At 66.2% G+C, this 57,273-nt stretch carries 54 protein-coding genes (2 of these 54 only partly in view); 27 read left to right on the forward strand and 27 right to left on the reverse strand.

The window, feature by feature from the left end:
* On the forward strand, positions 1-933 hold the 3' portion of the coding sequence (locus tag VIL42_04385; GenBank protein HEY8592087.1) for a 5-(carboxyamino)imidazole ribonucleotide synthase. Its footprint begins 126 nt before the window's first position; only the last 933 of its 1,059 coding nucleotides appear in the window; its start codon lies off the left edge, out of view; the stop codon is at positions 931-933.
* On the opposite strand, the gene VIL42_04390 is transcribed toward VIL42_04385, so the two are convergent.
* The 10 genes from VIL42_04390 to VIL42_04435 all read right to left on the reverse strand — a co-directional run bounded on the left by VIL42_04390 (position 930) and on the right by VIL42_04435 (position 12,794).
* Positions 930-3,716 carry a pitrilysin family protein gene (locus VIL42_04390; protein HEY8592088.1) on the reverse strand — a complete coding sequence of 929 codons (2,787 nt, stop codon included), beginning with the start codon at positions 3,714-3,716 and terminating at the stop codon, positions 930-932. The genes VIL42_04385 and VIL42_04390 overlap by 4 nt on opposite strands.
* 112 nt (positions 3,717-3,828) lie before the next feature.
* On the reverse strand, positions 3,829-5,838 hold the full coding sequence (locus tag VIL42_04395) for an acetyl/propionyl/methylcrotonyl-CoA carboxylase subunit alpha (GenBank protein ID HEY8592089.1): 2,010 nt from the start codon (positions 5,836-5,838) through the stop codon (positions 3,829-3,831).
* The gene (locus tag VIL42_04400) at positions 5,820-6,683 is read right to left on the reverse strand and encodes an alpha/beta hydrolase-fold protein (protein ID HEY8592090.1); all 864 of its coding nucleotides are present in this window, start codon (positions 6,681-6,683) and stop codon (positions 5,820-5,822) included. Before VIL42_04400 ends, VIL42_04395 begins: the two co-directional genes overlap by 19 nt.
* A complete protein-coding gene (locus tag VIL42_04405) occupies positions 6,680-7,048 on the reverse strand; it encodes a hypothetical protein (GenBank protein HEY8592091.1) in 369 nt (122 codons plus the stop codon). Before VIL42_04405 ends, VIL42_04400 begins: the two co-directional genes overlap by 4 nt.
* Complete coding sequence (scpA, locus tag VIL42_04410) at positions 7,045-9,189, reverse strand: methylmalonyl-CoA mutase (protein ID HEY8592092.1); 2,145 nt, start codon at positions 9,187-9,189, stop codon at positions 7,045-7,047. The genes VIL42_04405 and scpA overlap by 4 nt, the downstream gene beginning before the upstream one ends.
* A gap of 39 nt (positions 9,190-9,228) precedes the next feature.
* The gene (locus tag VIL42_04415) at positions 9,229-9,933 is read right to left on the reverse strand and encodes a hypothetical protein (protein HEY8592093.1); all 705 of its coding nucleotides are present in this window, start codon (positions 9,931-9,933) and stop codon (positions 9,229-9,231) included.
* A gap of 23 nt (positions 9,934-9,956) precedes the next feature.
* Complete coding sequence (gene mce / locus VIL42_04420) at positions 9,957-10,376, reverse strand: methylmalonyl-CoA epimerase (GenBank protein ID HEY8592094.1); 420 nt, start codon at positions 10,374-10,376, stop codon at positions 9,957-9,959.
* Positions 10,373-10,816, reverse strand: coding sequence for a hypothetical protein (locus VIL42_04425; protein HEY8592095.1), 444 nt, complete (start codon positions 10,814-10,816; stop codon positions 10,373-10,375). The genes mce and VIL42_04425 overlap by 4 nt, the downstream gene beginning before the upstream one ends.
* Entirely contained in the window at positions 10,810-11,271 is a 462-nt protein-coding gene (locus tag VIL42_04430) for an OsmC family protein (GenBank protein HEY8592096.1), read from the reverse strand. Before VIL42_04430 ends, VIL42_04425 begins: the two co-directional genes overlap by 7 nt.
* Positions 11,268-12,794 carry an acyl-CoA carboxylase subunit beta gene (locus VIL42_04435; GenBank protein ID HEY8592097.1) on the reverse strand — a complete coding sequence of 509 codons (1,527 nt, stop codon included), beginning with the start codon at positions 12,792-12,794 and terminating at the stop codon, positions 11,268-11,270. Before VIL42_04435 ends, VIL42_04430 begins: the two co-directional genes overlap by 4 nt.
* Before the next feature lie 180 nt (positions 12,795-12,974).
* On the opposite strand from VIL42_04435, the gene VIL42_04440 reads away from it, so the two are divergent.
* Genes VIL42_04440 through VIL42_04450 form a run of 3 tightly spaced genes read left to right on the forward strand, consistent with a single transcriptional unit; the run spans position 12,975 to position 17,523 of the window.
* Entirely contained in the window at positions 12,975-14,189 is a 1,215-nt protein-coding gene (locus VIL42_04440; protein ID HEY8592098.1) for a glycosyltransferase family 1 protein, read from the forward strand.
* On the forward strand, positions 14,186-15,355 hold the full coding sequence (glf, locus tag VIL42_04445) for a UDP-galactopyranose mutase (protein HEY8592099.1): 1,170 nt from the start codon (positions 14,186-14,188) through the stop codon (positions 15,353-15,355). Before VIL42_04440 ends, glf begins: the two co-directional genes overlap by 4 nt.
* A gap of 5 nt (positions 15,356-15,360) precedes the next feature.
* Positions 15,361-17,523: a family 1 glycosylhydrolase gene (locus VIL42_04450; protein HEY8592100.1), complete on the forward strand. Its 2,163-nt coding sequence runs from the start codon at positions 15,361-15,363 to the stop codon at positions 17,521-17,523.
* On the opposite strand, the gene VIL42_04455 is transcribed toward VIL42_04450, so the two are convergent.
* Positions 17,489-18,595 carry a hypothetical protein gene (locus VIL42_04455; protein HEY8592101.1) on the reverse strand — a complete coding sequence of 369 codons (1,107 nt, stop codon included), beginning with the start codon at positions 18,593-18,595 and terminating at the stop codon, positions 17,489-17,491. The two genes, VIL42_04450 and VIL42_04455, sit on opposite strands and share 35 nt — an antisense overlap.
* 67 nt (positions 18,596-18,662) lie before the next feature.
* Here VIL42_04455 and VIL42_04460 point away from each other — a divergent pair, with 67 nt between their 5' ends.
* Positions 18,663-19,427, forward strand: a complete 765-nt coding sequence (locus tag VIL42_04460) for a histidine phosphatase family protein (protein HEY8592102.1) — start codon at positions 18,663-18,665, stop codon at positions 19,425-19,427.
* A complete protein-coding gene (locus tag VIL42_04465; GenBank protein HEY8592103.1) occupies positions 19,424-20,290 on the forward strand; it encodes an NAD(P)H-hydrate dehydratase in 867 nt (288 codons plus the stop codon). The genes VIL42_04460 and VIL42_04465 overlap by 4 nt, the downstream gene beginning before the upstream one ends.
* On the opposite strand, the gene pyk is transcribed toward VIL42_04465, so the two are convergent.
* Positions 20,276-21,745: a pyruvate kinase gene (pyk, locus tag VIL42_04470; protein HEY8592104.1), complete on the reverse strand. Its 1,470-nt coding sequence runs from the start codon at positions 21,743-21,745 to the stop codon at positions 20,276-20,278. The genes VIL42_04465 and pyk overlap by 15 nt on opposite strands.
* Before the next feature lie 76 nt (positions 21,746-21,821).
* Between pyk and VIL42_04475 the strand changes: the two genes are divergently transcribed.
* From VIL42_04475 to VIL42_04505, 7 genes are all read left to right on the forward strand, one after another.
* The gene (locus VIL42_04475) at positions 21,822-22,061 is read left to right on the forward strand and encodes a DUF2312 domain-containing protein (GenBank protein HEY8592105.1); all 240 of its coding nucleotides are present in this window, start codon (positions 21,822-21,824) and stop codon (positions 22,059-22,061) included.
* Positions 22,062-22,177: 116 nt separating this feature from the next.
* On the forward strand, positions 22,178-22,921 hold the full coding sequence (locus VIL42_04480; protein HEY8592106.1) for a YebC/PmpR family DNA-binding transcriptional regulator: 744 nt from the start codon (positions 22,178-22,180) through the stop codon (positions 22,919-22,921).
* Positions 22,918-23,415, forward strand: a complete 498-nt coding sequence (ruvC, locus tag VIL42_04485; GenBank protein ID HEY8592107.1) for a crossover junction endodeoxyribonuclease RuvC — start codon at positions 22,918-22,920, stop codon at positions 23,413-23,415. The genes VIL42_04480 and ruvC overlap by 4 nt, the downstream gene beginning before the upstream one ends.
* A gap of 81 nt (positions 23,416-23,496) precedes the next feature.
* The gene (gene ruvA, locus VIL42_04490) at positions 23,497-24,087 is read left to right on the forward strand and encodes a Holliday junction branch migration protein RuvA (protein HEY8592108.1); all 591 of its coding nucleotides are present in this window, start codon (positions 23,497-23,499) and stop codon (positions 24,085-24,087) included.
* 9 nt (positions 24,088-24,096) lie between these two features.
* On the forward strand, positions 24,097-24,468 hold the full coding sequence (locus tag VIL42_04495) for a DUF1622 domain-containing protein (protein ID HEY8592109.1): 372 nt from the start codon (positions 24,097-24,099) through the stop codon (positions 24,466-24,468).
* Entirely contained in the window at positions 24,468-25,511 is a 1,044-nt protein-coding gene (gene ruvB, locus VIL42_04500; GenBank protein HEY8592110.1) for a Holliday junction branch migration DNA helicase RuvB, read from the forward strand. The genes VIL42_04495 and ruvB overlap by 1 nt, the downstream gene beginning before the upstream one ends.
* A complete protein-coding gene (locus VIL42_04505; protein ID HEY8592111.1) occupies positions 25,511-26,665 on the forward strand; it encodes a DUF3089 domain-containing protein in 1,155 nt (384 codons plus the stop codon). The genes ruvB and VIL42_04505 overlap by 1 nt, the downstream gene beginning before the upstream one ends.
* Here VIL42_04505 and VIL42_04510 read toward each other — a convergent pair.
* Positions 26,631-26,837, reverse strand: coding sequence for a helix-turn-helix transcriptional regulator (locus VIL42_04510; GenBank protein HEY8592112.1), 207 nt, complete (start codon positions 26,835-26,837; stop codon positions 26,631-26,633). The genes VIL42_04505 and VIL42_04510 overlap by 35 nt on opposite strands.
* Positions 26,830-27,354, reverse strand: a complete 525-nt coding sequence (locus tag VIL42_04515; GenBank protein ID HEY8592113.1) for a hypothetical protein — start codon at positions 27,352-27,354, stop codon at positions 26,830-26,832. The genes VIL42_04510 and VIL42_04515 overlap by 8 nt, the downstream gene beginning before the upstream one ends.
* Before the next feature lie 100 nt (positions 27,355-27,454).
* On the opposite strand from VIL42_04515, the gene VIL42_04520 reads away from it, so the two are divergent.
* Genes VIL42_04520 through VIL42_04530 form a run of 3 tightly spaced genes read left to right on the forward strand, consistent with a single transcriptional unit; the run spans position 27,455 to position 29,666 of the window.
* Complete coding sequence (locus VIL42_04520) at positions 27,455-27,928, forward strand: YbgC/FadM family acyl-CoA thioesterase (GenBank protein ID HEY8592114.1); 474 nt, start codon at positions 27,455-27,457, stop codon at positions 27,926-27,928.
* Complete coding sequence (gene tolB / locus VIL42_04525; protein ID HEY8592115.1) at positions 27,925-29,229, forward strand: Tol-Pal system beta propeller repeat protein TolB; 1,305 nt, start codon at positions 27,925-27,927, stop codon at positions 29,227-29,229. Before VIL42_04520 ends, tolB begins: the two co-directional genes overlap by 4 nt.
* 5 nt (positions 29,230-29,234) lie before the next feature.
* Positions 29,235-29,666 carry an OmpA family protein gene (locus tag VIL42_04530; GenBank protein HEY8592116.1) on the forward strand — a complete coding sequence of 144 codons (432 nt, stop codon included), beginning with the start codon at positions 29,235-29,237 and terminating at the stop codon, positions 29,664-29,666.
* On the opposite strand, the gene VIL42_04535 is transcribed toward VIL42_04530, so the two are convergent.
* Together VIL42_04535 and panC are read right to left on the reverse strand one after the other, a co-directional pair.
* Entirely contained in the window at positions 29,667-29,972 is a 306-nt protein-coding gene (locus VIL42_04535; protein ID HEY8592117.1) for a hypothetical protein, read from the reverse strand.
* Between the two features lie 79 nt (positions 29,973-30,051).
* On the reverse strand, positions 30,052-30,882 hold the full coding sequence (gene panC, locus VIL42_04540) for a pantoate--beta-alanine ligase (protein ID HEY8592118.1): 831 nt from the start codon (positions 30,880-30,882) through the stop codon (positions 30,052-30,054).
* Positions 30,883-30,949: 67 nt separating this feature from the next.
* Between panC and VIL42_04545 the strand changes: the two genes are divergently transcribed.
* Genes VIL42_04545 through VIL42_04555 form a run of 3 tightly spaced genes read left to right on the forward strand, consistent with a single transcriptional unit; the run spans position 30,950 to position 33,521 of the window.
* Complete coding sequence (locus tag VIL42_04545) at positions 30,950-31,732, forward strand: division plane positioning ATPase MipZ (protein HEY8592119.1); 783 nt, start codon at positions 30,950-30,952, stop codon at positions 31,730-31,732.
* A 47-nt stretch (positions 31,733-31,779) separates the two neighbouring features.
* Positions 31,780-33,159, forward strand: a complete 1,380-nt coding sequence (locus VIL42_04550) for a phosphomannomutase/phosphoglucomutase (protein ID HEY8592120.1) — start codon at positions 31,780-31,782, stop codon at positions 33,157-33,159.
* Complete coding sequence (locus tag VIL42_04555) at positions 33,156-33,521, forward strand: VOC family protein (GenBank protein ID HEY8592121.1); 366 nt, start codon at positions 33,156-33,158, stop codon at positions 33,519-33,521. The genes VIL42_04550 and VIL42_04555 overlap by 4 nt, the downstream gene beginning before the upstream one ends.
* A gap of 7 nt (positions 33,522-33,528) precedes the next feature.
* Here the strand turns inward: VIL42_04555 and VIL42_04560 are convergent, their stop codons facing one another.
* From VIL42_04560 to VIL42_04570, 3 genes are all read right to left on the reverse strand, one after another.
* On the reverse strand, positions 33,529-33,924 hold the full coding sequence (locus VIL42_04560) for a DUF3618 domain-containing protein (GenBank protein ID HEY8592122.1): 396 nt from the start codon (positions 33,922-33,924) through the stop codon (positions 33,529-33,531).
* Positions 33,914-34,456, reverse strand: coding sequence for a phage holin family protein (locus tag VIL42_04565; GenBank protein HEY8592123.1), 543 nt, complete (start codon positions 34,454-34,456; stop codon positions 33,914-33,916). Before VIL42_04565 ends, VIL42_04560 begins: the two co-directional genes overlap by 11 nt.
* 99 nt (positions 34,457-34,555) lie before the next feature.
* On the reverse strand, positions 34,556-35,605 hold the full coding sequence (locus VIL42_04570) for a winged helix-turn-helix domain-containing protein (protein HEY8592124.1): 1,050 nt from the start codon (positions 35,603-35,605) through the stop codon (positions 34,556-34,558).
* 85 nt (positions 35,606-35,690) lie between these two features.
* On the opposite strand from VIL42_04570, the gene VIL42_04575 reads away from it, so the two are divergent.
* The gene (locus VIL42_04575; protein ID HEY8592125.1) at positions 35,691-36,263 is read left to right on the forward strand and encodes a hypothetical protein; all 573 of its coding nucleotides are present in this window, start codon (positions 35,691-35,693) and stop codon (positions 36,261-36,263) included.
* On the opposite strand, the gene VIL42_04580 is transcribed toward VIL42_04575, so the two are convergent.
* Together VIL42_04580 and VIL42_04585 are read right to left on the reverse strand one after the other, a co-directional pair.
* Positions 36,251-37,438, reverse strand: coding sequence for an NAD(P)/FAD-dependent oxidoreductase (locus VIL42_04580; GenBank protein HEY8592126.1), 1,188 nt, complete (start codon positions 37,436-37,438; stop codon positions 36,251-36,253). The two genes, VIL42_04575 and VIL42_04580, sit on opposite strands and share 13 nt — an antisense overlap.
* A 27-nt stretch (positions 37,439-37,465) precedes the next feature.
* Positions 37,466-38,464: a ligase-associated DNA damage response exonuclease gene (locus VIL42_04585; protein ID HEY8592127.1), complete on the reverse strand. Its 999-nt coding sequence runs from the start codon at positions 38,462-38,464 to the stop codon at positions 37,466-37,468.
* A gap of 59 nt (positions 38,465-38,523) precedes the next feature.
* Between VIL42_04585 and VIL42_04590 the strand changes: the two genes are divergently transcribed.
* From VIL42_04590 to VIL42_04605, 4 genes are read left to right on the forward strand one after another with little or no spacing between them, the layout of a single operon-like run.
* Entirely contained in the window at positions 38,524-38,718 is a 195-nt protein-coding gene (locus tag VIL42_04590) for a hypothetical protein (GenBank protein ID HEY8592128.1), read from the forward strand.
* Positions 38,715-41,123 carry a ligase-associated DNA damage response DEXH box helicase gene (locus tag VIL42_04595; GenBank protein ID HEY8592129.1) on the forward strand — a complete coding sequence of 803 codons (2,409 nt, stop codon included), beginning with the start codon at positions 38,715-38,717 and terminating at the stop codon, positions 41,121-41,123. Before VIL42_04590 ends, VIL42_04595 begins: the two co-directional genes overlap by 4 nt.
* A gap of 44 nt (positions 41,124-41,167) precedes the next feature.
* A complete protein-coding gene (locus tag VIL42_04600) occupies positions 41,168-41,446 on the forward strand; it encodes a hypothetical protein (GenBank protein ID HEY8592130.1) in 279 nt (92 codons plus the stop codon).
* A gap of 10 nt (positions 41,447-41,456) precedes the next feature.
* A complete protein-coding gene (locus tag VIL42_04605) occupies positions 41,457-41,906 on the forward strand; it encodes a hypothetical protein (protein ID HEY8592131.1) in 450 nt (149 codons plus the stop codon).
* A gap of 3 nt (positions 41,907-41,909) precedes the next feature.
* On the opposite strand, the gene VIL42_04610 is transcribed toward VIL42_04605, so the two are convergent.
* On the reverse strand, positions 41,910-42,431 hold the full coding sequence (locus VIL42_04610) for a helix-turn-helix domain-containing protein (GenBank protein ID HEY8592132.1): 522 nt from the start codon (positions 42,429-42,431) through the stop codon (positions 41,910-41,912).
* Between the two features lie 104 nt (positions 42,432-42,535).
* Between VIL42_04610 and VIL42_04615 the strand changes: the two genes are divergently transcribed.
* Positions 42,536-44,626, forward strand: a complete 2,091-nt coding sequence (locus VIL42_04615) for a bifunctional (p)ppGpp synthetase/guanosine-3',5'-bis(diphosphate) 3'-pyrophosphohydrolase (GenBank protein HEY8592133.1) — start codon at positions 42,536-42,538, stop codon at positions 44,624-44,626.
* On the opposite strand, the gene VIL42_04620 is transcribed toward VIL42_04615, so the two are convergent.
* Positions 44,623-46,911, reverse strand: coding sequence for an NADP-dependent malic enzyme (locus tag VIL42_04620; protein ID HEY8592134.1), 2,289 nt, complete (start codon positions 46,909-46,911; stop codon positions 44,623-44,625). The genes VIL42_04615 and VIL42_04620 overlap by 4 nt on opposite strands.
* 83 nt (positions 46,912-46,994) lie before the next feature.
* Here VIL42_04620 and mutS point away from each other — a divergent pair, with 83 nt between their 5' ends.
* Entirely contained in the window at positions 46,995-49,568 is a 2,574-nt protein-coding gene (mutS, locus tag VIL42_04625) for a DNA mismatch repair protein MutS (GenBank protein ID HEY8592135.1), read from the forward strand.
* A complete protein-coding gene (locus tag VIL42_04630) occupies positions 49,565-52,294 on the forward strand; it encodes a [protein-PII] uridylyltransferase (protein ID HEY8592136.1) in 2,730 nt (909 codons plus the stop codon). Before mutS ends, VIL42_04630 begins: the two co-directional genes overlap by 4 nt.
* Positions 52,295-52,352: 58 nt before the next feature.
* Here VIL42_04630 and VIL42_04635 read toward each other — a convergent pair whose 3' ends face one another.
* The 4 genes from VIL42_04635 to thrS all read right to left on the reverse strand — a co-directional run.
* Entirely contained in the window at positions 52,353-55,295 is a 2,943-nt protein-coding gene (locus VIL42_04635; protein ID HEY8592137.1) for a TonB-dependent receptor, read from the reverse strand.
* A 229-nt stretch (positions 55,296-55,524) separates the two neighbouring features.
* Positions 55,525-56,028 (reverse strand): translation initiation factor IF-3, encoded by a 504-nt coding sequence (gene infC, locus VIL42_04640; protein HEY8592138.1) that lies wholly within the window; start codon positions 56,026-56,028, stop codon positions 55,525-55,527.
* Between the two features lie 142 nt (positions 56,029-56,170).
* The gene (locus VIL42_04645; protein ID HEY8592139.1) at positions 56,171-56,620 is read right to left on the reverse strand and encodes an acetyltransferase; all 450 of its coding nucleotides are present in this window, start codon (positions 56,618-56,620) and stop codon (positions 56,171-56,173) included.
* Positions 56,617-57,273: the 3' end of a threonine--tRNA ligase gene (gene thrS / locus VIL42_04650; protein ID HEY8592140.1), read on the reverse strand. Its footprint extends 1,353 nt past the window's final position; the window shows 657 of its 2,010 coding nt (coding positions 1,354-2,010); the start codon falls outside the window, past its right edge; its stop codon occupies positions 56,617-56,619. The genes VIL42_04645 and thrS overlap by 4 nt, the downstream gene beginning before the upstream one ends.

Here is a 57,273-nt window from a genome sequence, read left to right on the forward strand (position 1 = left end):
GCGCAGGTGTCGGCGCATTTCACTCGCGCGGCTTACGACGATGTCGATGCGCTGCGCAGCTTCGCCGACCAGGTCGATGTCGCCACATACGAGTTCGAAAATCTACCCGTCGGGCCGCTCGAAGTTCTGCGCGACAAACTGCATCCGGGCACGAAATCGCTGGCCATCGCTCAGGACCGAGCGCGAGAAAAAGAGTTCATCGAGCAATGCGGCGCGCGCGTAGCTCCGTGGCGCGCTGTGTCGTCGCTGGACGACGTGCGCGCCGCCGTTGAATCGCTCGGAACGCCGGTCGTCCTGAAAACCCGCCGCTACGGCTATGACGGCAAGGGACAGGCCTGGGTCCGCGCCGCAGCCGACATCGAAGAGGCGTGGACGTCGATCCGCGAAGAACCCGCGGTCGCCGAAGCCGGCGTCGACTTCGCCGCGGAATTTTCAGTCATTGTCGCTCGTTGGGCTGATGGCTGCCACGCTGTGTGGGACTCGGCGGAGAACGAGCATCGCGACGGCATTCTTCGGCGCTCGACGGTTCCGTGCAGCGGAGCGGTCGCCGCGCAGCTCCGGGCAGCGCAGCAAGCCGCAGTCGCGATCGCTGAACAGCTCGGCCATATCGGCGTCCTGACCGTCGAGTTCTTCGCGGGCCGGGACGGTCCGATGGTCAACGAGATTGCGCCGCGCGTCCACAACAGCGGTCACTGGACCATCGAAGGCGCCGTCACGTCGCAGTTCGAACAGCACATCCGCGCGATCTGCGGCCTGCCGCCGGGATCGACGGCCCTCGCCGGCAGCCGCGCGGTGATGGACAACCTCATCGGCGACGACGTGAACCGGTGGCGCGACCTCGTCGCCGATCCGCAGAACCACGTCCACCTCTACGGCAAGGGCGCGCCAAGCCCCGGCCGCAAGATGGGCCACGTCACCCGCGTCGAGCTTTAGGGCACCTCGACCGTTTCGATCGGCATGCCGAGCTTTTCCAGCTGGGGCCGGATCTTCGCTTCGTCGCCGACCACGACCCAGGTGAAGCCCTTCGGATCGAGCACTGCTCGCGCCGCCTGGTCGAGCGAGGCGGCGGTCTGCGCGCGATACTTCGCGGGAAGCGTCTCATAATAATTGTCGGGCCGTCCGAGCATGTCGATGTTCATCATTGCGTTGAGCACCGCGCCGGAGGTCTCGAATTGACCTGGCAGGCCGCTGACATTGTTGGCGACCGTCCGCTCGAGCTCCGCCTGGGTCACGCCCTTGTTGCTCAGGAATGCAACGATCTGGCTGTTCAGCTCGGCGATGGCATCGCCGGTGCGGTCCGCCTGGACGGGCGCGGAGACCGTGTACGGCACCGCGTGCAGCAGCACGTTCTGGCCGCCGTTGACGCCATAGGACCAACCCTTTTCCTCGCGCAGGCTCATGTTGAGCCGCGACAGGAAGGTGCCGCCGAGTACGTCGTTCGCCGTGTCGAACGGGATGATGTCGCCCTTCGGATCGATCGGCAGCAGCTGCGCACCGACGATCGTCGACTGCGGCGCTCCCGAACGGTTCACCAGCAGGATCCGCGGCGCCGACGGGCGCGGCGGCGGCGCGATGAAGTTCTTCACCGGCTTCGGTCCAGCCGGTGCCGCCCAAGTGCCGAAGCGCGCCTCGAGCAGCGGCTGGATTTCCGCCAGCGGGCGATCCGAGACGACGAAGATCTTCACATTGTCGGGCCGCATCCAGCGTTGTTTGAACCCGATCAGGTCATCGCGGGTGAACTTCGCCGTCGCTTCAGGGTCGCCCCCTGCCGGCGAGGCATAGGGATGGTCCTTGCCATAAAGGACCAGCGGCACGACGCGCCCGGCGACCTGCTGCGGGTTCTTCCGGATCTGCGCGATAGCGGTCAGCCGCTGGTTGCGGATCCGCTCAATGTCCTCGGCGCGGAACGCCGGGTCCATCAAAGTATCGCGAAGCAGGTCGAGCGACGGTGCGAGGTTCGGCGACAATGCGTTGACGGAGACATAGGCGCGGTCGGCGCCATTGCCGGTGCTGACATTCGCGCCAAGCCGCTCCTGGGCCTCGGCGAACGCCTGCGCCGTCAGGCGCGTTGTGCCTTCGTCCATCAGGTCCATGACCATCGCCGAAAGGCCGCGCTGCTGCGGCGCTTCGGCCGAACCGCCGGCGTCGAACGCAAGCGCGACCTGGGTCACTGGAACGGCGGTGCGCTGCGCATAATCGATGGCGATCCCGTTCGACAGGCGCGCATGGACGATGTCGGGGAAGTCGAGCGCCGCCGTCTGGCCGACGGGCGGGATCTGGCGATTGCCTTTGACGGAGCCTTCCGACTTGGCCTGCGGCGGCTTGGCAACCGCTTTCGCCTCCGAATAGGCTTCGCGCTCGCCGGGAAGCAGGCGAATGGTGAGCGCCGGACGCTTGAGCCACTGCTGCATCGCGCTGCGCACTGCCGCCGGCGTGATTGCCGCGTAGGACGCCAGCGTCTTTTTATAGAAGTTGCTGTCCTTGGCGTAGGTCTGGCCCTCCGCAAGCGACACGGCCTTGCCGCCAAAACCGCCGACCTGCTCGAGCCCGCGGATGCGCCCGGAGACCTCGCTCATGACCGCCCGCTGCACCTCATCGGTGGTCGGGCCTTTGGCGACATAGTCGGCAACAATCTCGTCGAGGCGCTTCGCCACGATGGCCGGATCCACGCCCGGCTTCACCGACGCCGTCACGGTGAAGATGCCGACGCGGTGGTATGGAATCAGTTGCGACACCACGCCGACCGCGAGTTGCTCGTCGCGCACCAGCAAATTGTCGAGGCGCGAGCTGGACAGGCCGCCGAGCACCGACGCACCGATGTCGAGCGCCGCAAGGTCCTTCGACAGCAGGCCCGGCACGGCCCAGTAGCGCTGGATCTGAACCGTCGCAACCTGGTCCTTCATGTCGATCGACTTGGCCTTCGCCAGCGTCGGCACGGACGCCGTGGCTGGATTGTTCACCGGGCCGCGCGGGATCGAGCCGAAATGCTTCTCGGCGAGACGCCGCACTTCCGCCGGCGTCACGTCGCCGGCGACGACGACCACCGCATTGTTCGGGCCATATTTGTCGTGAAACCACTTTTTGACGTCGGCGAGGCTCGCGGCGTCGAGGTCTTCCATCGAGCCGATGGTCGTGTGGTGGTAGGGGTGCCCTTCGGGAAACAGGTTCCCGTACATCGCATATTTGACGAGGCCGCCGGGGCTGCTGTCGCCTTGGCGCTTTTCGTTCTGGACGACGCTGCGCTGGTTATCGAGCACGCCCTGCGTCACCGCGCCGAGCAGGTGGCCCATCCGGTCGCTTTCCATGAACATCACGCGCTCGAGCGCGGCGGCAGGGAAGGTCTGGAAATAATTGGTGCGGTCGCTGTTGGTGGTGCCGTTGTAATCGGTCGCGCCGATCTGCTGCAGATATTCGAAATAGTCGCCCGGGAGGTTCTCGGTGCCGTTGAACATCAGATGTTCGAACAGATGGGCGAAGCCGGTCTTGCCCTTGGGCTCGTCCTTCGCACCGACATTGTACCAGACGCTGAGCGCGGCGACCGGCGCCTTGTGGTCCTCATGGACGATGACGGTCAGCCCGTTAGCCAGCTTGAAGCTCGTGTGCGGGATCGACACCTGCTTCACCAGCGTGGAGATCGGCGCTGCCGGCGCCTGGGTCTGGGCGAATGCGGGCGGCGTCAGGACGGTCGCGGCGGCAAGCAAGGCAAGCGTGCTCATGTGGCGCATCAGCGTGAACTCTCCAGAAAATCAGTTTTCAGTGAAGACCTTAATCGCCGCCCATGAAGGCGCAAGCGGACCTTGGCGTCGGTCGAGACTTTTCGACGAGCGGCTATTCGAACTCGACGATCACCTGGTCGACCGCCAGGCTGTCCCCCGCCTTCGCGGGTGTCGCCTTGACCGTCGCTGCCTTTGGCGCGCGAAGGATGTTCTCCATCTTCATCGCTTCCATCACGGCGATCGGCTGCCCCGGCTCGACCTTGTCGCCCACTGCGACGTCGAGCTTGGTCAGCAGCCCCGGCATCGGCGCAAGCAACAGCCGCGACAAGTCCGGCGCCGGCTTTTCGATCATGTGGTGCGACAGCTCGGCGACGTGCGGCTGAAGCACCTGAACCTTGTGGCTCGCGCCGCGCGTCTGAAGCTCCCAGCCGCGGCCCGCGCGCCGCACCTGCACCGTGCGCTCGCGCCCGTCGATGGTGACGGCAAGCAGCCGCTGTCCCGGCGCCCAACGCCCGACGATGTCGATCGGCCCCTGCCCGTCGAGCACCGCCAGCGTGCCGCCCTTGTAGGGCTTGATGCGCACGCGATGCTCTTGCCCGCCGACCTTGACGACGCGCTCGCAAGGCATCTGCGGCGCCGCCCCGAGTTGATCGCTGATCTCGCAGGCGCGCTCGTCGCTGATCACCGACGCCATGCCGGCGATCACCGCCAGGTCGCCGACCAGCTGCTCGTCGGCCGGAGCGCCTTCGAACCCTTCGGGATATTCTTCGGCGATGAAGCCGGTGGTGATTTCGCCCGATCGGTAACGCGGATGCTGCATCAGCGCGGAGAGGAAATCGACATTGTCGCTGATGCCGTCGATCACGAACTGGTCGAGGGCGTCGGCCTGCGCGTCGATCGCGCCTTCGCGCGTCGGCGCCCAGGTCACCAGCTTGGCGATCATCGGGTCGTAGAACATGCTGACTTCGCCGCCCTCGAACACGCCGTCGTCGACGCGCACCACGCGATCCTCATCACGCTTCTCGATCGATGGCCGGTAACGCACCAGCCGCCCAGTGCTCGGCAGGAAGCTGCGGTACGGGTCCTCGGCATAGACGCGCGTTTCCACCGCCCAGCCGTTCAGCTTCACATCGTCCTGCGTGAGCGCCAGCTTCTCGCCGGCCGCCACGCGGATCATCTGCTCGACGAGGTCGAGGCCCGTTACTTCCTCCGTCACCGGATGCTCGACCTGGAGCCGCGTGTTCATCTCGAGGAAGTAGAAGCTCTGTCCCGTCGTATCCGCGCCGGAGACGATCAGCTCGACGGTCCCAGCCGAATAATAGCCGACGGCCCTGGCAAGCGCGACGGCCTGCTGGCCCATCGCCTGGCGCATCTCCGGCGTGACGAACGGCGACGGCGCTTCCTCGACCACCTTCTGGTGGCGGCGCTGGATCGAGCATTCGCGTTCGCCGAGGTAAAGGATGTTGCCGTGCTTGTCGCCGAGCACCTGGATTTCGATGTGGCGCGGCTGCTCGATGAACTTCTCGATGAAGACGCGGTCGTCGCCGAAGCTGTTGAGGCCCTCGCGCTTCGTCGCCTCGAAGCCTTCGCGGACGTCCTGTTCGGAATAAGCGAGGCGCATGCCCTTGCCGCCACCGCCCGCCGACGCCTTCATCATCACCGGAAAGCCGATGTCCGTCGCGATCTTCACGGCTTCGTCGGTGGTCGCGATGTCGCCGAGATAGCCCGGGACGACATTGACGCCCGCTTCCTTCGCGAGCTTCTTGGATTCGATCTTGTCGCCCATCGCCGCAATGGCGTTTGGCGGCGGGCCGATAAAGGCGATGCCCGCTTCTTCCAGCGCTTGGGCGAAGCTCGTCCGCTCCGACAGGAATCCGTAACCGGGGTGAACCGCTTCGGCGCCCGTCGCCTTGCAGGCGTCGATGATCAGCTCGGCCTTCAGGTAGCTTTCGCTCGCCGGCGGGGGACCGAGTCGCACCGCCTCGTCGGCCATGCGCACGTGGGGCGCACGCGCGTCAGCGTCCGAATAGACGGCCACCGTCTTGATCCCCATGCGCTTGGCAGTGCGGATGACGCGGCAGGCAATTTCGCCGCGATTGGCGATCAGAATCTTGGAGAACATGGAACCTCAAAGCCGAACTCGGGCGGTGCCGGTTCAGCGGCTGGGAGGAGAAATTGCAACATCTGGGGCGCCAGCTGCTGGTAGATCGTCGCGTGCGTCAGGTCCGCGCGCTTGTTGAAGCACAGCGATTCCTTGGCTGCCGGGACGCGCGCCAGGATACGGTTCACTGCCGCTGGTTCTTCCGCCTGTTCCTTGGCGATCGCCAGGTAGAGCGGATGAGCCTTCTGCGCCGCGCCGATCTTCCCTGCCGTCTTCGAAAGCTTTTCCTTGTCCCACCACAAGCTTGGGTCGATCGCGCCATAAGTGTCGAACAAGCCTGGCTCCGTCATGTACGTCTCGACGATGAAAAGGCCGGCGAGCGACTCCCCGACAACTGCGTCGCGTCCATTGGTGCGGTACGACCGCTCCACGAACGGCTTCACTTCATCGCGAATGAAGGCGCGAAACGCCGCCGACGAACCGGCGGTCGGATATTTCTTCAGGAGCTCGGGGTCGCTGGTCGGCCCGGTCAGCTCCTTGCGACGATCCTTGGTCGCGATGCCGACGATGATCGCGTCCGCCGAGCGACCCCAGAGCCCGCCATTCTGCGCGACCGCGGCAATGTTCAGCAGGTCCTGATCGACCCCGCCGTCCAGCAGGTAGAGCACGGGATAGCGCTTCGCAGGATCCTTCCCGTAAGCAGGGGGAAGGACGACGTTCACCGTCCGGTTCTCGCCAAGCGGCTTGGAGGACAATGTGAACGAAGAGCCGAGCACGATCGGTTCGGGAGGGCCGACGGGCTGCGGCAAGGGCGGCGAAGCACTTGCCAGGGCGGCGGCGATCAGGGCTGCGGGCAATGTAATCAATTGAGTTTGTCCATCCACATATAAGCGAACATGCCGACACCCATGCTGAGCAGCCCGACACCGGCGAGCAGCCAGCGATCCAACGACCTCGGAAGAGGTTCGCCCTTGTAGCGAGCGATTGCGATGATGGTTGCCGTCAAGGCACCGATCGCTGCCGACGTGCCGAGCGCGACGGTAACCATGACAATGTTGCCGAGCTTCACGTCGGCCAAGTTCACGCCCTCGCTGAGCGTCAGCACACCGCCAAGCGCGAGAATGCCAAGCGTCGTCAGGAATTTCGACAGGTCGTAGAGGAGCGCTTCGCCATATTGCGCCGGCGCGGCCTGCTCCGCCGGATAGAGCGTCTCGTCGCTCTGCTCGATCATTCTGCGGCCTCGTCCAGCTCCTCGCCCGGCGGCGGGCGGTTATGGCCGAGCAGGCGCAGCACTTCATCGGCGGCATCGGCCAGGTTGGTGCCGGGGCCGAAGATCGCCTGCACCCCGGCCTGGCGAAGCAGCGCATAATCCTGCGCCGGGATGACGCCGCCCGCCACCACCTTGATGTCCGCTCGGCCCATGTCGCGCAGGGCGTCGATCAGCTCAGGGATCAGCGTCCGGTGCCCTGCAGCCAGCGACGAGGCGCCGACCACGTCGACGTCATTGTCGATCGCCATCTGCGCGCTTTCACGCGGGGTCTGGAACAGCGGCCCGGCGATCACTTCGAAGCCGAGGTCGGCGAACGCCGAGGAGACTAGATTGGCGCCGCGATCATGGCCGTCCTGGCCCATCTTGGCGACCATGATGCGCGGCTTGCGTCCGAGCCTGTCGGCGACGCTGCGGGTCCCTTGCTCCGCCGCTTTCCACCGGCCGTCCCGCCGCGCCGCGCCGTAGATGCCGCGCACCGGCTCGGGCTTGGTGCCGTAACGGCCGAACGCCTTTTCGAGCGCGTCGGAAATCTCGCCCAGCGTCGCCCGCGCACGCGCCGCTTCGACGCTGAGCGCCAGCAGGTTGTCGCTGCCCCGCGCGCCTTGCTCCAGCGCGTCCAGTGCTGCGCGCAATGTGGCCTCATCGCGGCTCGCGCGGACCTGTTCGATCCGCGCAATCTGGCCCGCGCGAACCTCTGCATTGTCGACTTCGAGGATATCGACCTCCGGCTCGTTCTCCAGCCGGTAGCGGTTGACGCCGACGATCACCGTCTCGCCCGTGTCGACCTTGGCCGCGCGCGCGGCGGCCGCTTCCTCGATCCGGCGCTTGGGCAAGCCTTCTGCGACGGCCTTGGTCATCCCGCCATGCGCCTCGACTTCCTGAATCAGCGCCCAGGCGCGCTCCTCCAGTTCGCGGGTCAGCTTCTCGACATACCAGCTTCCGCCAAGCGGATCGGCGACGGCGGTGACGCCGCTTTCCTCCGCCAGGATCAGCTGCGTGTTTCGAGCGATGCGCGCGCTGAAATCGGTCGGCAGCGCGATTGCTTCATCGAAGCTGTTGGTGTGCAGCGACTGCGTCCCGCCGAGCACTGCGGCGAGCGCCTCGATCGTGGTGCGGACGATGTTGTTGTACGGGTCCTGCTCGGTCAGTGACACGCCGGATGTCTGGCAGTGCGTCCGCAGCCGCTTGGACTCGTCCTTCTGCGCGCCAAGATCGGTCATGATCCGGTGCCAGAGCGTGCGCCCGGCGCGCAGCTTCGCCACCTCCATGAACAGGTTCATGCCGATGCCCCAGAAGAAGCTGAGGCGGCCGGCGAATGCGTCGATCTCGAGCCCTTGGGCCATCGCCGCGCGAACATATTCCATGCCGTCGGCAAGCGTGTAGGCGAGCTCCTGCACCGCCGTCGCTCCGGCCTCGTGCATGTGATAGCCGCTGATCGAGATCGAATTGAACTTCGGCATTTCGCGCGACGTGTAGGCGATCACGTCGCTGACGATCCGCATGCTCGGCTCGGGCGGGTAGATGTAGGTGTTGCGAACGGCGAACTCTTTGAGGATGTCGTTCTGGATCGTGCCGGTTAGCTTCGCATGATCGACGCCCTGTTCTTCTCCAGCGACGATAAAGAAAGCCATGACCGGCAACACCGCGCCGTTCATGGTCATGCTGACGCTCATCTGGTCGAGCGGAATGCCGTCGAACAGCAGCTTCATGTCCTCGGCCGTGTCGATCGCAACGCCCGCCATTCCGACGTCGCCCGCGACGCGCGGATTGTCGCTGTCGTACCCGCGGTGGGTCGCGAGATCGAAGGCGACGCTCAGCCCCTTCTGCCCGGCGGCGAGGTTGCGGCGGTAGAAAGCGTTGGATTCTTCGGCGGTCGAGAAGCCCGCATATTGGCGGATGGTCCACGGCCGCCCGGCGTACATGGTCGCGTAAGGGCCGCGGGTGAACGGCGCGACGCCGGGATAGCCGCTGTCGATCCCTTCCGCGTCTTCAGGTCCATAGACGTTGGCGAGGCGAATGCCTTCGACCGTTTCCCGGGTCAGGTCCTTGCCCCGCGATTCCTTCTCCGCGAGCTTTTTCCAGTCTGAAGGCTTGTCGGTCACGGGCGCTGCCCTAGCGCGCGGCGGCAGGCGCTTCCAGCCTCACCTGAGCCCCAGCGTGAAGCGAAGCCCTTCCTGCAGGCTCGCTTCATCCACTTCATGCCCGCCTTCGAACGGCTTGAACCGCACGCGCGCGCCGCCGCCATCGAGCTTCGAAACGAGATCCCGCTCGGCGAAGGTGAAGGGAAGCACGGAGTCACGCCGGCCGTGCGCAACGAACACGCGCTGCCCGGCATATGGACCTGCCTCGGTGACGAATCCCGGCGACATCGCGAAGACGCCGCGGAACAGTTGGGGATTGGCGAGCCCGAGCGACAGCGCATAGCTGGCTCCATCCGAAAAACCGCCAATGGCGATGCGGCTGCGATCGATCGGCGTGCTGGCGAAAAGCTGCGCGAGCGCGGCGTCGATCCGCTGCACGTCGGGGCCGAAGTGCCTGCGCCGGGCCACGTCCCAAGTGCTTGCGGAGGATTGCGGCGCGAGGATGATAAAGCCCATCCGGTCGGCGAACGGCCGGAACTGCTCGAGGAACCGGCGCCCGTTGCCGCCTGCCGGGTGAAGCAGGACCAGCAGCGGCATCGGCCCGCTCGCCGCGGCCGGACGATAAGCGACTGCGGTGCCGCCGATGTCGCTGACGCCCGCAGGCAAGTGCTGCGCCGCTGAGGTCGGCCGAGCGCGCAGGTAAGGCGAATCCTGGCCGGCAAGCGCCGGCGTCGCGCTGAGCAGCGCCGTGGAGGCAATAATCAAGCGGCCGACGCTGAACATCGGGCTTAGTGCGCGCCTTTCGGCGTCTCCATGATCTCGGTCAGGACGCCGCCCATGTCCTTCGGGTGGACGAAGAAGATCGGCGTTCCGTGGGCGCCGGTGCGCGTCGGTCCGAGAATGCGCGCGCCCTTGCTTTCGAACTCGCCGCGCGCGGCTTCGATGTCCTCGACCTCGAAGCAGACGTGATGCTGTCCACCCAGCGGGTTCTTCTCCAGGAACTTGGCGATCGGGCTTTCGGGTCCAAGCGGCTCGATCAGCTCGATCTGGCTGTTCGGCGCATCGACGAAGCAGACGCGCACGCCCTGCGCCGGAAGGTCGAACGGCGCGCCATGCGGCTCGGCCCCGAACATCATCCGGTACATGTCGAGGCTCTGCTCGATCGAGGGCGTCGCAACACCGACGTGGTTCAGGCGGCCTAGCTTCATGTTCCGTACGTCCCTTCCGCGATCCGCCGGTACAGCTGGATGCGCTCGTCCAATTCGCGCTCGTAACAATCAGTTATGCGATCGGAGACGAAGCTGTTCGAGCCGCCGCCAATGGCCCCAACCGCCCGGCAATTGCTGGCGATGAAGCGCAGCCAATCGCGATGCGCTTCGGCGAAGTGGCGCGGGTCGAGCCGGCTGTCGTGCCGTCCCCATTTTGCCATGCCCGCGCGGACCGAGGCCAGTGCTTGCAGATAGAGGTTCCGCACCAGCCGGTCCTTCGTTTCTACGCGTCTGCCGACGCAGCGGCGCTGCGCCACCGGACTGATGGTGGAGCATTCGCCGGCAGCAGGCGAGGCGCGGCTCGGCGCCTGCCCCGTCGCCGCCGCGGACAAGTCCAGCGAAGCGAGCGCAAGCGCGCTGCAAAGCAACGGCCTCAGCATTCGATTCTAATGTCCGTGGTTACCGAATTGGCGATGAAGCAGGCTTCGTGCGCCCGGTGGTGAAGGTCGGCGATCGCGGCTTCGCCGGGCTGGTTGTCGCCGCCCCAAGTGACGCGCGGGCGGAGCGTGACTTTGGTCATCGCCATCTTGCCGTCGGCGCGCTTCTCCAGCACCCCTTCCGCTTCGTCGACATAGGTATCGACCACCCATCCGTCCCGCCGCGCCAGGTCGACGAAGAACAACATGTGGCAGGACGACAAAGACGCGACGAACCCTTCCTCCGGGTCGACGCCGGCTGGGTTGCCCCACGGCTCGGGCACGATGTGCGGGCTCGGCCCCGCCGGCAGCGTCACGCCGCCGTCGAACGCCCATTCGTGGGCGCGGCTATACTGTCCCTTGGCGAAGTCGCCGTCGCTGGTGCGGGCCCAGCGGATGGTGGCGGTGTAGCTGGTCACAGCGGGATGTTGTCGTGCTTCTTCCAGGGGTTTTCGAGCTGCTTGTTGCGCAGCTTGCGCAGCCCCATCGCTACCCGCTTGCGCGTCGAATGCGGCATGATCACCTCGTCGATGAAGCCCTTGCTCGCGGCGACGAACGGATTGGCGAAGCGTTCTTCATATTCGCGTGTCTTTTCCGCGATTTCTTCCGGCGTCCGGCCGCGGAAGATGATCTCGACCGCGCCCTTGGCGCCCATCACGGCGATCTCGGCGGTCGGCCAGGCATAGTTCAAGTCGCCGCGCAAATGCTTGGACGCCATCACGTCATAGGCGCCGCCATAGGCCTTGCGCGTGATCACGGTGATCTTCGGCACAGTGGCTTCGGCATAAGCGAACAGCAGCTTGGCGCCGTTCTTGATGATACCGTTATGCTCCTGCGCGACGCCGGGCAGGAAGCCGGGAACGTCGACGAAGGTGAGGATCGGGATGTCGAACGCGTCGCAAAAACGCACGAAGCGCGCCCCCTTCTTCGACGACGCAATGTCGAGCACGCCGGCGAGCACCATCGGCTGGTTAGCGACGACACCCACGGTTCGGCCCTCGATGCGAATGAAGCCGATGATGATGTTCGCCGCATGCGCCGGCTGCAGCTCGAAAAAGTCGCCGTCGTCGGCGACTTTCCGGATCAGCTCGTGCATGTCGTAGGGCGTCGTCGCGCTCGGCGGGATCAGGGTGTCGAGGCTCTCCTCGACCCGGTCGACAGGATCGTCGCTCGGGCGCTCCGGCAGGTCGTGGCGGTTGGAAAGCGGCAGGAAGTCGAAGAATTCGCGCGTCGCGAGCAGCGCGTCGATGTCGTTCTCGAAGGCGACGTCGGCAACGCCGGACTTCGTCGTGTGGGTGACCGCGCCGCCCAGTTCCTCCTGCGTGACCACTTCGTTGGTGACCGTCTTCACGACATCCGGGCCGGTCACGAACATGTAGGAGCTGTCTTTCACCATGAAGATGAAATCGGTCATCGCCGGTGAATAGACCGCACCGCCCGCGCACGGGCCCATGATCAGGCTGATCTGCGGGACGACGCCGCTGGCAAGCACGTTGCGTTGGAACACTTCGGCATAGCCGCCGAGGCTGGCGACGCCCTCCTGGATGCGGGCGCCGCCTGAATCGTTGAGGCCGATCACCGGAGCACCGACCTTCAGCGCCATGTCCATGATCTTGCAGATCTTCTGCGCGTGGCGCTCCGACAGCGACCCGCCGAAGACGGTGAAATCCTGCGCGAAGACATAGGTGAGTCGGCCGTTGATCGTCCCCGATCCGGTGACCACCCCGTCACCCGGGAACTTCTGCGTCTCCATGCCGAAGTCGGAGCAATTGTGCTCCACGAACATGTCATATTCTTCGAAGCTGCCGGGATCGAGAAGCACGCTGAGCCGCTCGCGAGCCGTCAGCCGGCCCTTCGAATGCTGCGCTGCGATGCGCTTCTCGCCGCCACCCATGCGGGCCGCTTCACGCCTCTTTTCAAGCTCTTCGATGGTCGTCGCCAAGGGCCTGTCTCCTGTCGGGCCGCTCTTCCACGAGCCGTTCATCGGGTCAATCGCTCGGTTGGGCGCTGTTGCACCGCACAACGCCCGATTCCTGCCTAACCTCGATCAAGGTTACGGAACCGGAATGCCTCCGGGATTGTTCATCCGCCAGCAAGCCACAATTAGGAGGTAAGAACAAACATGCTGACTCGCGTCGGGGTGCCAGTGGAGTACGCAGCCGAGCCCTCGGCGCCGGATCCCGAACCCACAACATTGCTGTGCTTTTCGCACTTGCGGTGGAATTTCGTGTTCCAGCGTCCGCAGCACCTGATGAGCCGCTTTGCGCGCGAAATGAACGTCATCTTCTGGGAAGAGCCGGTCGATATCGCCCGCGGCGAAACCGCTTACCTCCAGGTCCGAGAGGCGGCGGACGCGCAGAATGTCCGCGTCGCCGTTCCCCACCTCCCCGAAGGCATGCCGGAGGACGCCCGCGAAGCGACGCTGAAGCGCCTGCTCGACGCCCACCTGGCCTGCGTGAAGGGTTCGCTGGTCGCCTGGTACTACACGCCGATGATGCTTCCCTTCTCGAAGCACATCACGCCGGACGTCACCGTCTACGACGCGATGGACGAGCTTTCGAAGTTCAAGTTCGCGCCGGAACATCTGCTCAGCTATGAGCAAGAGCTGATCGACCGCGCCGACCTGGTCTTCACCGGCGGGTCGAGCCTCTATGAAGCGAAGAAGGGCCGCCACCACAGCGTCCATTGCTTCCCCTCGTCGGTCGACCGCTGCCACTTCGCCAAGGCCCGCGCCAAGGCGTTCGACCCGGCGGACCAAGAAGATCTGCCGCGTCCGCGCCTCGGCTTCTACGGAGTCATCGACGAGCGCTTCGATATCGAGCTGCTCGACAAGCTCGCCCAGATGCGGCCGAACTGGTCCTTCGTCATGGTCGGGCCGATCGTGAAGATCAGCGACGAGGACCTGCCGAAGCGCGGCAACATCCATTATCTCGGCGGCAAGACCTACGAGCAGCTGCCTTGCTATTTGTCTGGCTGGGATGTGGCGTTGATGCCGTTCGCGATGAACGAATCGACGGAGTTCATCTCCCCGACTAAGACGCCGGAATATCTCGCCGGCGGCCGCCCGGTGGTCTCCTCGCCGATCAAGGACGTGGTCCGCCATTACGGCCATCTTGAAGGCGTGAAGATCGCCTCGACCGCAGACGAGTGGGTCCAGGCCTGTGAAGAAGCGCTCGTGCTCGCCAAGAACCCGGAAAGCGGCTGGCTCGGCGAAGCCGACCTGCTGCTCGCCTCGCAGAGCTGGGACATCACCCAGGCGCGCATGAGCGGCCTCATTGCCGACGTCCTCGGCATCCGCAGCGGGGCGAATCCCGCGCTGATGGTGGCCGCGGAATGAGCAGCCAGGAACGCGGCACCAGCCGCTACGATTATCTGATCGTCGGAGCCGGTTACGCCGGCTCCGTTCTTGCTGAGCGCCTGGCATCGCAGCACGATGCGAAGGTCCTCATCATCGATCGCCGGCCGCACATCGGCGGCAACGCCTATGACGAGCCGGACGCGGCCGGGATCCTCTACCACAAATACGGACCGCACATCTTCCACACCAACAGCGAACAGGTGTGGGAATATCTGTCGCAGTTCACGGAGTGGCGCCCGTACGAGCACAAGGTGCGGGCGGTCGTCCGGGACAAGCTGGTGCCGATCCCGATCAACCGGACGACGCTCAACGAACTGTTCGGCCTGAACCTGCAGTCCGACGAAGAAGCGGCGGAATATCTCGCGTCGCGCGCCGAGCCGGTCGACGACATCCAGACGTCCGAGGATGTCGTCATCAACGCGGTCGGCCGCGAGCTCTACGAGCTGTTCTTCCAGGGCTATACGCGCAAGCAATGGGGCCTGGACCCGAGCGAGCTCGACAAGCAGGTGACCAGCCGCATCCCGACCCGGACCAACACCGACGACCGCTATTTCGGCGACAAGTTCCAGGCCATGCCGCTTGAGGGCTACACCAAGATGTTCGAGAACATGCTCGACCATCCGAACATCGAAAAGCGGCTCGGCACGGACTATCGCGAGGTCAAGGACCAGGTCGATTACGATCACCTGATCTTCACCGGTCCGATCGACGAATATTTCGATTTCCGCTTCGGCAAGCTGCCGTACCGGAGCCTGAAGTTCGATCACCAGACGCTGGAGCAGGAGCAGTTCCAACCGGTTGCGGTGGTCAACTATCCGTCGCCCGACGTGCCCTACACGCGCATCAGCGAGTATAAGCACCTGACGGGCCAGGAATCGTCGGTGACGACGATCACCTACGAATATCCGTCGGCGGAAGGGGATCCCTATTATCCGATTCCGCGCCCGGAGAATCAGGAGCTGTTCAAGAAGTACGAGGCGCTCGCCGACGAAACCGAAGGCGTGACCTTCGTTGGCCGGCTGGCGACCTATCGCTACTACAATATGGACCAGATCGTCGGGCAGGCGCTCGCGACCTTCCGACGCATGGACGAAAAGAAAAACAAGAGGGAGCGGCCGCAACCGACAGCGGTCGCGGCGGAGTAAAGCCGATGACCGCTTCACCGCTGGAGCTGTGGGGCGGCATCGAATGCTCGGTCGTCCGCATCGGCGACGAGTTCCGCAACCAGGTAGTCGAGACCGGCCATGCTGCGCGCATGGCCGATCTCGACGCCATGGCCGAAATGGGCGTCAAGGCTGTCCGCTACCCGATCCTATGGGAGACGGTGGCGCCGGAAGTCCCGACCGAGCTAGACTTCAGCTGGCACGACAAGCGCCTCGAGCGGCTTCGCGAGCTCGGCATTCGCGTCATCGGCGGGCTCATCCACCACGGCTCCGGGCCGCGCTACACCGACTATCTCGATCCCAAATTCCCGGACCTGCTGGCCGATTATGCCGGCAAGGTCGCGCGCCGCTATCCGTGGATCGACGCCTGGACGCCCATCAACGAGCCGCTGACGACCGCGCGGCTATCCTGCCTCTACGGCCACTGGCACCCGCACAAGAACGACATTGACTCGACCTTCCGGGCGACGGTCATTCAGTGCCAAGGCATCCTTCGCGCGATGAAGGCGATCCGGCACAGCATCCCCGATGCCGAGCTGATCGTCACCGAAGATGTCGGCAAGAGCTTTTCGACGCCCGAGCTCGCCTATCAGGCCGAGCATGAAAACCACCGCCGCTGGCTCAGCTTCGACCTGCTCACCGGCCGTGTCGTTCCCGGCCACCCGTTATACACTTGGTTGCGCAACCGATGCGCGACGGAGGAGCAGCTCGCCGAACTGGCGACCGGTGAAGGCACGCCGAGCATCATCGGCTTCGACCATTATCTGACCAGCGAGCGGTTCCTCGATCACCGCGTCAAACGCTACCCCGATGTCGCGCCCGGTTCGAACGGCAAGGACACTTACGTCGACTTGGAAGCCGTCCGAATTGCGCGCCTGCGCCCGCAGCTCGGCCACGCGCCGCGGCTTCGCGAAACGTGGGAGCGCTACAAGCTGCCGATTGCCATCACCGAGGTCCATCACGGCTGCTCGCGCGAAGAGCAGGTGCGCTGGCTCCACGAGGCGTGGCGCGCGGCCGAGGCCGAACGCAAGCGCGGCGCCGACATTCGCGCAGTCACCATCTGGGCGCTGTTCGGGATGGTCGACTGGCGCTCCGTCCTGACTCGCCGCGACGGCATCTATGACGTCGGCGCGTTCGACACCCGCGGCGAGACACCGCGCCCGACAATGGTCGCCAAGGCGGCAGCGAAGCTCGCGCGCGGAGAGAAACTGGCGCATCCGGTGCTCGACCTCCCCGGCTGGTGGCGCCGCCCGGGCCGAACCCACAGCCGCCGCAAGTTTGAAATGCTCCCCAGCGACTGCAGCAAGTTCCGGCCGCTGCTGATCACCGGTGGCACGGGCACGCTTGGCAAGGCGTTTGCGAAGATCTGCGCCCATCGCGGCCTGCCCCATGTGCTGACCACGCGCGCGGACCTCGACATCACCGACGAGGCGTCGATCGCCGCGGTGATCGAGCGTCACAAGCCGTGGGCCATCATCAACACAGCGGGCTTCGTCCGGACCTGGGAAGCCGAAGAGAAATATGACGAGTGCATGGCTGCGAACGCGATCGGGCCGGAGCTCCTCGGACGCGCTTGCCAGGCCGCGGGCATCCCGCTCGTCACTTTCTCGTCCGACCTGGTGTTCGACGGCAAGGCGGGGCGCCCGTACGTCGAGCCTGACAAGCCGACCCCGGCCTGCGCCTACGGCCGCAGCAAGGCCGAGGCCGAGCAGCGCCTGATGGCGATCGATTCCGACGCGCTAATCATCCGCACCAGCGCCTTCTTCGGACCGTGGGACAAGTACAATTTCCTGTTCGACACGATCGAGAAGCTGCGGCGCGGCGAGGAAGTCGTGGCCAGCGACCGCACCTATGTGTCGCCGACCTACGTCCCCGACCTCGTCCACGCGACGCTCGACCTCCTGCTCGATGGCGAGACCGGCATTTGGCACCTGACCAACCAGGGCGCGGTCAGCTGGCACGAACTTGCCAAGGAAGCGGCGACCGCTGCCAACCTGGACCGGAGCAAGATCCGCCTCGTCCGCGCGGCAGAGGATGACGAAGAGGCCGACACCAGCCTGTCGAGCAAGCGCGGTCTTCTCCTCCGGCCGCTCGACCAGGCGCTCAGCGATTTCGTCAGTTCGAACGAGGCGCTTCGCGCGTCTTTGTAGGCGGCGGCGGCGGCGCCGCGAGGTCCCGCAGATGCGGATAGCGCGCCTCCATGATGGATTTGCTCTCCGGAATGCTGAGGTGGATCAGCGGTGCGCTGCCGCAGCGCTTGCGCAGCTCGGCCACCATCGGCGCGTCCTCGCTGATCCCGATCGGCCCGGCCCAGGTGAAGCTTTCGCCTATGCGGCCAAGGTGACGCGGCTCGCTCGTGCGGGTGCGCAGCGCGAGATAGCCCTGCCGGTCGACGTACAGGCCGACCTCCCGAGGAAAATAAGCGAGCGACAGCTTGCCGCTCGGGACGCCGTTCTCGACGAAGAAGCAGCCGTCCTTCAGCACGATTCGGCCGTGAAAGCCGGCCATGTGGATCATCCCAAGCGCGCGGTCGCCGTGGGGAAAGATGCGAACGCCCGCGGCCGCCGCAGGATCGACCTCCGGGCCCACCGCCGAAGCCGTGAACTTGAGGTTGAGGAATTCAGGCAGCGTGCTCCATCCGTTGCGCCGAGCGATCGCCGCAAACTCTTCCTCGCTTACGACCATGTCGATGTCGGCCGTGCCGCGCCGCGCGTTCATGCCGTAGCCGGTAACCAGCCGCTCCTCGCCGAAGCGCTCGATCCACGGCTGCGCCAACCGCTGCAGCTCGCCCCGCGTGTAGCGTGAGCTGCGCGCCTTCACGCGCGGGCTGCTGGTATATTTCGCGAGCGTCTTTTGCGGGTCGCGCTTGAAGTAGAGCACATAAGCCCAGTCCGGCCTGTGGATTAGCTCCACGTCGGTATAATTGCCGCGCTCCTTCTTGCGGATCTCGGCCATCAGTCGCTCGAACCTAGGGCGGAACGCCTCCTGCTCGCGCATGCGCTTTGCCGCTTCCGCGTTCGAAACGCCGGCTAGCTCCGCATAATAAGTGCGTTCGTTCTGCAGCTTGCGTGCTTCGGGCGGCGGAGCCGGTGAGACCGGCGCCTCGCCGATCGACCAGAAGCCCGAAGCCTCCACCTTGGCGCCGAGCGGAGCGGCAACCGGCTGCGGCGGGGCGCCGCCAAAACCCAGGGCTGCAATGGCAGTCATGATCAGGCTACGCATACTGTCCTCCGGCTGAACCTTAACGCAGGTTCGAGCTTTCTCACTGCTGAAGGAGATCGAGGAACGCATGCGCCAGAACTGGCCCCAACGCCTGTGGCTCGTCCGGCATGGTCAGAGCCAGGGCAATGTCGCCCGCGACAAGGCGGACGAAGCCGGCGCGCACATGATCGACATCGAAATGCGCGACGTCGACGTGCCCCTGTCGCAGCTCGGCCGCGAGCAGGCCGAGGCGGCAGGACGCTGGTTCGCCGCGCTTCCCGCCGACGAGCGCCCCGAGATCATCCTCTCCTCGCCCTACATCCGCGCGCGCCAGACGGCCGAAATCATCTGCAAGCAGGGCGCGCTTTCCGGCGGCCCCGCGCGCACGATCATCGACGAGCGCCTGCGCGAGCGCGAGTTCGGCATCTTCGACCGCCTGACCACGCTCGGCATCCGCGACCGGTTTCCGGAGGAGGCCGAGCACCGGAAGCGGCTCGGCAAATTCTATCACCGCCCGCCTGGCGGCGAGAGCTGGGCCGACGTGATCCTGCGCCTGCGGTCGATGCTCAACACGATCAACCTGCATTATTGCGATCGCCGCGTGCTGGTCGTCGCGCACCAGGTCGTGGTGCTCTGCTTCCGCTATATCCTCGAAGAGCTCGACGAGCAGCAGATCCTCGCCATCGACAAGCAGGCCGACGTCCTCAACTGCGGCATCTGCGCCTTCGACTTCGAACCGGACGTCAAAGGCCTCTGCGCCCCCGCGCTGAGCCTGTGGAACCATGGCGCTCCGCTCGAGGATGAAGGCGCGCCCAAGACCTCCGAACCCGACGAAGTGACCGGCACGCGATGAAGGCGACGCCGATCACTGCCGACAGTTTGAAAGACCATCCCCTGCCGCCGGTCATCGACGGCGACAAGGAAACCAAGGGTCGCCTTCTCGTCCTCGCCGGAAGCCGCGATGTGCCCGGCGCGGCGCTGCTCGCCGCCGAGGCAGCGATGCGCGCGGGCGCCGGCAAGCTCCGCATCGCGACGGTCGAAAGCGTCGCCGCGCACATCGCCGTGGCAATGCCCGAAGCCATGGTGTTCGGCCTGCCGCAGGCGAAGGACGGTGGCTTTGCCGGCGATGCCGTCGAGCCGATGCGCAAGGCGGCCGAGGACGTCGACGCGGTGATTGCCGGCCCGGGCGTCAAGAAAGGCGACGTCTGCAAGTGCATGACGGACGTGCTGCTCGAAACCGACTCCGCACTCGCGCTCGACGTCGCCTTCCTGCGCACGCTCGAGCCGCTTCACGAGCGGGAGCTCAATCGCTCGAGCGCCCCGGTCCTGCTCCCCAACGCGCCGGAGCTTGCCGCGCTGCTCGACTGCGACTCCGATAAGGTCGAGGACGATCCCGTCGGCTGCGGGATCCGTGCGGCGGAGCTCTATCGCTCGATCGTCCTCGTCAAAGGCGTGATCAGCCATGTCGTGACCCCCGACCGCCGCTGCTGGCGTTTCGAGGGCGGTGCGCCCGGCCTCGGCGTATCGGGGAGCGGCGACGTCCTCGCGGGCATCGTCGGGGGCCTGCTTGCGCGCGGTGCCGAGCCGCTCAACGCGTTGCTCTGGTCGGTGTGGTTGCACGGCGAAGCCGGTGCCCGTCTGGCAGAAAAGGTCGGCCCGATCGGCTTCCTCGCCCGCGAGATCGCCGGCGAAATTCCGGCGCTACTGCCCCGCTGAACCCTGGTAGCGGTCGAGCTCGTCGCCGGCGAGCCGCACCACGTGAAGCACGTTGGTCGACCCTGCCGTGCCGAACGGAATGCCGGCCATGATGATCACCCGGTCGCCGCCCTTGGCGATCTCGTGACGGAGCGCCATCCGTTTGGCCTTCTCGACCATTTCTTCGAAGCTCGAGACGTCGCGGGTGTGGACGCCCGTCACGCCCCAATAAAGGCCCATACGGCGCGACGTCGTGTGCGAATGGCTCATCGCCAGCAGCGGCACCGACGGACGCTCGCGCGCGATCCGCCGCGCCGTCGACCCGGAGCTCGTATAGCAAAGCATCGCCGCCGCGGAGATGGTGGTGGCGATCTGGCGCGCCGATCCGGCTAGCGCGTCGGCGGTGGTCGGCTCCAGCCGCGTTTGCGTGAAGTGGATCCGGCCATGATAGGACGGATCGCTCTCCACGCTGGTCGCGATGCGGTCCATCATGTGCACCGCCTCGCACGGATATTTGCCCGCCGCGCTTTCGGCCGACAGCATCACCGCATCGGCGCCGTCGTAGATTGCCGTCGCAACGTCGCTCACTTCTGCCCGGGTCGGCGTCGGCGACGAAATCATGGATTCAAGCATCTGCGTCGCGACGACCACCGGCTTGCCGAACTGGCGGGCGGTGGCGACGATGCGGTTCTGGAGCGGCGGCACCTGCTCTGGCGGCAGCTCGACGCCCAGGTCGCCTCGCGCGACCATTACCGCGTCGGCAAGCGCGATGATGTCGTTCAACCGATCGATCGCCGCGGGCTTCTCGATCTTGGCAAGAAGCGCGGCCCGGTCGCCGATCAGCGATCGCGCTTCCGCAACATCCTCGGGCCGCTGAACGAACGACAAGGCGACCCAGTCTGCCTTTTGCTCGAGCGCGAACTTCAGGTCCTCGCGGTCCTTTTCGGTAAGCGCCGGGATCGGCACCACCACGTCGGGCACGTTGACGCCCTTGTTGTCCGAAACCGTGCCGCCGACTTTCACTTCGGTGACGATCCGGTCGCCGCCGGCTTCGATCACGTTCAGCCGCACCTTGCCGTCGTCGATCAGGATGTTCGTGCCGGGCCGAACCGCTTCGAACAGCTCCGCGTGCGGCAGCTGGACGCGCTGCGAATCGCCAGCTTCCTCGCTGCGGTCGAGGACGAAGCGGCCACCCTTTTCGAGGACCGTCTTGCCGCCGTCGAACTGGCCGACGCGCAGCTTCGGCCCCTGCAGGTCGAACAGGATCGTCGTCGGCCGATGAAATTCCTTTTCCAACGCCCGGATCGCGGCAACCAGCTTCGCCTTGGTCTCATGGTCGCCATGGCTCATGTTGATGCGGAAGGCGTCGGCGCCTGCGACCATCAACCTGCGGATCATGTCCGGATCGCTGGAAGCCGGGCCCAGCGTTGCGAGGATCTTCACCTTGCGGGTGCGGGGGGCAAGCGTCTCGGTCACGGGGGTGGCCATAGCTGCTTGATATGGCGGTTCAAGGCGCTAGAGCCCGCGACATAACCTGCATTGGAGTTTGAATATGGCGGAAGGCACCGTCGCGGCCGACCAGCTGCGGCTGTTCATCGAGCGGATCGAACGGCTCGAGGAAGAAAAGAAGGGCATCAGCGACGACATTCGCGATGTCTATGCCGAGGCGAAAGCGAACGGTTACGACCCGAAGATCATGCGCATGGTCGTCCGCCTCAGGAAGATGGAAACGCACACCCGGCAGGAGCAGGACGCGATCCTCGAAACCTATCGCAACGCGATCGGCTGCTAGCCGCTTATCTTCTTCCGTTCGCCCTGAGCTTGTCGAAGGGCTGCTTTCTTCTTTACGTCGTCACAAGGAACGGCAGGGCTTCGACAAGCTCAGCCCGAACGGTTTAGGTTGGACCAATGGCAGGCCACAGTAAATTCAAGAACATCATGCACCGCAAGGGCGCGCAGGATAAGAAGCGCTCGGCGATGTTTTCCAAGCTCAGCCGCGAAATCACCGTCGCGGCCAAGATGGGCCTGCCCGACCCCGACGCCAACGCTCGCCTGCGCGCGGCGGTGATCGCCGCCCGCGCCCAGTCGATGCCGAAGGACAATATCCAGCGCGCGATCGACAAGGCTTCCGGCTCCGACGCCGAGAATTATGAAGAGATCCGCTACGAGGGCTTCGGCCCTGCGGGCGTTGCGCTGATCGTCGAAGCCCTGACCGACAACCGCAACCGCACCGCGACCAACGTCCGAACCGCGTTTTCGAAGAACGGCGGCAACCTCGGCGCGAGCGGCAGCGTCAGCCACGGGTTCGAGCGGGTCGGACTGATCGAATATCCGGCGAGCGCCGGCGATTCCGACAAGGTGCTCGAAGCCGCGATCGAGGCGGGTGCCGACGATGTCGAAAGCGACGAGGAAGGCCACCGCATCTGGACCAGCGTCGACAGCCTGCACGAAGTCTCCAAGGCGCTCGAAGGCCTGCTCGGCGAAGGCGAAGGCGCGAAGCTCGCCTGGAAGCCCTCGACCGAAGTCGAAGTTCGCGGCGACGACGCGGCGACGCTGATGAAGCTCATCGACGCGCTCGAGGACGATGACGATGTCCAAACCGTCTGGGGCAATTACGACGTGCCCGAGGAAGAGCTGGAGAAGCTCGCCTGAAAGTCCTCGGTCTCGACCCCGGGCTCGGCACCACCGGCTGGGGGCTGATCGAAGCTGAGGGCAATCGCCTATCCCACATCGCCAACGGCCAGCTGAAGACCGAAACCGGGGCGCCGCTGCCGCAACGGCTCGCTCATTTGGCGACCCAGCTCGAAGCGCTCCTCGCCGACCATGCGCCAGCCGCGGCTGCGGTCGAGGAAGTGTTCGTCAACAAGAACCCGCAATCGACCCTCAAGCTCGGTCATTCCCGCGGCGTGGTCCTGATGTGTGCGGCGCGCAGCGGCATCGTGGTCGGCGAATATTCACCGACCCTGGTCAAGAAAGCCGTCGTCGGCACCGGCGCCGCCGAGAAGGCGCAGGTCCATGCAATGATCCAGCGCCTGCTGCCGGGAGCGAAGATCGCGGGGCCGGATGCCGCCGACGCTCTCGCGGTCGCCATCACTCACGCGCATCATCTGGCGAGCGCGAGGGCCACAAACGTCCGTTCGGGCTGAGCTTGTCGAAGCCCTGTCCTGCTCTAAAGTGAAGAACAGCCCTTCGACAGGCTCAGGGCGAACGATGGTTGGGGCACTCGATTGATAGCCAGACTCTCCGGCAAAATCGCTGAACTCGCCGCCGACAGCGCGGTCATCGACGTGGCCGGCGTCGGCTATCTGGTCCAGCTGAGCGGCAAGACCCTCGCCGCCATCGGCGATGTCGGCACTGAAGTGACACTCACCACCGAACTCCAGGTCCGCGAGGATGCCTGGACATTGTTCGGCTTCGGTTCCCCCGCCGAACGCGATGCCTTTCGTGCGCTGACCAGCATTCAGGGCGTCGGCGGCCGCCTCGCGCTCGCGATCCTTTCCACCCTCGCGCCTGACGAACTCGCGCGCGCGGTCGCGCAGGAAGACAAAGCGATGATCGGCCGCGCCAACGGTGTCGGCCCCAAGCTCGCCGCCCGCATCGCCAACGAGCTGCAGGGCAAGCTCGGCGTTGGCGCGATCGGCGGGGCAGCACCCGCGCCGCGCGGAGGCGCCGCGGCCGACGCTTTGTCCGCACTTGCCAATCTCGGCTTCAAGCCCGCCGACGCCGGCGCCGCCGTCAATGCCGCGGTCGACGAACTCGGTCCCGACGCCACGCTCGACGCGCTCGTCCGGCTGGCGCTCAAGAAAGCGGCGAAGTAGCCTCGCGATATGCTTGAGGAGATCGCGCTCGCCGTTGCCCCGTTCGTCAGCCGCATGATCGAGCTGACCGGCATCGCCATCATTGCGCTCGGCGCTTTCGCTACCCTCGGCATCTTCGCTTATCGCATGGCCGCGCGTCAGCCCTATGAAGAGGCGGTCGCCGCCTTCCGCTCGAGCCTTGGCCGGGCAATCCTTCTCGGCCTCGAATTCCTCGTTGCCGCCGACATCATCAACACCGTGGCGATCGAGCCGACGCTGCAAAGCCTGGCCGTGCTCGCCGGCATCGTCGCAATCCGCACCTTCCTGAGCTTCAGTCTCGAAGTCGAAATCGAGGGCCGCTGGCCGTGGCAGCGAAGCGGTTCGAAGCAGCGCGAAGCCTGATGGCCACCGACCCCGACCGCATCACGACGCCAGAACGCACCGGCGAAGACGCCGACGCGGCGCTTCGGCCCAAGAGCCTCGACGAGTTCATCGGCCAGCAGGCTGCTCGCGAGAACCTCCGCGTGTTCGTCTCCGCCGCGAAGAGCCGCGGTGAAGCGCTCGACCATGTGCTCCTCCACGGACCGCCCGGCCTTGGCAAGACCACGCTCGCCGGGATCGTCGCGCGGGAAATGGGCGTCGGCTTCCGCGCCACCTCGGGCCCCGTCATCGCAAAGTCCGGCGACCTTGCCGCACTGCTCACCAACCTCGAAGACGGCGACGTCCTCTTCATCGACGAGATCCACCGCCTCAATCCCGCGGTCGAAGAAGTCCTCTATCCGGCGATGGAGGACCGCGCGCTCGACCTGATGATCGGCGAGGGGCCATCGGCTCGATCCGTCAGGATTGACCTGCCGCGTTTCACCCTGATCGGCGCGACGACCCGCCAGGGGCTGCTGACGACGCCGCTTCGCGACCGCTTCGGCATTCCGGTTCGCCTCAACTTCTACACGATCGAGGAACTCGAACAGGTCGTCCGCCGCGCTGCCCGGCTGCTCGGTGCCGGCCTCAACCAGGACGGGGCTCACGAGATCGCCCGCCGGTCGCGGGGCACACCGCGCATCGCCGGGCGCCTGCTCCGCCGCGTCCGCGACTTTGCCCATGCCTCGGGCGCTGACGAGATCGACGCCAAGGTCGCCGATGCCGCGCTTACCCGGCTGGAGATCGACAGCCTCGGCCTCGACGCGATGGACCGCCGTTACCTGACGATGATCGCCGACCTCTATGGCGGCGGTCCGGTTGGCGTGGAGACGCTGGCCGCCGGCCTCTCCGAACCGCGCGACACGATCGAGGACGTGATCGAGCCTTATCTCATTCAGCTGGGCCTAATCGCCCGCACGGCACGGGGACGCTGCCTCAACGGCCGCGGCTACGCTCATCTCGGCTTGCCGCAGCCGCAGGGCAGCCAAGGTGGATTGTTCGAAAGCGGAGCCTCTTCCAAATAATGTCAGTGCTCATTGCAGGGCTTGCGGCGCTCGCTGCGCAGGCTGCCCCCGTTCAAGTGCAGCCCGCCCCCGTCAACTACGGGCTCGATCGCAATTGGCTCTGCCTGCCAGGCCGGTCGGACACCTGTTCGAAGCCGCTCCCGACCACCGCGCTTAGCCCGTTCGGCTACAGCTCGACGGGCCTCAGCACGGTCGCCAAGGATCCGCCGGTCGACTGCTTCTACGTCTATCCGACCGTCTCCAGCGACGCCGGGCTCAACAGCGACATGAATCCGGGCCGGGAAGAGCGGCTGGCGGTAGAAACTCAGCTCGCGCGCTTTTCGTCCGTGTGCCGGACGTTCGCGCCGGTGTACCGCCAGATGACGGCGGTTTCCGTCGCCGCTTATGCCGCAGGGGTCGACGTCACCGACGCGGGGCTGCTCGCTTATTCCGACGTCCAGAACGCCTGGCGCAACTACATCCGCACCCGCAACAACGGCCGGCCGTTCGTCCTGATCGGCCACAGCCAGGGCAGCCTGATGCTGCAGCAGCTGATCGCGCGGGAGATCGAGACCGATCCGAAGGTTGCGGCGCGAATGAAGCTCGCGATCCTCCCGGGGTACAATCTGCTCGTGCCGCAAGGCCGGCTGGTCGGCGGCACGTTCAAGAAGACACCTTTGTGCAGCCGCGCCGGCCAAACCGGCTGCGCCATCAGCTGGGTCAGTTTCCGCGACAGGAACGTGCCGCCGCCCGGCGCTATGTTCGGTTATGCGAACCGGCCCGGCATGACCGTCGGCTGCGTCAATCCCGCGCTGCCGGGTTCGAAGGATTGGGTGAAGCTCGACAGCTACTGGTTCACCCGCTCGACCCTGGCGGTACCCGGCGGGCCGATCCGCTGGTCGGCGGAAGGGCAGCCGTCGACACCTTATGTCCGCACCGAAGGGCTCGTTTCCGGCAAGTGCATCAACGACGGCCAGCGCGGCTATTTGTCGATCCGCACCAATCACGCGCCCGGCGAAAAGTGGACCAACCGCGTCGGCGGAGAAGTGTCGGTCTTCGGCATGTTCCTGCCCGGCTGGGGCATGCATCTTGCCGATCTTGCCGAAGCGCAGGGCGACCTGATCCGCCAGGTCGAAGCCGTCAGTCCTCGATCCAGAACAGCTGCTCGACGCTGAGCCCGAGCGCGGCGGCGAGCTTGATCGCCAGAGTCGCAGAGGGGGTGAACACGCCATTCTCGACCGTGTTCACGGTCTTGCGGGTGACGCCCACCTTCTCGGCCAGCTCGGCCTGCGTCAGGCTCAGCTCGGTGCGCCGCTCCTTGAGGCGGTTGGCGAGCCGCTCAGCCATCGCGAAGCGCGCGCCGCTCGAGATAGCCCCAGCGGATGAGGGCAACGACCAGCCCGCTCGACAGGATGATGTGGATCGATTCCCTCGCCTTGATGTGATCGAACATCGTCATCGTCTCGATGGCGATCGCCGTGGCCATGGAGACAATGAAGCCCCAGCGAATGCCCTCGTTCCGGTTCGCTCTCGTATTCTCGTCGTCGATCAAGTCGCGGATCTGCTTCGGGTGGAACCAGAAGCCCTTCGTGACCAGTGATGCGAGAAGCACGATCGACAGCACGAGCCAGGCCGAAATCTTGACGGTCGCAACCCGCTCATAATCGCGCACCGTGCTGAAATAAGTCACCTGCTGCGACAGGAAAATCACCGCCAGCGCGGGGAGCATGCGCGCCCTGCGGCCGCTCAGATATTCCGCCTGCTCTGCCACGCTCATCGACCGCGTCGAGCGCCGCTTGACGACGGCAAAGACGAAGACGGCAACGGCAAAACCCGCCGCGATGCCCACCAGATACCAATCCATTCCCCTGACTCCTGTAACCTATAGGTGACTAGTAACCTATGCGTTACATCGGCGTCAAGCCGGGGTTTCGGCGCGAGTCCGCCGCCGCTAAGGGTCGGGGATGGCATCTGACAGTTTCGACACACCGTACCGCGGCGGCTTCGTCGATGCGCCGGACGGCAGCCGCGAACATCATTTCGCGCTCACCGTCTATTTCGAGGACACGGACGCCTACGCCGTCGTCTATTATGCCAATTACCTGAAGTTCATGGAGCGGGCGCGCTCGGACATGATCCGCGCTGCCGGCGTCGACCAGTTCGAGGAGCTGCGGCGGACCGGCAGCGCCTATGTCGTCGCCGACCTCGCCATCCAGTACAAACGCCCGGCGCGGCTCGGCGACGATATCAAGGTTGTGAGCACCGTCGAGGAAGTCCGCGCCGCCTCGGTCCTGATTCAGCAGCGAGTCATCCGTGGGGATGAACTGTTGACCGATGCCCGCGTGACCGCGGCCTTCCTGGATGCGAACGGTCGTCCGCAACGCCAACCGAAAGAATGGGTCGAGAAATTCAAAGCCATGATGCAGCAGGATCGGTGAGGGGCTCGATCGCAAGGATCGCAGTGGCGGCCGCGCTCGGTCTCGTCGCGGCACCCGGCGGGGCACAGCAGGCGCAACCGGCGGCGACCGTCATCGCGCTCCCGCCGCTGACGACGTCGGACACCGGCACCAAGGGCAATGAAATGCTCGCCGTCGCCTGGCAGGCGACCCAGCTGATCGAAGCCGACCTCCGCCAGACCTCCGAGGTGTTGCCGCTCGCGCCCGATCGGAAGGACTATTATTCTTTTCCGGAGGTCACCGCGCCGAGCTTTCAGAAATGGCGCGGCGCCGGCGCGAAGGCGCTGGTCACCGGCTTCGTACGCTCCCGTCCCGACGGCCGCCTGACCTTCGGCTGCTATGTCTACGACGTCCAGCAGGGCCGCGAACTCGGCCGCACCGGCTTCGTCGTGGCGCCTAGCGACCTCCGCCGCGCTGCCCACAAATGCTCGGGCCTCGCCTACCAATCGATCACCGGCGCGCCCGGCATGTTCGACACGCGCATCGCCTACGTCGCGGAGACCGGCAGCCCGGCCGCGCGCGTCAAGCGAATCGCGATCATGGACAGCGACGGCAACAATCACAGCTATGTGACGCAGGGCGAGACCACCGTCCTGACCCCGCGCCTCTCGCCCAATGCGTCGCTGCTCGCCTTCGTCAGCTACAGCGGCGGCATCCCGCAGGTGCGGGTCCATAACGTCGGCACCGGCGAGCAGCGGCCGCTGCTGTCGACACCGCTGATGACCTTCTCGCCGCGCTTCTCGCCCGATGGTTCGAAGATCGTCTTTTCGATGATGCTCGGCCAGAACAGCGACATCTATGTCGTTGGCGCCAACGGCGGCGCGGCACGGCGGCTGACCACCTCGCCCGGCATCGACACCGGCGCCAGCTTCTCGCCCGACGGGTCCAGGATCGTTTTTGAAAGCGACCGCTCTGGAACGCAGCAGCTCTACGTGATGGACGCCGACGGGTCCGGCCAGCGCCGAATCAGCTATGGTACGTTGGCCTATGCGGCGCCCGAATGGAGCCCCGACGGCAAGCTCATCGCCTTTACGGCGCTCAGCGGCGGAAGCCGGCGCGTCGGCGTGATGGCGGCCGACGGCGGCGACGAGCGGATGCTGACTGACGGCCCGACCGACGAAGGCCCAAGCTGGGCCGCGAGCAGCCGCGAGCTGGTCTTCCAGCGCGTCGATGCGGCCGGCCGCCCGGGCGTCTACCGCGTCAGCCTGGACGGGAGCGCGCCGCGACGGATGACCATCCCGCAGGACGGCTCCGACCCCGATTGGTCGGGAACCTTGGACTGATGAAAATGCGCCGATCTCTTCTTTTGCTCGCGGTGCTCGCCGCGTCCCCCGCTTCGGCCCAGCTGAGGCAGCGTCCTGCCCAACCCGCCCCCGTGCAGAACCCGATCGATGTCCTGCGCGCGGAATTCGCGGCGCAGGTCGGCGCGACGACCGTCTACTTCGGCCCCGGCGTGTCTCAGCTTTCGCCGCAGGGAAAATCGGTGCTGGCGGCGCAAGCCCTGTGGCTGCGCCAGCATTCGGCTGTTCCGGTCCGGATCGAGGGATATGGGGATACGACCGGCACGCGCGATCATGCGCTGGCCCTGGGCGCGCGGCGCGCCAACGAAGTGCGCGATTATTTGCTGCTGATGGGCGTCCCCGCGGCGCAGGTCACGGCCATGAGCTGGGGCAAGGAGCGCCCCGGCGCCGGCCGCGCGGTCACGGCGATCGTTCAGTAACTAAGCGGCGCGGCGCTGGTATCCGGTGCTGCCCAGCCAGGCACGTGCCTGGCGCTGCGCTTCGGCGATCTCACGCGCGGTCATTTCCATCGCGATCTCGGCCCGGCATTCCTGGCCGCGCGTGCACCCCGAAAGCGCCGCCAGATTGAACCATTTATGCGCCTCGATGAGGTCGACGGCGATCCCGCCGCGCCCGGTCGAATAAGTCACGCCAAGTTCGAACAACGCATCGACATTGCCTTCCTCGGCATCGGCGATGCGGCTGCGCAGCAGGAACTCCGCGCTCTTTTCACTGATGGCACCCATTGGTCTTCCCCTTCCCTGTTGAAGGGGAACCTCGCGCCACAACGGCAAAGAAATGGTTAACGCCGCGAAACCATGTTTTTCAGATCGCCAGATTATCGATCAACCGCGTGCCCCCGATTACCGCGGCGCCGATCAGGCGCGTGCCGCTTTCGGCGACAGTCACCGGCTCCAGCGTGGCGCCGTCGACAAGGGCGAAATAGTCGACGCGGGAGAAGCCGGCGTCCAGCAGCGCGCTCTTGCCTTCGGCCAGCACCGCTTCGGGGGACCGGCCACCTCTTAACAAATCCCCGGCATCGCAAAGCGCGCGGTACAAAGCGGTCGCTTGCTGCCGCTCGGTGGGGCTCAAATAGGCATTGCGCGACGAGAGGGCGAGGCCGTCTTCTTCGCGGACGGTCGCGACCGACACGATCTCGGTCGGGATGTTCAGGTCCGCGACCAGCCGGCGGATCACAGCCAGCTGCTGGAAATCCTTCTCGCCGAACAGCGCGACATCGGGGAAGGTTTCGAGCAGGAGCTTGGCGACGACGGTCGCGACCCCATCGAAATGGCCCGGCCGTGCCTCGCCCTCCCACCGGTCCGACACGCCGGATACGCTGATCTTGGTCGCAAAGCCGGGCGGGTAGATGTCTTCGACCCCCGGCATCCACAGCAGGTCGCAGCCCGCGGCTTCGAGCATCGCTGCATCTTCCGCCTCGCGCTTCGGATAGCGCGCCAGATCCTCGTTCGGACCGAACTGCTTCGGATTGACGAAAATCGTGGCGACCACGCGGTCCGCATGCCGCCGCGCCTCTTCGACCAGCGCCATGTGCCCGGCGTGAAGCGCGCCCATGGTCGGCACTAGTGCCACCGTCTCGCCCTCGAACTCAGCGAGCGCGGAATTCAGCCCGTCGGGGTCACGGATTATTTGCAAGGATTCAGCCCCTTCGGTAAAACGGCGTCGGGCGGCGCTTGCACATGCGCCGGGGGAAATATCAAGCATGAGCCAGCCGCATTTCATCGTCTTCGCCAATGAAAAGGGCGGGACTGGGAAGTCCACGACCGCGGTCCACACCGCCATCGCGCTTGCAGCGTCCGGGCACCGCGTCGGCGCCCTCGACCTCGACAGCCGCCAGCGGACGATGACCCGCTATCTCGAGAACCGCGACGCGACCATGCGCCGGCTCGACACCAACCTTCCGCAGGCGACTTACGAAGTCCTGCAGGACCATTCGGAAGAAGCCCTGTCGGCCGCGCTCGACCGACTGTCCGCAGTCGCGGACGTGGTCGTCGTCGACACGCCCGGCCGTGACGACGAGATCGCGAAGGCCGCGATCCTTCGCGCCGACACGCTCGTCACGCCGATGAACGACAGCTTCGTCGACCTCGACCTGATCGGCCAGGTCCACCCGGAAAATTTCAAGATCACCCGGCCGAGCTTCTATGCCGAGCTGATCTGGAACAGCCGCACGGCGCGCGCCAAGCAGACCGGCAAGAGCGTCGATTGGGTGGTTCTGCGCAACCGCCTGCAGCACATCGAATCGCATAACCTGAAGCGCGTCGGCGCCGCGCTGGACGAGCTAGCCCGCCGCGTCGGCTTCCGCGTCATTCCCGGCCTCGGCGAACGCGTCATCTACCGCGAGCTGTTCCCCAAGGGCCTGACGCTTCTCGACCTGCCGCAGCTCGGCGATGTCGGCATCGCCCACATCACCGCCCGGCAGGAGCTTCGCGAGATGATCGCCGGCCTCGCCATCCCCGACGCCAGCGAGCGCGAGGCCGCCTGATCCTTCGGGGTTGAACAAAGCGCCCGTTTCGTGTGTTCGCACGGGCGATGACCCACAGCTTCAATCGCACCATCCTTCGCGAATATGACATTCGCGGAATCGTCGGAGACACGCTGAACGAGGCCGACGCCTACGCGCTCGGCCGCACCTATGCGGCGATCGCCACTGACGAAGGCGCCAAGCGCATCGCCGTCGGCCGCGACGGCCGCACCCACAGCGGCATGCTCGAAATGGCGCTGATCCGCGGCCTCAATGAAGGCGGGATCGATGTCATCCAGGTCGGCATGGGCCCTTCGCCGATGCTCTACTTCGCGACTTATTATCTCGACGTCGACGGCGGCATTCAGGTGACGGGAAGCCACAACCCGTCCGACTACAACGGGTTCAAGATGCTGCTGAAAAGCCGCTCGGTTTTCGGCGAGGAGATCCAGGGCATCGGCGAGCGCGCCCGGCTCGGCCGCTGGTCCGACGGCAAGGGCGGGGTCGAGGAGGTCGACGTCCGCGCCGCTTATGTCGACCGGCTGCTCGAAGGCTTTTCCGGCAATCCGTTCCGCATCGGCTGGGACGCGGGCAATGGCGCCGCGGGGCCGATCCTCGACATGCTGGTCAGCCGCCTGCCGGGCCAGCATTTCACGCTCTACACCGATGTCGACGGCACCTTCCCCAACCACCACCCCGATCCAACCGTCGAAAAGAACCTCGCCGACCTGAAGGAACTCGTCGCCCGCGAGCAGTGCGACTTCGGCATCGCCTTCGACGGCGACGGCGACCGGATCGGCGCGGTGGACGGCAAGGGCCGCGTCGTCTGGGGCGACCAGCTTCTCGCCATCCTCGCCGAAGCGGTGCTCCGCGAGGAGCCGGGCAGCACGATCATTGCCGACGTGAAGGCGAGCCAGGTGCTGTTCGACCGGGTCGCGGAGCTCGGCGGCAACCCGCTCATGTGGAAGACCGGGCACAGCCTCATCAAGTCGAAGATGAAGGAAACCGGCGCGCCGCTCGCCGGCGAAATGAGCGGACACATCTTCTTCAAGCATCGCTGGTACGGCTTCGACGACGCCCTCTACGCCGCGGTCCGCTTGATCGAAGCGGTGTCGCAGTCGGGCAAGAGCCTGACCGAGTTGATGGACGCCATGCCGCAGACCAGCAGCACGCCAGAACTGCGCTTCCAGGTCGACGAATCGCGCAAGTTCGCGATCATCGAGGAAGTGCGCGACCGGCTGTCGGCGGACGGCGCCAAAGTGGACGCCACCGACGGTGTCCGCGTCAGCACCGGCGACGGCTGGTGGCTCCTTCGCGCGTCGAACACGCAGGACGTGCTGGTCGCCCGGGCCGAAGCGGCCGAGCAGGCGGGCCTCGAGCGGCTCGTTGGCCAAATCGATGAGCAGCTAGCAAAGTCGGGGGTCGAGCGGACGGAAGCCGCCCATTGAAGGTCAACGGCTTCCCATGGGTCGGGATCGGCACTGGCGACTTCGACCGGACGCTCGCCTTTTTCACCGACGTGCTGGGACTGAAGGTCACCTTACAAGGCGACGAGGTGGCACATCTGGCCGTAGGCGAAGGCGCCCTGCTCGAGATCTTCGGGCCTAAACATAGAAGCAGCGAGCTGTATCGACAGCCCACCATCGCCTTCGAGGTCGAGGACTTCGAAGCGGCGCGCCAGGAGCTGATCGGGGCGGGCGTCGAACTGGTCGGCGAGGCGGGAAGCTGGAACGGCCACGCCTGGCAATGTTTCAGGAGCCCCGACGGGCACCTGTTCGAAATCAAACAGGTGCCCGCAAGAACGGAATAACGACGCGTTAGATGGCGCGCCGGTCGAACGTCTCTCCCGTCGGCGGAGGCGGGCCGATCGGCGCCGGCTCTTCCGACCGGGGACGAAGCCGCATCTTGTCGCTTCCGCCGCCGCCGAAATTGCCGACGAACCGCTGCCGCACGTCGCGGATCATCGGCGTCTGCGAGGTGGCGAACAGCCAGCCCGCGCCGATCGCGATCAGCGCCACCGGAACCGGGTTTTCCTTCGCGATTCTCCACACCGTCTTGGCATTGTCGGCGCCATTGCCGCTGACGAGGCTGTCGACGATGTCGCTCGGGTTCAGCTTCTCCTCGATCTTGTCGATCGTATCGCCGATAGCGTCCTGCGTGCGCTCGATGTCGCGCTCCAGCGTCTGCGGGTCCTGGTTCATATTAGCGGCCATTGTGCATTCCCTTTTCCTGTCCGGACATGGCCGCCGGCGCACGCTCGAGCGTGTGGCGGGTGCGGTCCATGGTGAGTGATTTCGACTGAAGCTTGCGCTTGCCGGCGGCGAACATCGCATAAGCGCCGGCGAGCGTCGCAGCCGCGACGATCATCGTCGCCAGCCACAGCGGCATCATGGTGCCCAGGGCGAACGAAATGCCCATCAGCAGCACGCCAAGCCCGCCAATGCCGACCACGCCGGCCCCGGCCATGGCGCCGATCGATTCCTTCAAGTCCGTGGTCGCGGCACGCACCTCGGACTCGACCAGCTTGGTCTGCTTTTCGGCCAAATGGCTGCCTTGGTGGACCAGGTTGCGAAGCAGGTCCGGCAGGCTCTCCTCCTCGCCTCTGATATGCTGCCGGTCGATCGGGTCATGTCTGTTTTCGAACTTGAACGCGCTACTCTCACCGGCCGCTGCTGGCCGGTTGTCGTCCGGCGCGCGCATGGGTGCTTCGGTCATGGGACCGTCGCGAACGATATCATCGCGCATGTCGACTCTCCTTTCGTCAGTTGCAAAAGGAACGAGCCGCAAGTGCCGTCAGTTGCGGGCGTTTCGGGTGGCCAACGACGGACCGCCCGCGTTCGGCACTCAGCCGCGCGAGATCATGCCCCGGCTGGCGAGCTTCACGGCTGCTGCGACGCAGCCCGCGAACAGCGCACCCTCGAGCGCTCCGGTCACCAGCCGTGTCGTCAGGCCGAAGCCATGATCGCCGAACAGTCCTGACATGGAGTCGAGCCGCAAGCTCGAATCCTGGAACGTATGGGCGAGCAGGTCGAGGCTCCCGGCCATCAGCGTTCCGCCAAGCAAGGGGATGACGAGCCCCGCACTGGCTCCCACGAGCGCCGAAACGGCTGCACCGCGCCGAAGCGAGATGTCGCCGCGCATTGCGTACCAGACGCCAAGCCCGACGGCGGCGCCGAGCAGCGCGCCTTCCATCCCCCCGGTGATCCCCGAAGGCGCCTCACCGAACAGCAAGTGGAAAGCGTCGATGCCGAGCAGCTTCACCAGGCCTCCGACGAACAGCCCGCCCAGCGCGCCGCCGAGGACGCTGCGGCGCCAGTCGCTCGTCCCCGCAAGCGCGATCCCGAAGCCGACTCCCGCGCCGCCCATCATCGCCACGGCGATGCTCAGGCACTGGACAACCAGCAGGATCGACAAGGCGCCTGCCCCGGCATCCGGATGCGATGCGGCCGCAAAGCCGTAGATCAAGCCGCCGATGAATCCTGCCATCCCGCCGCCGACCGTCGCCGCGCCGCCGAGAGCGCCGACCTTCGCCCAATCTTTCGTCGAGCGCGTCGGGGTCGCGCTCGGCGCCTCAGCGGCCGGCTGGACGTCGGCAATGAAGCGGTAGCCATGCTTGGGCACCGTCTCGATGAAGCGCGGCCTCGAAACGTCGTCGCCGAGTTGCCGGCGCAAGGTCCGGATGCACTGCGTCAGCGCTTCATCCGTCACCGGCACGCCGCGCCAGACTTCGTCCATGAACCGGTCCTTGGACACCAGCCGGCCCTGCTCCCGCACCAGCAGCCCCAGCGCGTCGAGATAGCGGCTGTTCAACTCCACCGGCTGGCCATCGCGCAGCAGCTGGCGGTCGCCCGAATCCAGCACGAAATTGTCGAAACGGAAGCTCCCCGGCGTCACTTTTCAGCAGATCCTCATCGCTTGCTCATGCCGTTCACCGGGCGCGCGCGCAAAGTGAACCCACATTCGAACTCGGAGGCAAGACATGAACGATACGATCGGAACCGGCGGAGCGCTCCGCAACATCCCCTGGCGAGTGATCGGCTGGGGCGGTGCCGTGGTCCTCTTGTCGCTCCCATTCTTCGCGATGCAGTTCACCGACAGCGGCGTCGACTGGAGCGTCGGCGACTTCATCTTCGCCGGCGTCATGTTCGCGATCATCGGCGGGCTTCTCGAACTCGGCGTTCGCATCTCGAAGAACTGGACATACCGCATCGCGCTTGCGCTGGCCCTGCTCGGCAGTCTGCTGACCATCTGGGTCAACCTTGCCGTCGGGATCGTCGGCAGCGAGGACAATCCGAACAACATGCTCTTCTTCATCGCCGTCCTGATGGGCGTCGGCGGGGCGATCGGCGCCAAGCTGCGGGCCGACGGCATGGCCCGTGCGTCGCTGACCACTGCTGCCGTGATGGTGATCGCCTTCCTGATCGCCGAGTTGGGGCCACGCGACGAACCGATGGTCCGCCCGGTCGTGGAAGCGGTGGGCACGTCAATCTTCGTGATGCTATTCCTCGGCTCGGCCTGGCTGTTCCGCCGCGCCGCGCGTCAGATCGCCTGAGCAGCGGCCCAGCCGCTCGCCCACGCCCACTGAAAATTGTAGCCGCCGAGCCAGCCGGTCACGTCCACCGCTTCGCCGACGGCGTAGAGGCCGGGCACCCGGCTCGCTTCCATCGTCTTTGACGACAGTCCGTCCGTGGCGATCCCGCCGACCGTCACCTCGGCCTTGGCAAAGCCTTCGGTGCCGTTCGGCAGGAACCGCCAGTCAGAAAGGCGCCGTTCCGCTTCTTCGAGGCGTTTGTCGGGCAAGTTACCGAGGTCGCCGGCGAGCCCAAGCCGCTCAACCAGCGTATCCGCCAAGCGCGTCGGAAGCATCGTCCGAAGGACGGCGCCCAACTCTGATCGCGGCCGAGCCCGCTTCGCGCCCATGAGCCAGCCGCTCTCCACATCGGGCAGGAAATCGACCGCAACCTCTTCTCCGGGCCTCCAGTAGGAGGAGACCTGCAGGATCGCCGGCCCGGAGAGCCCGCGGTGCGTGAACAGCGCCGCCTCGCGGAAGCTCGCGCCGCCTGCGCGGGCGACCACGTCGGTCGCGACTCCGGACAGTTCGCGGAACAGCAGTTGGTCGCCGGCAAGCGTCAGCGGAACCAAAGCGGGCCGCGGTTCGACGACCTTCAGGCCGAACTTGCGCGCGAGGTCGTAAGCGAAGCCCGTCGCGCCAAGCTTCGGGATGGACGGGCCTCCGGTCGCAATCACCAGGGCCGGCGCCAGTGCAACGCGATTCCCCGCCGTCACCCGGAAATGTCCGTCGGCGTGCTCCACGTCACGCACCGGCGCACCGAGCTGGAGCGTCACCCCGCCCTTCTCGCACTCCGCCAGCAGCATCGCGACGATCTGCCGCGCCGAGCCGTCGCAGAAGAGCTGCCCCAATGTCTTCTCGTGCCGGGCGATCCCGTAAGCATCGACGAGCGCGATGAAATCGGCAGCCGTGTAGCGGCCGAGCGCCGACTTCATGAAGTGCGGGTTGGCCGAGAGATAGCGGTCGGGCGCCGCGTGGATGTTGGTGAAATTGCAGCGACCGCCGCCGGAGATCAGGATCTTCTTCCCCGGCGCATCGGCATGGTCGACCAGCAGGACGCGCCGTCCGCGTTGCCCCGCCACCGCCGCGCACATCATCCCGGCGCCGCCGGCGCCGAGGATTATCGCATCGAAGCGTTCGGGGGCGCCGGGCTGCATCGCCGCGCTCTAGCGGCGCGCGCCCGCTTAATCATCCTCGTCCTCGTAACCGACGAGGTTGAGCTCGCACGCCTTGATCTGGTGGGTCATGCACCAATGCTTCAAAGCGTCTTCGCGCCCGTGCGTGATCCACACTTCGCGCGGCTTCAGCTCGCGGATGGTCGTGGTCAGCTCGTCCCAGTCGGCATGGTCGGAAATGACCAGCGGCAGCTCGACATTGCGCTGCCGAGCCCGCTGCCGGATCCGCATCCAGCCTGAGGCCATCGCCGTCACCGGATCCGGCAGCCGCCGCGACCAGCGGTCGTTGAGCTGTCCCGGCGGTGCGATCACCACATGGCCCGCCATCTCCTGCTTCGTCGCCTCGCCGGTGTGGCGGAGTTCGCCGAGCGCGACGCCATGATCAAAATAAAGCTGGTTCAGCCGCTCCAGCGCGCCGTGGACGTAGATCGGTGCGTCGTGGCCGCGCCCGCGCAGCTCCATGATAATCCGCTGCGCCTTGCCGAGCGCATAAGCGCCGACCAGCACGCACCGGCTGGGATCGGAATGGAGGCGGTGGAGCAGCCGGTCGATTTCGCTTCCCGTATCCGGATGGCGGAACACCGGCAGCCCGAACGTCGCCTCGGTGATGAAGACATCGCAGGGCACCGGCACGAACGGCGGGCAGGTCGGGTCCGGCCGCCTTTTGTAATCGCCCGACACCACGATCCGCTCGCCTTTGTACTCGAGCACGATCTGGGCCGAGCCGAGGACATGGCCGGCCGGCACGAAGCTGACCTCGACAGACCCCAAGCGGATGCTTTTGCCATAAGCGATCGGCTGTCCCGATTGCGGCCCATAGCGAACGCCCATGATCGCCAGAGTCTCGGGCGTCGCCAGCACCGCGCCGTGCCCGCCGCGCGCGTGGTCGGCATGGCCGTGCGTGACCAGCGCCTTGGCCTTGGGCTCCGACGGGTCGATCCACGCATCGGCCGGCTCGACATAGATGCCCTCCGGCTGTGCTTTGATCCAGGAACCCAATCGCGCCATCGGAGCGTATATAGGGCGAAGGACCGGCAAGGTTCCCGCGAAATGGAGGAAAGCGCGCGATGGATCAGGCGAATTTCTGGCTGATGAGCATAATCGGGCCGGCGGTCCTGCTGATCGTCCTCATCTGGCTGGTGATGCGGTCACGGACGAACAATGCCGCCGACAAGAGGCGCGACGGCACCGCCGAGCGTGGCGCCAGCGAAGTCTACCGCAAGGAAGAGATTCGCCGCCGCGAGGGGACCGACGACCTCTGACCGGCCTTCCGCCAGTCGTTCAGCGCTGGTTTGACGAAAAGGGCTGGCGCCCCCGCCGGCACCAGCTCGAGATGCTTGAGCTGGCGCGCCGCGGCCGAAGCGCGCTGCTCGTCGCGGCAACCGGCGCGGGCAAGACGCTGGCCGGTTTCCTGCCGACCATCTGCGACTTGGCCGAGCAACCCAGCGAAGGCCTGCACACGCTCTACGTCTCGCCGCTCAAGGCGCTCGCCGTCGACGTGCAGCGCAACCTCATCGGCCCGGTCGAGGAGATGGCGCTGCCGATCCGGGTGGAGACGCGGACCGGCGACACGCCGTCCGACCGCAAGCTGCGCCAGCGGCTCAAGCCCCCGCAAGTGCTGCTGATCACGCCGGAATCGCTGAGCCTGCTGCTCAGCTACCCCGACGCGGCGCAGATGTTCGCAGGCCTCAAGTCGATCATCGTCGACGAGCTTCACGGTTTCGCCAAGGAAAAGCGCGGCGACCTGCTGGCGCTGTCCATTGCCCGGCTTCAGAAGCTCGCGCCGGGGCTTCGCCGCGTCGGCCTGTCGGCGACGATCAGCGATCCCGACGCCTACCGCTCCTGGCTCGCGCCTGACGCAGACATGGAACTGGTCGATGTGGTTCTCGGCGAGCGGGGCGCCAACCCGGACCTGTCGATCCTCATCCCCGAGAACCGGATTCCCTGGGCGGGCCACTCCGGACGGCATGCCGCGCGGGAGGTGATGAAGCTTATCGAGCAGCACAAGACGACGCTCGTCTTCTGCAACACGCGAAGCCTTGCCGAGCTGATCTTCCAGGACCTTTGGGCGGTGAACGACAATGCCCTGCCGATTGGCATCCACCACGGCAGCCTCGCCGTCGAAGCCCGCCGCAAGGTTGAGAATGCGATGGCGGCAGGCAAGCTGCGCGGCCTTGTGGCCACAGCGAGCCTCGACCTCGGAATCGACTGGGGCAACGTCGACCTGGTCGTCCAGATGGGCGCGCCGAAGGGCTCGTCGCGGCTGCTGCAGCGGATCGGCCGGGCCAACCACCGCCTCGACGAGCCGAGCAAGGGCATCATCGTACCCGGCAACCGCTTCGAATATCTTGAAGCCCGCGCGGCGCTCGACGCTATCGACGACGGCGAACTCGACCCGGAGGTGTTCAGGCCCGGCGCCCTTGACGTGCTTGCCCAGCATATCCTGGCAGTGGCCGTGTCGGAGCCGTTCCAGCAGGACGAGTTGCTGAGGGAGGTGCAGTCCGCGGCGCCGTACGCCGGCCTCAATCAGGAGACGTTCGAGGAAGTCCTCAACTTCATCGCCACCGGCGGGTACGCGCTCAAAGCCTATGACCGCTTCCGCCGCCTGGTAGCGGAGCCGGGCGGTATCTGGCGGATCACCACGCCGGCCATCGCGCAGCAGCACCGCCTGAACGCCGGGGTCATTGTCGAACAGCCGTTGCTCACCGTGCGATTCCGCAACGGGCGCAAGCTCGGCACCATCGAGGAAGGCTATGCCTCGACCCTCGCGCCCGGCGACCATTTCTTCTTCTCGGGCCTCAGCCTCGAAGTCGAGCAGTTCAAGGACACGGACGTGATCGTTCACGCCTCCTCGAAGCAGGCGCGGATCGTCACCTACGGCGGGCAGCGGATGAGCATGTCGACGCACCTCGCCAACCGTGTCCGCCACATGCTGTGCGACCGCAACGACTGGCACCGCTTCCCGAACGACGTGCGCGAATGGCTGGAGGTCCAGTCGGAACGCTCGGTCCTCCCGGAACCGCACCAGCTGCTGGTCGAGACCTTCCCGCACGAAGGCCGCCACTACATGGTCGCCTACAGCTTCGAAGGCTGGAACGCGCACCAGTCGCTCGGCATGCTGATCACCCGCCGCATGGAAAGTGCGGGCCTGAAGCCGCTCGGCTTCGTCGCAAACGATTACGGCCTCGCCTGCTACGGCCTCGAGCCGATCGCCGACCCCAAATCGCTCTTCTCGGCAGACATCCTGGAGCAGGAATTCGTCACCTGGGTCGAAAGCTCGATGCTGCTCAAGAATGCGTTCCGCGAGGTCGCCGTGATCGGCGGCCTCGTCGAGCGCCACCATCCCGGCAAGAAGAAGAGCGGCCGGCAGGTCAGCTTCTCGACTGACCTCATCTACGACGTGCTTCGCCGCTACGAGCCGGAGCACCTGCTGCTGCGCGCGGCGTGGGACGATGCCCGCCGCCGCATGACCGAGCTCGGCCGCCTGGTGCGCCTCGTCGACCGCGCCTCGGCGACCATGCTCCACGTCCCCCTCGAGCGGATCAGCCCGATGGCCGTGCCCCTGATGGTCATCGTCGGCCGCGAAGCGCTGCCGCCGGGTGCCGAGGCCGACGAAACCCTGCTCGCCCAGGCCGAAGCGCTTGCCGAAGCCGCGATGCATTTGTGACCTCGTTCATTGCCGGTTGGGCCGACATCTGCGACTCTCCCATCATGCGTTCACTAGTTCTTGCCCTGCCCCTCGCTCTTGGCGGCTGCGTTGTCGGAACCGTCGCCAAGACGGCAGTCGATGTCGTCACTCTTCCGGTGAAAGCGGTCTCGGCCGGAGTCGATGCCGTGACGACCAGCCAGGCCGAAGCCGACCAGAAGCGCGGCCGCGAGATCCGCAAGGAGGAAGAACGGCGCGGCAGGGAAGCGCGCGCGACTGAGGAGCGCTGCCGGCGCGGCAAGCCGCTGCCCACCGACATTTGCGCGAGCGCCCAGCCCCGCTAGTGGGGCGGTGATGCGCTATTTCCTCGATACCGAATATAACGGGATGGGCGGCGCCCTGCTCAGCCTCGCGCTCGTCCCGGACGACGGCGACGAACTTTATCTGACCTTCCAGACCGACGACACTATCAACGAATGGGTCGAGCGCCACGTCGTGCCTTATCTCGACACGGTTCCCGAGCAGCTGTCCTGCCCGCGGCTGACGCGCAAGGACGCCGCTCACGCCCTCGAACGCTACCTGCGTCATGACCAGGACCCGCTCATCTTCGCTGACTGGCCGGAAGACGTTGCGCAATTCTGCAACCTGATGATCACCGGCGAAGGCGACATGGTGGAGCTTCGCCACACCACCTTCCAACTCGTCCCGATGAGCAATTTCAGCACCGCCGCGAACAGCAAGGTGCCGCACAACGCGCTTCACGACGCCCGCGCGCTGCGCGACCACGTCCTGTCGATGGAATAAGGCCTATTCGGCGGCGGTCGCGAGATCCTCGGCGGGGCGCTCGACCCATCTGAGATCCTGCAGCTTCAGCTCGCGCCCGTCATGCGCCTGGACGCACAGCTTGCGGACCGGCAGTCCGTCGCGGCGGTCCGCCAGGACCACCTCCATCTTCCCGTGGCCCCATTCCTCGCCCCACTGGCGGAGCGCGAGGACGACGGGAAGCAGGTCTTCGCCCTTCGCCGTCAGCGAATAGATGACCTTGCGCTTGTCGTTCGGATCGCTGCTCCGCTCGAGGATCCCGCAGCCGACCATCTTCGACAGGCGGTCCGACAGGATGTTGCGGGCGATACCGAGCCCCGCCTGGAATTCCTCGAAATGCCTCAGGCCGTTGAACGCGCCGCGAAGGATCAGGAACGCCCACTTCTCGCCGATGATGCCGACCGCCGCCGCGATCGGGCACGACAGCGCCGCTTTCCTGAAACGGTCGATGTCAGGCGTCAGCCCATCCGCTGCCATGGCGCGCGCGTCTCTCCCTTCGGCAGCCACAAAGCACATTCTCTTGCTGAAAAACAGTTGCTGCGGGCAACCATTCTTTGCGCCCGCAGACCTTTCGCGCTTGCACAATGGCCAGCCTTCCGCATCTTAGGAGCGTGCTGCGCCAATATGAACTCGTCGAAAAGGTGCGGTCCTACGATCCGGATGCGGACGAAGGGCTGATCAACCGCGCCTATGTCTTCTCGATGAAGGCGCACGGAGACCAGCAGCGCGCCTCGGGCGATCCCTATTTCAGCCACCCGATCGAGGTCGCGGGCATTCTCACGGACCTCAAGCTCGACGACCAGACCATCGCCACCGCCATTCTCCACGACACGATCGAGGATACGGTCGCGACGCCGCAGGAGATCGAGAAGCTGTTCGGCAAGGACGTCGCGCGGCTCGTCGACGGCGTCACCAAGCTCAGCAAGATCGAGGCGCAGTCGGAAAACGAGCGCGCCGCCGAGAATCTGCGCAAGTTCCTGCTCGCGCTTTCCGACGACATTCGCGTGCTGCTCGTGAAGCTCGCCGACCGGCTCCACAACATGCGCACGCTCCACCACATCAAGAATGAGGACAAGCGCCGTCGCATCGCCCGCGAGACGATGGATATCTATGCGCCGCTCGCCGAGCGGATCGGCATGTACGAGATGATGACCGAGATGCAGACGCTGGCGTTCGGCGAGCTGGAACCCGATGCCTTCGCCTCGATCATGCGCCGCCTCAAGCAGCTGACCGAGGCCGGCGGCGACCTCGTCAACCGCATCGGTCTCGGCCTGCAGCTCTACCTCGCCGACAACGGTCTCGAAGCCGAGGTCACCGGCCGCCAGAAGCACCCCTTTTCGATCTGGAAGAAGATGGCCGAGCGGCACATCAGCTTCGAACAATTGTCGGACGTCATGGCCTTCAGGATCATCGTCGACGACGAGGCCGGCTGCTACCGCGCGCTCGGTCTGATCCACCGCCGCTGGCCGATGGTCCCGGGCCGCTTCAAGGATTATATCTCGACGCCCAAGCGCAACGGCTACCGCTCGCTTCACACCTCCGTCATCCACGATTCCAAGATGCGGATCGAAGTGCAGATCCGCAGCCGCGACATGCACGACCAGGCAGAGCGCGGCCTTGCCGCCCACTGGGCGTACAAGGAGGGCAAGCCCAAGGGCGAGATGAACATTCCGTGGGTCGACGACCTCGTTGAGATCCTCGACCATGCCGACAGCCCCGAAGAGCTGCTCGAGCACACCCGGATGGCGATGTACCAGGACCGGATCTTCGCCTTCACGCCGAAGGGCGAGCTGATCCAGCTCCCCAAGGGCGCGACGCCGGTCGATTTCGCCTACGCCGTTCACACCGACCTCGGCGACCGGACCGTCGGCGCCAAGGTCAACGGCCGCGTCGTTCCCTTGCGCACCATGCTGGAGAATGGCGACCAGGTCGAAATTCTCGCGTCGGAAGCGCAGCACCCGCAGCCGTCCTGGCTGCGCTTCGTCGCCACGGGCAAGGCGCGTGCCGGCGTTCGCCGCTTCGTCCGCCACAAGGAGCGCGAGGAGACGATCGAGCTCGGCCGCAAGATCTACGACGAGATCGTCCAACGCCTCCCCGAAGAGGTCACGAAAGAGACGCTGAAGCGAGCGCTGAAGAAGCTGAAGATCGAAAGCCAGGATGAGCTGATGATCGCCATCGCCCGCAAGCGCGTGCGCGACGAAGTGCTAATGGAGGCGCTCGCGCCGGGTTCAGCGGGCAGCGACGTCGCGCCGCGGCCGATCGGCCAGCGTAAGGCCATCTCGATCAAGGGCCTGACCGCCGGCGTTGCCTATCACCTTGCCGATTGCTGCCACCCCATTCCCGGCGACCGCATCGTCGGCCTCCGCCGCGAGGACGAAGAGATCGAAGTCCATGTGATCGGCTGCGACACGCTGGCGAGCGGGATCGACGCCGATTGGCTCGACCTTGCTTGGGGCGAAGGTTCGGACGGCGGCGCCGCGCGCCTCGCGATCATCCTTCGCGACATCCCCGGCGCGCTCGGCACCATGTCGGGCATCCTCGGCGCCAAGCACGCCAATATCGTCAACCTGCAGCTGGTCCATCGCGACGGCAGCTTCCAGACCTTCCACCTCGACATCGAGGTGCACGATCTGGCGCACCTTCACGCCATCATCGCAGCCTTGCGCGATGCCGAGCCGATCAGCTCGGTCGAACGGATCTAGCGCCGCGCGGCGACCCGTTGCTGGCGCGCCTGCGCGTCGCCCGCGGCAAGAACCGCAAGCATCACCAGGTCCGACGCGCTCGCGGTCATCGGCGCGATCTGCACCGGCCGCTCCAGCCCCAGGATGTAGGGCCCAAGCACGCTTTCCCCGCCCAGCTCGCGCAGCAGCTTCGCCGAAAGGCTCGCCGACTGCAGGCCCGGCATGACAAGGATGTTCGCCGGGCCGGACAGGCGCGTGAACGGATAATAGCGCTTCTGCATCTCGTAATTCAGCGCGACATCCGGCGCCATTTCGCCTTCAAATTCGAAGTCGGCCTTGAAGCCGTCGAGGATCCGCACCGCCTCGCGCAGGCCCTCGATGTGCATGCCGGGCGGGTTGCCGAAGGTCGTGTAGCTGGTGAAGGCGACGCGCGGCTCCAGCCCCATCCGCCGCGCGAATGCCGACGAGCGCAGGGCGATGGCCGCATATTGCTCAGCGGTCGGCCGCTCGGTCACCGCAGTGTCGGCAATCAGCACCGTATGGCCGCGCCCGACCACGACGTTGATCCCGAACGGCGTCGCGCCGGGCTCGTCGTCGATGACGGTTCGGACTTGCTTCAGCGACTGGCTGAATGGCCGCGTAGTGCCGGTGATCATCGCGTCCGCCTCACCGAGCGACAGCATCGCCGCGGCAAAATAATTGCGGTCCTGGTTGACGAGCCGCTCGATCTCGCGCTGCAACATGCCGGCGCGCTGATGCTTGCCATAGAGATAATCGACGGCGCGCCCGACCAGCGGCGAATTGCGGCTGTTCAGCACTTCATACTCGCGCGGATTGTCAACGCCCATCTCGGCGAGCAAGTCGTAGACGTCCTCGCGCCCGACCAGCACCGGCGTCCCGTAGCCGCCTTCCTTGAACGCGATTGCCGCGCGGAGCACGTTCGGCTCCTCGCCTTCGGCGAACAGCACCCGCATCGGATTGGCGCGCGCGCTTTCATAGGCAAGGCTCATCACCGCCACGGTTGGGTTGAGCCGTGCGCGAAGCTCCTGACGGTAGCTTTCCATGTTGGCGATCGGCTTCTGCGCAACGCCGCTTTGCACCGCGGCTTCGGCGACCGCCGAAGCGACGACCTCCATCAGCCGCGGATCGAAGGGCGCGGGGATGATATAGTCGCGGCCGAAGCTCTGCGAGCGCCCTCCATAAGCCGCCGCCACTTCCTCGGGCACCGGCTCGCGGGCCAGCTCGGCAAGCGCTTCGGCGGCGGCAATCTTCATCGCATCGTTGATCGCCGTCGCCCGCACGTCCAGCGCGCCGCGGAAGATGAACGGGAAGCCAAGGACGTTGTTCACCTGGTTCGGGAAGTCCGACCGCCCCGTGGCGATGATCGCGTCGGGGCGCACTTCCTTGGCGTCAGGTGGCCAGATTTCGGGATCCGGATTGGCCATGGCGAAGATGATCGGCTCTTGGGCCATGGTCTTGACCATCTCGGGCTTCAGCGCCCCGGCAGCGGACAGCCCCAGGAACACGTCGGCGCCGACCAGCGCCTCGGCCAAGGTCTCCTTGTCCGTCTCCACCGCATGGGCCGACTTCCACTGGTCGAGGTCGGTCCGGCTTTTGCGAATCACGCCCTTGCGGTCGCACATGATCACATTGTCGTGGCGCACGCCCATGGCCTTGATGAGCTCGGTGCAGGCGATCGCGGCGGCGCCGGCGCCGTTCACCACCACCTTGATGTCCCCCAGATTGCGGCCCGTCAGGTGGCAGGCATTGATCAGCCCCGCCGCCGTGATGATCGCCGTCCCGTGCTGGTCGTCGTGGAAGACCGGAATGTTCATCCGCTCGCGCAGCGTCTGCTCGATGATGAAGCAGTCGGGCGCGGCAATGTCCTCGAGGTTGATGCCGCCGAAGCTCGGTTCGAGAAGCTCGACCGCGTCGATGAACTTGTCGCAATCCTCGGTCTTCAGCTCGAGGTCGATCGCGTCGACGTCGGCGAAGCGCTTGAACAGCACCGCCTTGCCTTCCATCACGGGCTTCGAGGCCAAGGCGCCCAGATTGCCGAGCCCGAGGATCGCGGTTCCGTTGGAAATCACCGCGACGAGATTGCCCTTGCTCGTGAAGTCGTAGGCGCAACCCGGGTCCTCGGCGATCCTGCGCACCGGCACCGCGACGCCAGGCGAATAAGCGAGGCTGAGGTCGCGCTGCGTCGCCATCGGCTTCGAGGCGACGATTTCCAGCTTCCCCGGCCGCCCCTGCGAATGGAAGTCGAGCGCCTCGGATTCGGTATATTTGATGTTGCTTTCGGACATGGGTCGAGGGCCTTAGTCCATTTCGCCGCTCCCGCGAAACGGCTAGGCATTCGGCCATGGCCCGAGCCGACGCCCCGACTCCGATGATGGTGCAATACAAGCGCCTGAAGGAAGAAGCGGGCGACGCTTTGCTCTTCTATCGCATGGGCGATTTCTTCGAACTCTTCTTCGACGATGCGAAGGCTGCCGCGGCCTGCCTCGATATCGCGCTCACCAAGCGCGGCGAGGATGCCGGCGAACCGATCCCCATGTGCGGCGTGCCGGTCCATTCCGCTGAGGCCTATCTCGCGCGGCTGATCAAGGCCGGTCACCGCGTCGCCATTGCCGAGCAGACCGAGAGCCCGGCCGAGGCACGTAAGGCGCGCGGGTCGAAAGCGCTGGTCGACCGCGCCATCATCCGCCTCGTCACGCCCGGCACGCTGACGGAGGAGACGCTCCTCGAATCGGCAGCGGCCAACTGGCTGGCGGCGATCGGCCGCGCCGGCGACAATTGGGCCATTGCCGCCGCGGACATTTCGACCGGACGATTCGAGCTGGTCAGCTGCGGGCCAGGCGAGCTCGCGGCGGAGCTGGCGCGGATCTCGGCCGCCGAGACGATTGCCGACACGCCGATCCCCGGCGTCCGCTGCGGCAACGGCAAGGGCGGGTTCGACAGCCTGGCCGGCGAACGCGCGCTCAAGACCCGCTTCGGCGTCTCGACTCTCGATGGCCTCGGCTCCCCGTCCCGGGCGGAACTCGCCGCGGCGGGCGGGCTCCTCTCCTACCTCGACGCGACCCAGAAAGGCGCCGGCATCCTGCTCGATGCGCCGCGCCGGATCAGCCGCGCCGCGCATATGGCCATCGACAGCGCCACTCGCGAAAGCCTGGAACTGACCCGCTCCACGACCGGCGGCGTGGCGGGCAGCCTGCTCGGCGAGATAGACCGCTGCCAGACCGCCGCCGGCCGCCGCCTTCTGTGCGAGGACATTGCGGCCCCGCTGACCGACAGCAGCGCGATCGATCAGCGCCTCGCATTGGTCGCCTGGCTCCACGAGGACGCAATCCGCGGCCAGCGAGTGCGTGGCGCGCTGAAGGCGATGCCCGACTTCGCCCGCGCCCTCGCCCGTCTCGCTGCCGGCCGCGGCTCCCCGCGCGACCTCGCCTTGCTTCGCGACGGCCTCGCCGCCGCCGATGCGCTCAAGCGCGAACTGGAAGGCGAGCCCGACCGCCCGCTGCTGCTCGAAAATCTTGCTCCGCGCCTCGGCGGCCACGAAGGACTCGTCCAACAATATTCCCGCGCGCTCGTCCCCTCGCCGCCGATCGATGCGTCCAAGGGCGGCTATATCGCCGAAGGCTATGACGCCGGCCTCGATGCCTTGCGCGACGCCGCCTCGAACGGCCGCCGCGCTATCGCCTCACTCGAAGCCCGCTACCGTGACTCGACCGGCATCAGTTCGCTGAAGATCCGGCACAATGCGGTGCTCGGCTACCATGTCGAAGTGTCGGCCAAGCACGCCGACCGCCTGATGGCGCCCGACAGTGGCTTCACCCATCGCCAGACGCTCGCCGGCGTGGTCCGCTTCAATTCGCCCGAGCTTCACGACGAAGCGAGCCGGGTCATCGAAGCGGGCGGTCACGCGCTCGCCGCCGAAGCCGCCCATGCGGAGGAGTTGACGGCGCTCGCCGTCGCCGCCGCGCCGCAGATCACTGCCACTGCCGAAGCCATCGCCCGCATCGACGTCGCGGCCGGCCACGCCCATCGTGCCGCCGAGGGCGGCTGGTGCCGCCCGAGCCTCACCAGCCAGGCGTGCCTCGAGATCGAGGGGGGCCGCCACCCGGTCGTGGAGGCGGCGCTGAAGGGCAGCGGCGAGCGCTTCATCGCCAACGATCTGTCGCTCGGGCCCAGCGACCGCCTGTGGCTGATCACCGGGCCGAACATGGGCGGCAAGTCGACATTCCTCCGCCAGACCGCCCTGATCGCCGTCCTCGCCCAGGCCGGCAGCTTCGTCCCAGCGACCCGCGCAAAGGTCGGCATCGTCGACCGCCTGTTCAGCCGCGTGGGCGCGTCCGACAATCTCGCGCGCGGCCGCTCGACCTTCATGGTCGAAATGGTCGAAAGCGCCGCGATCCTGGCGCAGGCAACGCCGAGCAGCCTCGTCATCCTCGACGAGATCGGCCGCGGCACCTCGACCTACGACGGCCTCGCGATCGCCTGGGCCGTCGTCGAGGCGATGCACGACCAGCTCAAGTGCCGCACTTTGTTCGCGACCCATTATCATGAGCTGACGCGTCTCGCGGGGCGGCTCGACTGCCTCTCCCTCCATCACGTGCGGGCGCGGGAGTGGAAGGGCGACCTGGTCCTTCTCCACGAAGTGGCGGGCGGCGCGGCCGACCGCAGCTACGGTATCGCCGTCGCCAAGCTGGCGGGCCTGCCACCCGCGGTCGTGAGCCGCGCCCGCTCGGTGCTCGCCAAGCTCGAAGCAGGCCGCGACGCCACCGGGGGCATCGCTGCGGGCCTCGACGATTTGCCTTTGTTTGCCGCCGCGGCCGAGCCGGAGCAGGGCCCCGACCCGCTCGCGGCCGCGCTCGACGCCATCGACCCCGACGCCCTCGCCCCGCGTGATGCGTTGGAAGCCCTCTACCGGCTCAAGAGGATCGCCGCCGAGCGGGGCGCATGAGCTTCCTCGACATCAACAACCGCCGCGCGCTGATCGACCGCCGTGCCGTTGCCGACCGTCTGTCCGCCTTGCCGCCGGGCGTCGACCTCCTCCAGTCTGCGGTGCCGGTGCTCGCCGATGCGCTCGCCATCGGCCGCCGGGAAGTCGCACGCCGCTTGCTCGAGCGCCCCGGCGACGGCCGTTCCGCAGCGCGCGCAACCGCCTTCCTGCACGACCAGCTGGTCCGCCTGGCTTATGAGTTCGTCTGCGAACGCATTCTCGAAAAGCCCTGCGGCGGCATCGCGCTGGTCGGCCTCGGCGGCACCGGGCGCGGCGAGATGGCGCCGTTCAGCGACGTCGACCTGATGTTTCTCACCCGAACGGCGCCCGGGCCCGACCAGGAGGAAGCTGCGCGCGCCGTCCTCCATTTGCTGTGGGACATGAAGCTCAAGGTCGGCCATTCCGTCCGCTCCGTCGCCCAGCTGATCGCGCTTGCGAAGAAGGACATGACGGTGCGCACCGCCTTCCTCGAAGCGCGTTGGCTGTGGGGCGACGAAAAGCTTTTCGATGCCGCAAACGCCCGTTTCCAGCGCGAGATCGTCGCCGGCACCGCGGCTGAATTCGCGGCCGCCAAGCTTGCCGAGCGCGACGAGCGCCACGTGAAGATGGGCGACAGCCGCTATGTCGTCGAACCTAACGTCAAGGACGGCAAGGGCGGCCTTCGCGACCTCCACACCCTCTACTGGATCGGCAAGTACGTCCACGGCGTCGAGCGGCCCGCCGACCTCGTCGGTGCGGGACTTCTAACCGCCGCCGAGTTCCAGCGCTTCGACCGCGCCGAGCGATTCTTCTGGTCGGTGCGCTGCCACCTGCACCAGCTCGGCGGGCGACCCGAAGAGCGGCTGAGCTTCGAATATCAGCCGCGCATCGCCGAGATTATGCGCTACGCCGAGCGGCCGGGGAAATCCGCCGTCGAGCGGTTCATGCAATTCTACTTCATCAACGCGAAGACCGTCGGCGATTTGACCGGCCTGTTCCTCGCCCAGCTCGACGAGCAGATGGGCAAGAAGGGGTTCCGCTTCGCGCTTCCGACGATCAGGCGACGCCCTCGGCGGCTCGGCGGGTTCGTCCTCGACCGCGGGCGTATCTCGATCCCAAACGACGGCTTCTTCCGTGAACAGCCGCTGCGCCTGCTCGAGCTCTTCGCCCTCGCCGCGCGGGAGCAGCTTGAGGTCCATCCGACGGCCATGCGCGCGGCCATCCGCGATGCATCGCTCATCGACGGCGAGCTCCGCCGCGATCCGCGCGCCAACGCTTTGTTCCTCGAAGTCCTCACCTGCATCAACAGGCCGGAAATCGTGCTCCGCTGGATGAACGAAGCGGGCGTGTTCGGGCGCTTCATTCCCGACTTCGGCCGGGTCGTCGCGCAGATGCAGTTCGACATGTACCATCATTATACGGTCGACGAGCATTCGATCCGCGCCATCGGCCTCCTCGCGCAGATCGAGCGCGGCGAGCTGAAGGCGGACCATCCGCTTTCGACCGCGATCCTGCAGCGGCAGATCTCGTCGCGGCGCTTGCTCTATGTCGCCGTGCTTCTCCACGACATCGCCAAGGGCCGCGGCGGCGACCACAGCGAATTGGGCGCCGAGATCGCGCTCAAGCTGTGTCCGCGGCTCGGCCTCGACCCGGCGGAGACGGAGACCGTCGCCTGGCTGGTCCGCCATCACCTGCTGCTATCCTCGACGGCCTTCAAACGCGACCTCGCCGACCCCAAGACGATCGAGGATTTCGTGCGCCAGGTGCAAAGCCCGGAGCGTCTCCGCCTGCTCCTCGCGCTCACCGTCGTCGACATCCGCGCCGTCGGTCCCGGCGTCTGGAACGAGTGGAAGCGCTCGCTGCTGCGGACCCTGTTCGAGGCTGCCGAAGAACGGCTGCGGCTCGGCCACAAGCAGCACGGCCGCACCGAACTGGTTCGCGCTCGCCAGCAAGAACTGGCCGACGCACTCAATTGGAAAGCGACCGCGGTACGCGCTCACGTAAGGCGGCTGCCCGACAGCTATTGGCTGGCCGAGCCCTTGCCGTGGCAGCTCGCCAACGCCCGCCAGGTCGCCGACGCCGAAGCACGGATCGGCGATCGCCAGCCGAGCGTCGTCGTCGAGGACGATCCCGAAAGCGGCGCGACGCGGGTCAGCGTCTTCACCCCCGACCGGGAAGGGCTCTTCTACCGCATCTGCGCCGGCCTCGCGTCGGCAGGCGCGAACATCATCGATGCACGCATTCACACGACGACGGACGGCATGGCGCTCGACAATTTGCTGGTGCTCGACGGCCGCGGCACGCCTTATGGCGAACGCCGCCAGCAGATTCGCCTGTTGCGTGCCGTCGAAAAGGCGCTGACCAGCGAAAAGCCGCCGCTGCTCCCGTCCCCCAAAACGTCGAGCAAGGTCGCGGCCTTCGACGTGGCAGCGTTCGTCGCCATCGCCGAGCGCGCCTCGACGCGCACGACGGTGGTCGAGGTCAATGCGCTCGACCGCCCTGCGCTTCTCGCGGCGCTCACGGCCGCCATCTACGAGTGCGGCCACAAAATTCACTCGGCCCATATCGCCACGTTCGGCGAGCGCGCTGTCGACGTCTTCTACCTGACGACGGGGCGCGGGACCAAGCTGAAGGGCGAGGAAATCGCCGCGCTGCGGGCGCGCCTGCTCGCTGCCGCGACCGACCCGGCCGCAGCCAAGGGCGCATAAGAAAAGGGCCCCGCCGTCGCCGGCGAGGCCCTCCCCCTGTTTGTTCGAGTGGTCGCGCTTAGCCGCGTTCGCCACGCTCCACCGGGGCGGGCGGCGGCGGCGGAGCGACCGGCTGCTCGACCACCACCGGCGGCGGCGGCGGGGCCGGCGGCGCGACATAGGCGACCGGTGCGGCACGACCGGTACCCAGCTTCCCGCGCAGCGTCAGGCCGAACGTCCGCGGTTCGCCGAGGAACGCGGCGTAAAGCTGGGTCGAGCGAGCGTAGAAGCCCGCATCGACCCCGCGCCGCGTGCCCGTGCCCTGGCCGAACGCGTCGAAGCCGACCTGCGTGTACTTGGTGTTGAACAGGTTCTGCGCCCAAAGCTCCAGCGCCCAGGTTTCCAGAGGCCCGCGGATGCCGACACGGGCGTTGACGACCGTGAACGGATCCTGGGTCTTCTCGATGTCGAGGTCGGAGCCGGTGTTGTACGACGAGGTCCGCCGCGCATCGACGTAGAACAGGGCGTGCATGCCGCTGTTGCCGATCGGCGGCGTGTAGCCGAGCGATCCCGTCAGCGTCAGCTTCGGCGCGTTCGAGATCTGCCGGCCCGGCAGCTGGAAGAACGGCGGCAGCAGAGCTTCGTCGGCGGTTCCGACCAAGTCGTTGCGATACTTGGCGTTCACGTAGGTGAGGCCGAACGCGCCGTTCACGTCGCGGATCGGGCGGAAGAAGGTTTCGATCTCAACGCCGCGCGAGCGGACGCCGGCCTTCCTCTTGCCGCCGCAAGGCACTGCAACCGAGCTGTTGTCGGTGTCGGCGCCGTTCAGGCCTTCAGAACAGCTGTTGATGTTCTCCACGACGAAATTGATGCCGTTGAACGTGTTCAGCTGGAAGTTGCGGAAGTCCTCGTTGAACAGCGCAACGTTCACGTCGAACCCGCGGCCGTTGTACTTGGCGCCGACTTCGTAGGCGTCGACGAGCTCCGGCTTGAAGCGGAGATCGTCGAGATCGACTGCCGCCTGGTTGAGGCCGGCGCGGTCGAGGTTGAAGCCGCCGGCCTTATATCCGCGCGAGTAGCTGGCGTAGGTCAGCAGTTCCGGAGTCGGCTTGAAGCTGAGGACGGCCGTCCCGGAGAACTTCTTCTCCGTCTTCGTGTCGCTTTCGAAGCTGCCGTTGATCGAGTTGATGGCGCAGGGAAGCGTGCCGATCGGGTTCAGCACCTGGCCCGAGAGCGCGGTTGCAAGCGCTGCAATCGCCGGGTTGAGCCCGAAATTGCCACCCGGGTTCGCGGCTGCCGCAGCTGCGAGCTGCTGAAGGCGGGTGATATTGGCCCGGTAATTGGCGCACTGGCTGTTGGAGGCGAGATCCGCCGTGATGCTCTTGCGGTCGACGGTGTACCGCGCACCCAGGGTCAGCGACAGCTGGTCGGTGACCTTGAAGATGTTGTGGGTAAACAGCGCGTAGTTGGTGCCCTTCTGCCGGAAGTCGTCCTGAGTCACCGTGTTCGCAAGCGGCGTGTTCACGACCTGGCTCGCGATCGCATTGATGATCAGGGGCCGGGCGAACACCGGAACCGCCGCCAGCGCCGGATTGGTGGTCAGCTGGTTGAGCACGAACCCTTGGGCAAACAGGTTGAGGTTGTTGAACCCGGGGAACGCCGCAAGCACGGGGCTTTGGGCGCGGATCAGTTCGCGAGCGAACGGATCGATCGCCGCGCCGGTCGACAGATTGTCGCGGCGGGTGATCTTCTCGTTCGCGTAGAAGCCGCCAACGAGCCAGTCGAGGCGGCCGTCCATGAGCTCGCCCTGGAGCCGCAGCTCCTGGGTGAAGGTCTTGAACTTGTTCTGATAATTTCCGTCGTCGTCGCGATAGAGCAAATCGAGATTGTTATAATCGAAGTCGCCGCCACCAATATAGTCGTTGGTGCGATAAGCGGTGATCGACGTCACTTCGGCCGCGCCCAGGTCATATTTCACTTCCGCCGAAAGGCCGCCGTCCTTGACGTCGGAGCGGTAGAAGCGCCCGGGCGTGATCGCCGTCTGACGACGATACGGATCGTCGATGATGGTCGCGCCTAGCGCGGTCAGCAGCGCCTTCGCGCTCGACGGCGCCTCACCGGTGCCGGCGACATAGTCGCTCGCCGGCAAATAGACGGCGGCGCAGCATTCCTCGTTGCGCTTCGCATAGTCGGCGATCAGCCGGATCGACAGGTCGGTCGTTGGTTGGAACAGCAGCTGGCCGCGAAGCAGCCAGCGGCGGCGGTCGTTGACACGGCGGCCGGAGATCACGTCCTTGATGAAGCCGTTGCGGCTCAGGAGCACGCCGTCGATGCGGCCCGCGACGGTGTCGCTAAGCGGCATGTTGATCGTCTCGTCGAGGCGAACGTAGCGGTAATTGCCGACGCTGAGCGCGCCCGCGACGAACGGGGTGAATTGCGGCTTGGCGGTGATCACCGAGATCACGCCGGCCGACGCGTTGCGGCCGAACAGGGTGCCCTGCGGTCCGCGAAGAACCTCGACGCGGTCGAGCGGCCCGAGTTCGGTCAGCGCGCCGCCGGTACGCGAGCGGTAGACGCCGTCGATATAGGTCGCGACCGAGCCTTCAAGGCCCGGGTTGTCGCCAACGGTGCCGATGCCGCGGATGCGAGCGACCGATGCGCCGGCTTCCGACTGGGTCGACGACACCAGCAGCGACGGCGACAGCTGGTTGAGCTGGCGGATGTCGGTCGCACCGGAATTCTGGAGCGTGTCGGCGGTGACCGCGCTGACCGCCAGCGGCACGTCGGACAGCGCCTGGTTACGGCGGGTCGCGGTGATGATGATGTTGCCGCTGTCGACCGGCTGCTGTTCCTGCGCCGTATTGGCGACCGCGGCACTGTCGCTGGTCGGGCTCGTCGTCGGCGCTGCGTTGGTCTGCGTCGTATCCGGCACCGTCGGCTGCGTCGGCGGCTGCTGAGCGAATGCGGGCGTCGCCACTGCGACCATGCCGGCTGAAAGCAACCAAGCGGACTTGCGGATCATCTCTGTCTCCCCCGGGCAGGCGCGCCCATCTGGGATCAAAGCTAAACCGGAAGAGCGCCGCTTGGGAAGCATCGCGGAAGGGCCGCTCGCAAATATGCGGCGGCCCTGCAGCAATTTGGCAACATTATTGTAAGTAAGGGCCACGCACAGGGCGTCCGGGGGACGTCCGAGCATGGCCCTCTGCCTGCAGCCGGTCCGGGGGACCGGCGAAGCCAATGCTCACGCCGCCTTACTTGGGCGCGAGCACCATCAGCATCTGCCGGCCTTCCATCCGCGGATGGGCTTCGACCTTGGCTGCCTCCTGGGTCTGCTCCTGAACGCGCCGAAGCACCGCCATGCCGAGCTCGCCGTGCGCCATTTCGCGGCCGCGGAAGCGCATCGTGACCTTGACCTTGTCCCCTTCCTCCAGGAACTCGAAGACCTTCTTCATCTTCGTGTCATAGTCGTGGTCGTCGATGTTCGGACGCATTTTGATCTCCTTGATCTCCTGCGTCTTCTGCTTCTTGCGCTGCTCGGCGGCCTTCTTCTGCGCTTCATATTTGAAGCGGCCGATGTCGAGGAACTTGGCGACGGGCGGATCGGCGTTCGGCGAAATCTCCACCAGGTCCAGACCGACCGATTGCGCCTGCTCGAAAGCTTCGCGCGTATACATCACGCCCAAATTCTCGCCATTCTCGTCGATCACCCGGACCTTCTGGGACTGGATGAACTCGTTATAGCGGGGGCCGCTCATCTGCGGCGGCGGCGCCATTCCTCGGCGCGGGTAGGGCGGGGGTATAGCTGCGTCTCCTGATTGCTGTTGATTAACCGTGCCGAAGTAAGCGCTTGGACGCGGCTTGAAAAGATTGCCGCGCACCTGCTGCGTCGTTTTTGCGTCAGCTGTGGCCGGCGGGCGTCATCGCCAGGTGGACCAGCGGGTAGGGCCGGCCCTGCGGATCAGTCTCGGACCGGCCAACGATCGTGAAGCCCTTGGCAAGGTAAAAGGGCAGCGCATTGCTTGCCTGCTCGCTGGCATCGACCCGCGCATCGGGCGCAATCTTCAGCGCATGGTCTAGCAGCATCGTGCCGATCCCCTGCCCATGGCAGTCCGGGTGGACGAACAAGGCGTCGATCATCGTTCCGTCCATGACCAGGAAGCCGCGCGGGCGATCCTCGGCGTCGGCGGCAATCCACATCTCGACCTTGGGCAGGAAATCCTCCGCGACCATGCGATCGATGTCGCGCCGGTCATCGGGGGTCAGGAACTGGTGGGTGGCGTCGACGGCCGCGCGCCAGATTTCGACTGCCGCGGGCACGTCCGCCGCCGTGCCCTTGCGGACCTTCATCGCAGGTCGGGCGCGATCGCCTCGGCACGCATCGACGCGATCGCCTCGTCCAGCGGCACGACCAGCTGCCGCTCTTCGGAGCCGAGCCGGCGCAGCGCGACCGTGCCTTCCTCGGCCTCGCGCTTGCCGACGACCAGCAGCATCGGAACCTTGGCCAGGCTGTGCTCGCGCACCTTGTAATTGATCTTCTCGTTGCGAAGGTCGGTATCGGCGCGGATCCCCGCCGCAGTCAGCTTCGCCGCGACTTCCTGCGCATAGCCGTCGGCGTCGGACACGATGGTCGCGACGACCGCCTGCACGGGCGCAAGCCACAGCGGGAACTTGCCCGCATAATGTTCGATCAGGATGCCGATGAACCGCTCGTACGATCCGAAGATCGCGCGGTGCAGCATCACCGGCCGGTGCTTGGCGCCGTCTTCGCCGATGTACGTGGCGTCGAGCCGCTCCGGCAGCACGCGGTCGGACTGGATCGTACCGACCTGCCAGGTCCGTCCGATCGCGTCGGTCAGATGCCATTCCAGCTTCGGCGCATAGAAAGCGCCTTCGCCGGGCAGCTCTTCCCAGCCATATTCGTCCGTCGCCATGCCGGCCGCGATGACCGCATTGCGAAGCTCGCTCTCCGCTTTGTCCCAGTCCTCGTCGCTGCCGAACCT

It is taken from the genome of Sphingomicrobium sp. (genome assembly GCA_036563485.1).
In the GTDB taxonomy this organism is placed as follows: domain Bacteria; phylum Pseudomonadota; class Alphaproteobacteria; order Sphingomonadales; family Sphingomonadaceae; genus Sphingomicrobium.

Coding starts and splice junctions, on each gene's coding strand:
- VIL42_04390 (HEY8592088.1), bottom strand. CDS start 3,716: ATGAGCACGCTTGCCTTGCTTGCCGCCGCGACCGTCCTGACGCCGCCC.
- VIL42_04395 (HEY8592089.1), bottom strand. CDS start 5,838: ATGTTCTCCAAGATTCTGATCGCCAATCGCGGCGAAATTGCCTGCCGC.
- VIL42_04405 (HEY8592091.1), bottom strand. CDS start 7,048: ATGATCGAGCAGAGCGACGAGACGCTCTATCCGGCGGAGCAGGCCGCG.
- mce (HEY8592094.1), bottom strand. CDS start 10,376: ATGAAGCTAGGCCGCCTGAACCACGTCGGTGTTGCGACGCCCTCGATC.
- VIL42_04425 (HEY8592095.1), bottom strand. CDS start 10,816: ATGCTGAGGCCGTTGCTTTGCAGCGCGCTTGCGCTCGCTTCGCTGGAC.
- VIL42_04440 (HEY8592098.1), top strand. CDS start 12,975: ATGCTGACTCGCGTCGGGGTGCCAGTGGAGTACGCAGCCGAGCCCTCG.
- glf (HEY8592099.1), top strand. CDS start 14,186: ATGAGCAGCCAGGAACGCGGCACCAGCCGCTACGATTATCTGATCGTC.
- VIL42_04450 (HEY8592100.1), top strand. CDS start 15,361: ATGACCGCTTCACCGCTGGAGCTGTGGGGCGGCATCGAATGCTCGGTC.
- VIL42_04455 (HEY8592101.1), bottom strand. CDS start 18,595: ATGCGTAGCCTGATCATGACTGCCATTGCAGCCCTGGGTTTTGGCGGC.
- VIL42_04460 (HEY8592102.1), top strand. CDS start 18,663: ATGCGCCAGAACTGGCCCCAACGCCTGTGGCTCGTCCGGCATGGTCAG.
- VIL42_04465 (HEY8592103.1), top strand. CDS start 19,424: ATGAAGGCGACGCCGATCACTGCCGACAGTTTGAAAGACCATCCCCTG.
- VIL42_04475 (HEY8592105.1), top strand. CDS start 21,822: ATGGCGGAAGGCACCGTCGCGGCCGACCAGCTGCGGCTGTTCATCGAG.
- VIL42_04480 (HEY8592106.1), top strand. CDS start 22,178: ATGGCAGGCCACAGTAAATTCAAGAACATCATGCACCGCAAGGGCGCG.
- VIL42_04495 (HEY8592109.1), top strand. CDS start 24,097: ATGCTTGAGGAGATCGCGCTCGCCGTTGCCCCGTTCGTCAGCCGCATG.
- ruvB (HEY8592110.1), top strand. CDS start 24,468: ATGGCCACCGACCCCGACCGCATCACGACGCCAGAACGCACCGGCGAA.
- VIL42_04505 (HEY8592111.1), top strand. CDS start 25,511: ATGTCAGTGCTCATTGCAGGGCTTGCGGCGCTCGCTGCGCAGGCTGCC.
- VIL42_04510 (HEY8592112.1), bottom strand. CDS start 26,837: ATGGCTGAGCGGCTCGCCAACCGCCTCAAGGAGCGGCGCACCGAGCTG.
- VIL42_04515 (HEY8592113.1), bottom strand. CDS start 27,354: ATGGATTGGTATCTGGTGGGCATCGCGGCGGGTTTTGCCGTTGCCGTC.
- VIL42_04520 (HEY8592114.1), top strand. CDS start 27,455: ATGGCATCTGACAGTTTCGACACACCGTACCGCGGCGGCTTCGTCGAT.
- VIL42_04530 (HEY8592116.1), top strand. CDS start 29,235: ATGCGCCGATCTCTTCTTTTGCTCGCGGTGCTCGCCGCGTCCCCCGCT.
- VIL42_04535 (HEY8592117.1), bottom strand. CDS start 29,972: ATGGGTGCCATCAGTGAAAAGAGCGCGGAGTTCCTGCTGCGCAGCCGC.
- VIL42_04545 (HEY8592119.1), top strand. CDS start 30,950: ATGAGCCAGCCGCATTTCATCGTCTTCGCCAATGAAAAGGGCGGGACT.
- VIL42_04550 (HEY8592120.1), top strand. CDS start 31,780: ATGACCCACAGCTTCAATCGCACCATCCTTCGCGAATATGACATTCGC.
- VIL42_04560 (HEY8592122.1), bottom strand. CDS start 33,924: ATGGCCGCTAATATGAACCAGGACCCGCAGACGCTGGAGCGCGACATC.
- VIL42_04565 (HEY8592123.1), bottom strand. CDS start 34,456: ATGCGCGATGATATCGTTCGCGACGGTCCCATGACCGAAGCACCCATG.
- VIL42_04575 (HEY8592125.1), top strand. CDS start 35,691: ATGAACGATACGATCGGAACCGGCGGAGCGCTCCGCAACATCCCCTGG.
- VIL42_04580 (HEY8592126.1), bottom strand. CDS start 37,438: ATGCAGCCCGGCGCCCCCGAACGCTTCGATGCGATAATCCTCGGCGCC.
- VIL42_04585 (HEY8592127.1), bottom strand. CDS start 38,464: ATGGCGCGATTGGGTTCCTGGATCAAAGCACAGCCGGAGGGCATCTAT.
- VIL42_04590 (HEY8592128.1), top strand. CDS start 38,524: ATGGATCAGGCGAATTTCTGGCTGATGAGCATAATCGGGCCGGCGGTC.
- VIL42_04600 (HEY8592130.1), top strand. CDS start 41,168: ATGCGTTCACTAGTTCTTGCCCTGCCCCTCGCTCTTGGCGGCTGCGTT.
- VIL42_04605 (HEY8592131.1), top strand. CDS start 41,457: ATGCGCTATTTCCTCGATACCGAATATAACGGGATGGGCGGCGCCCTG.
- VIL42_04620 (HEY8592134.1), bottom strand. CDS start 46,911: ATGTCCGAAAGCAACATCAAATATACCGAATCCGAGGCGCTCGACTTC.
- mutS (HEY8592135.1), top strand. CDS start 46,995: ATGATGGTGCAATACAAGCGCCTGAAGGAAGAAGCGGGCGACGCTTTG.
- VIL42_04630 (HEY8592136.1), top strand. CDS start 49,565: ATGAGCTTCCTCGACATCAACAACCGCCGCGCGCTGATCGACCGCCGT.
- VIL42_04635 (HEY8592137.1), bottom strand. CDS start 55,295: ATGATCCGCAAGTCCGCTTGGTTGCTTTCAGCCGGCATGGTCGCAGTG.
- infC (HEY8592138.1), bottom strand. CDS start 56,028: ATGAGCGGCCCCCGCTATAACGAGTTCATCCAGTCCCAGAAGGTCCGG.
- VIL42_04645 (HEY8592139.1), bottom strand. CDS start 56,620: ATGAAGGTCCGCAAGGGCACGGCGGCGGACGTGCCCGCGGCAGTCGAA.